We start from the raw sequence: 57671 nt of genomic DNA on the forward strand, positions 1-57671 counted from the left end.
CGACCTCGCCTGGCTCCCCCGGCTCAGGGACTCTCGCCTGGACCTCGCCAGGGGCGCCCGCGGCGACGTCGGCCGCAGAGGCCCCCGAGGCCACCGATGCCTCCGAGGCCCCGATGTCCGCCGGAGATCCTCCCGGTGCCGGCGTGCTGTCCGGCACCGGGCTCGTCGTCTCGCCGAGCAGCCCCACCGCCCCGTGCACCGCGTCCACGTGGCGCCGCATTTCCTCCGCCGCATCCGTGTCGAGCGCTGCGCAGGCCGGTGGCAGGCCGACGAAGACGCGTTCGGCGAGGCCCGCCGCGACCTCGGTCAGCGCACGGGTGTCCGTACCGCGTACGTCGCCGTAGCGCAGGGTCCGGACCAGCGCCGGCAGTGCCTGCGCCAGGTGGCCCACGTCGGCGTCCAGAGCCGCGCGGTCGGCGAGGACGCGCATCACCACGGGAAGCGCCTCGGACAGTTCGGCGAGCAGACAGCGCTCGGCAAGCGCCGTCACGTCGCCCAGTGAACCCGCCCCGACGGCGTCGGCCTCCGCTCTGGCGGTCGCCGCCGAGAGCACCGTCGTCCCCCACACCCCGGCCTCGGCGACCCGTACCGCCAGCTCCGGCTCCCACCGCAGCCGCCACGTCTCCCGGAAGGTACCGGTACTGCCGCGCGACGCCGAGGGCTCGCCCCACCCGACACCGAGCAGCCGCAGCCGGTGCAGCAGCCGACTGCGCGCGGCGTCGGTCTCCTTGCGCAGGTCGAGCTCCAACTCCCGTTCCAGCGCCTCCGGTTTGAGCCGTAGTCGACGCTGAAGCCGCGTCAGGTCACGCTGCAACGGCACAGCGGGCGCCGACTCGGGGACCTCCCCGAGCACGTCCCCGACCACAAGCCGGTCGCGCACCAGGGCCAGCGGCACGTCCGAGCCCTCGCACATCACCGCCCGCACGGCGTCGGTCGTCTCGGTCAGCCCCGGCAGCGGGCGGCCCCGCACCGCGGCGAGCGTCTCCGCCAGCCGCACCGCCTCGATGACATGCGCCGAGGAGACGATCCTGTCCTCGTCCCGCAACAGCCCGGCCACCTTGGTCATCCACCGCTCGACCGGCCGGTCCCGCGCGCCGAACAGGTGCCCGTACCAGCCGGGCGAGTCGATGCCCGCCCCGTATCCGCTCGCCCGCGCGAGCCTTCGATGCGTCCAGGGCACCCAGGTCACGTCCACCTTGACCTTGGGCAGCCCCTTCAGCAGCGCCCGGTCCGCTGCGACGGCGGCCCTTCGTCGCAGCGCGGGCACATGCCAGGCGCCGCACACCACGGCCACCGCCGCGTCCCCGAACTCCCGCTGCGCCGCCCGCATCTGCAGCCGCATGTACGCCTCTCGCACCGGGTCCCGGTCATGGCCCCCGGTCCCGTACACCTCCCGCAGCGCACCCATGGCCTCTTCGAGCACCTCGAAGGGGGCGAACGCGTCGCCTTCCGCCGCCCCCCGGTGCTCGACGACGTCCTCCCACCAGCGCTCCGGATCGTCGTAACCACCGGTCTGTGCGAGCACGGCGAGCGGATCGACCCGCACATCGACATCAACATCGGCATCGACATCGACATCGACGCCCGTGCTCTCACCCGTACCCGCGTCGGGCGCCCGGCCGTCACTCCTGTCCCCCCGGTCGGCCAGCGTGTGCGTGGCGGGGAGGTCGATGAAGCGGGCGGGGACCCCATGGTCCAGCGCCCAGCGGATCGCCACCCACTCCGGGGAGAACTCGGCCAGCGGCCAGAACGCCGAGCGGCCCGGTTCGTCCACGGCGTGGGCCAGCAGGGCGACCGGCGGTCGCATGTTCTCGTCGGCGGCCAACGGGATCAGGGCGTCGGCCTCGGGTGGCCCCTCGATCAGTACCACCGCCGGCCGCGCCGCCGTCAGGGCGGCCCGCACCGCCCGCGCCGACCCGGGCCCGTGGTGCCGCACACCGAGCAGCAGCGGCCCGGTGCCACGCTCCATGTCCGTCACTCCGCCTCCCTCCTGCGCCACGTCGAGTCGTCACCAACAGCCACGCTCACCACACCGACCCGCACGGACACCGAATCGCCTCCCGTCGACATGCCGTCCTCACTCCCCCGCCTGTTCACGCCCGCCCGCACGCCCACCTCCCGGCTCACGCGCTCACCTCCCGGCACGCCCGGTAGAAGTCCTTCCAGCCGTCCCGCTCGCGGACCACCGCCTCCAGGTACTCCTGCCACACCACCCGGTCGGCCGCCGGATCGCGGACGACGGCGCCGAGGAGGCCCGCGGCGACATCGGAGGCCCGCAGGACGCCGTCGCCGAAGTGCGCCGCCAGGGCCAGGCCGTTGGTGACGACCGAGATCGCCTCGGCCGTGGAGAGCGTGCCGCTGGGCGACTTCAGCTTCGTCCGGCCGTCCGACGTGATGCCGTCGCGCAGTTCGCGGAAGACGGTCACGACCCGGCGGATCTCGTCGATGCCGTCCGGCACGGCCGGCAGGTCGAGCGAGCGGCCGATCTGGTCGACCCGGCGCGACACGATGTCGACCTCGGCGTCGGCGCTCTCCGGCAGCGGCAGCACGACGGTGTTGAAGCGTCGGCGCAGGGCGCTGGACAGCTCGTTGACCCCCCGGTCGCGGTCGTTGGCCGTCGCGATCAGGTTGAACCCGCGTACCGCCTGCACCTCCTGCCCCAACTCCGGTATCGGCAGCGTCTTTTCCGACAGGATCGTGATCAGCGTGTCCTGGACGTCGGCCGGGATTCGGGTCAGTTCCTCGACCCTGGCCGTCATCCCCTCCGCCATCGCCCGCATGACGGGGCTGGGTACGAGAGCTTCGCGGCTGGGACCGTGCGCGAGGAGCCGCGCGTAGTTCCAGCCGTACCTGATCGCCTCCTCCGGCGTGCCCGCCGTGCCCTGGACCAGCAGCGTCGAGTCGCCGCTGACGGCCGCCGCCAGGTGCTCGGACACCCAGGTCTTCGCCGTGCCCGGCACTCCGAGCAGCAGCAGGGCACGGTCGGTCGCGAGAGTCGTGACGGCGACCTCGACGATGCGGCGCGGGCCCACGTACTTCGGGGTGATCACCGTGCCGTCCGGCAGGGTGCCGCCTTGCAGATAGGTCGCCACGGCCCACGGCGACAGCTTCCAGCGGGCGGGGCGCGGACGGTCGTCCTGCGCGGCCAGCGCCGCGAGTTCGGCGGCGAAGGCGTCCTCGGCGTGCGGGCGCAGTTCCTCCGTGCCGTTCGCGTGCGCGGACTGCTCGTGACGCGGGTCGACGGATGTCGGTTCAGCGGAAACAGGCATGGCTCGGTCCCCCTCCAGCTCGGCCGGTCTTGGCCCGTTCGGATCTGGTGACCACACTGCACCACGCCACTGACAATGCGTCCTGACCTGCAAAAACGCAGTTACGAGAGCCGAGCGGCGACAGCGGCGAAAGGCCGATTGTCAGTGCCGGGATCTACCTTCGATGTCATGACTCAGCAGGGGGTGCGCTGGACAGCGGATCAGGTGCTGGCACTGGCGCCTGACGTCTCGTCACGCAAAGCGGGAAGCAAACTCGGCGCGGCCGGGCCTTGGTCGGAGGCCGGCTGTTCTGACGAGGGGACGGTGTGGGGACTGTGCAAGGGCAGTGGCAGCAAGCCGTATCAGACGGTCGTCGACATCGCGGACACCACCGGGCCCGCGTACAAGTGCAGTTGTCCGAGCCGCAAGTTCCCGTGCAAGCACGCGCTCGGGCTGCTGCTGCTCTGGGCGGGCGAGGACGGCGCGGTGCCGCGAGGCGAGGCGCCGGGCTGGGCCGAGGAGTGGCTGGCGGGGCGGCGGAAGCGGGCGGAGGACAAACGGTCGGCGGGGTCGGACGGTTCCCCGGCCGGGGCCGGTGATCCGGAGGCTGCGCGGCGCAGGGCGGAGCGCCGGGCCGATCGGATCACGGCGGGGGCGACGGAGCTGGAGCAGCGTCTCGCCGACCTGCTGCGCGGCGGCCTGGCCACGGCGGAGCAGGCGGGGTACGGGCTGTGGGAGGAGACCGCAGCCCGCATGGTCGACGCGCAGGCCCCCGGACTTGCCGCACGGGTGAGGGAGTTGGGGGCGATACCGGCCTCCGGCCCGGGATGGCCGGTGCGGTTGCTGGAGGAGTGCGCGCTGCTCCACCTCCTCGACCGGGGCTGGCTGCGCCGGGACGAGCTGCCGGACGGTCTGGCGGCGACCGTGCGGTCACGGATCGGCCTGCCCGGTTCGGCGGACGGCCCGCCGCTGCGCGACCGCTGGCTGGTCCTCGCCCAGTACGAGACGTCGGACGCCCGCCTGACAACCCGTCGGATCTGGCTGCACGGCACGGAGTCGGGCCGCACGGCCTTGCTCCTCTCCTATGGGGCAGCCGGCCGCGCCCCCGAACTGGCGCTGCCGGTCGGGCTGGAGTTCGAGGCGGAGGTGTCCGCGTTTCCGGGTGCCGGACAGCTTCGGGCGTCCCTGGGCGAGCGGTTCACCCCGCCAGCGCCGACGAACGTACGGCCGCCCGGGACGACGGCCACACGCGCGGCGGAGCTCTACGGGGACGCCCTCCGGGACGACCCCTGGCTGGACTCGTACCCGGTGACGCTCGACCGGGTCATACCGGTCCCGGACAACGGTTCCTGGCAACTGGCGGACGCAGACACGGACTTGGCGCTGCCCCTGGCCCCCTCGGCCGTCGCTCACCCGGGCCTGTGGCGCCTCGTCGCCCTCTCGGGCGGTGCCCCTGTCACGGTCTTCGGCGAGTGCGGTCACCGGGGTTTCACCCCTCTGACGGCCTGGCCGGAGGGGATGGCGGGACAGGCGGTCCCGCTGTGCTGAGGCCCGCGACACCCCAGGGCTCCACAACTCGCCACCGGCGACTGGTGACCGGTGACCGGCGAGCGCACCACTGACGACCGACGACGAAAGGGAATCTCATGAACGGCAGCAGGGCTTCCGCCCCCGAGGACTCGCCTTCCGTGGGTGCACCCGCGGCGGGCGCCTGGGAGGAGCTGGTCACCGCGGCGCTGCTCGGCACGGAGCGGCGTACACCTCCGGGCTTCCCGCCCGGCGGACAGGCGCCGGTCGCGCTGCTCGACGCCGCGGCCGTGGAGACCGTACGGCGCCGGGCGGGCCTGCGTCCGGCCCGGGCCGCCAGGCGGCCGGAACCCGCTGCCGCGGACCCGCGCCCGTCACTGCCTCCCGCAGCGGCCCGCAGGCTTGCCCTGCTGCTGGCCGACCGGCCCGGCATCCCCGGCGGCAGCGGTCGCCGGGGTACCGCGCCGGATCTGATGGAGCTGCTGCCCCAGTGGCTCGCGGCGGCCAACGCGCACGGGTTCACCGCCCCACCGCACACCCTTCCCGCGCTGCTCGACGCGGCCAGGGGGCGTACGGATCTTCGTCCGGCGGCGCTTGCCTTCGCGGGCCCGCGCGCGCTGTGGCTCGCCCGGCTGAACCCGGACTGGCGGTTCGCCCTCCGCTCCGCCCCGGGCGGGGGCACGGCCCTGCCCGGCGTCGAGGAGACCGAGCGGATCCAACGGCTGTGGCAGGAGGGGCTGTTCGCCGAGCGGGTCTCCCTCCTCGCGGCGATACGCGCGCGGGAGCCCGCTGCCGCCCGGGAGTTGCTGGAGACGACCTGGCCGACGGAGCGGGCCGAGGACCGGCTGATGTTCCTCGACTCGCTCCGCATGGGCCTGCGCTCCGAGGACGAGCCCTTCCTGGAGCGGGCGTTGGCCGACCGCAGCCGCAATGTCCGGGCGACGGCTGCGGAGTTGCTGTCGGCACTGCCGGATTCGGCGCTCGCGGCACGTATGGCGCTCCGGGCCGGAGCCTGCGTGGCACTCGACCGCACAAGCGGCCCAAGCAGCCCAAGCAGCGCGAACAGCCACGCCGGTACGAGAGACGAACCCTCACTCGTCGTGGAGGCACCGCACGAGTGCGACGCCGGAATGGAGCGGGACGGCGTCGTGGCGAAGGCCCCGGCCGGGCGGGGTGAGCGGTCCTGGTGGCTCGGGCAGTTGGTGGAGGCCGCCCCGCTCGGATCGTGGTCGGGGCGGCTCGGCGGCCGTACGCCGGAGGAGATCGTGGCGCTGCCGGTGGCGGACGACTGGCAGGGCGAGCTGCATGCCGCGTGGTGCCGGGCGGCGGTGCGGCAGCGGGACGCCGCGTGGTCCCGGGCGCTCCTCGGCGCGCCTTCGACACCCGAGGCGGGCGGGCCCGGCGCGGTGTCCCTGGCGGAGCGGGCGAAGCTGCTCGCCACGCTGGACGAGGCCGAACGGGCCGGGTGGGTGGCCGGGTTCATCGCGACGCACGGACTGTCCGAGGCCTTCCAGCTACTCGGGGTGTGTGCGGTGCCATGGGCACCACCACTCGGGCGGGCAGTCGTCGACGCGCTCAATATCGCCCGGGACGCGGGGAGTTACCCATGGAGTTTCAGTGGGGTGATGGGCTTGGCGGAACGCTGCCTCGACCACTCCGAGGCCGGCCGCCTCGATGGCCTGCTGGCGGTCCCGGACGAAGGGGAAGACGCGTCACCGGGCGCGGGAACCTACTGGGCGGAGGCGTTCCAACGCCTGGTGGGCACGTTGCGTCTGCGCGCGACGATGGCAGAGGAACTGGGGTCCGCCCCACCGCGCACCCCTTCCGCTTGAAATATGGGGGTGTGGGTGGGAACGTCTGAACAGCACCCGCACTCACCCCCTCACGACCGCACCGCTCCCCGAACCCACTCCACGACCGAAGCCGTGGTCGCCCCAGGTGTGAAGATCTCCGCGACCCCCTTCTCCTTGAGGGGCCCGATGTCCGCTTCGGGAATGATCCCGCCCCCGAAAACCTTGATGTCGGCCGCGTCCCGCTCCCGCAGAAGGTCGATCACGGCCGCGAAGAGCGTGTTGTGAGCCCCGGAGAGAACGGAGAGCCCGATGGCGTCGGCATCCTCCTGGATCGCCGTGTCGACAATTTGTTCGGGAGTCTGATGAAGGCCGGTGTAAATGACCTCCATACCCGCATCCCGCAGTGCCCGCGCGATCACCTTGGCTCCGCGATCGTGGCCGTCGAGCCCCGGCTTCGCCACGACCACGCGGATCGGACCCGTTGCCGCACCCATCGCTGCCTCCAAGAAGTGAACGACCGTTAAGTCAAGCATCCCGCAACCGGCAGTTTCACGATGCTCGGCGAGGGGGAAATCACACAGTGGGACACGTTCGCCGCGCACCGGCGGGACCGGCGCAAGGGAGCCGCATCGAGGTCGTCGTACCACCGCGTCGCGAGCCACGCGCCGTGGCGGTACGGAGCATCGGAGATGGCACGAAGGGCAGGAAGGCACGCAGCGGGGAGCTTCGTCGCCGTACGGCTGGGGAGCTTCGCCACCCCTTGACGTCGCACCAACCACAAGCCCCACTCGTGCACCACCGCCGACGCCACCACCGGCCGCCCTCGTCGCGAGCCCCCATGAGGGCACACGGGGGACAGAGAAGTCCTCCCGCGTGCCGACAGGAGGTCGGCCATGAAGGTCATCCGGGCAGTACTGCCCATGCTGCCGCTGTGTGAGCGCGTTCTGCCGAGCAGGCTGACGGGGCTCTCGATCGCTCTCCTCAAGGCGACCGCCCTGGAGATCGCGATCCTGGCGGGGCATCTGCTCCTCTATCCGTCCGGCATCGTCCAGGAACGCCGGACCACCATCCCGGAACCCTCCACGCTCCCCGAAGCCCCCACCGCCCATCTGCCGACAGAGCCGAAGCCCCCGGTCGTCCTCCTCCACGGCTTCATCGACAACCGCTCCGTCTTCGTCCTGCTCCGCCGCTCTCTCACCCAGCACGGCCGGCAGCAGATCGAGTCGCTCAACTACTCCCCGCTGACCTGCGACATCCGCACCGCCGCCGAACTGCTCGGCCGGCACATAGAGGAGATATGCAGGCGCACGGGCCAGCCCCGGGTGGACATCGTCGGCCACAGCCTGGGCGGCCTGATCGCGCGCTACTACGTACAGCGACTCGGCGGTGACATCCGGGTCCGCACCCTCGTGACCCTCGGCACCCCGCACTCCGGCACCCGGGCCGTCCCGCTGGCCGACGCGCACCCGATCGTCCGCCAGATGCGCCCCGGCTCGGAGGTCCTCCAGGAGTTGCGGCTGCCCGCGCCGGACTGCCGTACCCGTTTCATCGCTTTCTGGAGCGATCTGGACCACGTGATGGACCCGCCGGAGACGGCCTGCGTCGAACACCCGGACCTGATGGCGCAGAACGTGCAGGTCACCGGCATCGGCCACCTCGCGCTGCCCGTGCACCCCGCCGTCGCGACCGGTATAGGGCAGGCCCTGGACCAGAGCGACGACTTCCCCACCACCGGTGCGCGATCCGACCGAGCCCGGGCCGGTGGCCTGACGGTGGCGTAGTCCACGCTTGGCCACGCCCGGAGCCGTCCACAGGCGGCTGCGGATCGCCGAACAGCCACCGCGAATCGAACAATCATCGAACGCCAGGCCAAACCCGTGCCCGCAGTCCCCCGAAACACGGCCGAATGCCCGTTTCCCCCAGGCATGAAACCCACGGAAGATTGTCGCGCCCGCGTACCGCCGGGTACAGTCACCGCACTGCTCTGCCAGCCCCTGTTGTCGAGGCGAAAGAGAAGTTGGTGAACGAACGTCACCCGTCGGGGACCATTACCTCCCCGACTCCGGCTTCCGATGCCGCGACGGCGCATTACCCGTCGTACGGCACCCAGGAAGCTCCCCTCGGTGACTTCACCACGTGCGACCCCACCTTCGCCAACGGTTTCGACGCGAACATGGGCACGGGTACCGCCACCGGAAATTTCGAAACCGACCCACTTTTCGGCAACATGGCGGGCGCCGAAGCCACGGGTTCGTACGACAACTCCCAGTGGTCCACCGGCAGTCACCACACCCTGAACTACGACCCCTACGCGGCCCAGCACCACGCCGCCTACGACACAGGGGCGTACGACACCACCTCGTGGGCGCCCGGATACCAGCAGCTCGCCGACATCCCCGCGCAGACTCCGCCTCCGGGCGCCGAGACCAGCGGTCAGTGGGACGCGGGCGCCTGGCTCCAGCCCGAGCAGTCGGCCGACCAGACCCAGCACTGGGAATGGGGCACGCAGGCCTTCGACAGCGGTGTGTACGACGCCACCCAGTGGAACTCGGACAGCGGCCCGGACAGCACGCCCGCTCAGTCCGCCGAGTACGACCACGCTCGTGAGCACGAGTACGACGAGCAGGCCACCGCGATGTTCGAGCAGATCTCGGACGCGGCGGACGCACCGGAGCACGACCGGCACGCCCTCGACCACGACGAGTCGGACCTCGTCGCCGACGGCGAACTGCCCGCCGAGGCCCCGCTGCTCGACGGCCAGGAGGAGATCGACCCGGGCGCGGTCCCCGGAGGCGGGCGCGCGGCGTCCCGTACGGCGGCGCGCAACGCGGGCCGGTCCCGGCGTCGCACCCCGGCCAAACGTTCCGCTCTGCTGACCATCGCCGTTCCGTCCGCCTGTGTGATGGGCGTCGCGGGCATCGCCGCCGCCTCCGTGGTCGGGACGAACGGTGACGCCGAGCAGAACACGACGACGTCCGCCGCCGACGGCGTCGCCGTGAAGCCGTCCACCGCGAACAACAAGCTCGACTCCCAGCTGGAGAGCCTCTCCGCGGGCGCCGACGACTTCGCCGACCGGGCCAGCCGGACGCAGGAACGTATCGACCTCAAGGCCCAGCAGCTCGCCGAGAAGAAGGCGGCCGCGGCGGAAGCGGCCCGAAAAGAGCGGCTGCGCCCGAAGTACGCCCTCCCGGTCGCGCAGCACGGCCTCAGCGCCTACTTCGGCCAGGCCGGCATCAACTGGATGTCCGTGCACACCGGGATCGACTTCCCCGTCTCGTACGGCACGACGGTGATGGCCGCGACCGACGGCACCGTCCGGACGCAGTGGAACAGCGCGTACGGCAACATGATGATCCTGACCGACAAGGACGGCACGGAGACGTGGTACTGCCACCTCTCCAGCTACCAGGTCTCGTCCGGCACGACGGTCAAGGCCGGCGAGCCCATCGCGTACTCCGGGAACTCCGGCAACTCGACCGGCCCGCACCTCCACTTCGAGGTACGGCCCGCCGGCGGCTCGGCGATCGACCCGCTCCCGTGGCTGCGCAGCCACGGCCTCGACCCGACGTAGTTCCGGCCGGTCCCTCGATCCCCTACCTCGTCAGAGGCGTGACCCGGGCATCTCGTCGATGCCCGGGTGCGCGGTTGCCCGCTCGTCCGGTTACAGCTTCTCCACCGGTGCGTATCGCAGCAGCAGCCGCTTCGGCTTGTCCTCGCCGAAGTCGACCGTCGCCTCGGCGTTCGAGCCCGTGCCCTTGACGCCCACCACCGTTCCCAGCCCGAACTGGTCGTGCGTGACCCTGTCCCCCACCGCCAGCGCGACGACCGGCTTCTCGGCGCCGCCCCGGCGCGTGGCGAAGCCGGACGCGCCCGAGGCCGCGGAGCGCGAGCGCGAGGACGACAGCGAGGACGCCACTCCCGACGCCGGGCCGGAGGACTTCGCCGAAGTCATCGCGCCCGTGCGCTTCCACTCCAGATGCGTCGCCGGGATCTCCTCCAGGAAACGCGAGGGCGGGTTGTACGAGGGCTGCCCCCACGCGCTGCGCAGCGAGGAGCGCGTCAGGTACAGCCGCTCACGCGCGCGCGTGATGCCGACGTACGCGAGCCGTCGCTCCTCCTCCAGCTCCTTGACCTGGCCGAGAGCACGCATGTGCGGGAAGACGCCGTCCTCCATGCCGGTCAGGAACACGACGGGGAACTCGAGGCCCTTGGCGGTGTGCAGGGTCATCAGGGTGATGACGCCGGAGCCGTCGTCGTCCTCGTCGGGGATCTGGTCGGAGTCGGCGACCAGGGCGACCCGCTCGAGGAAGGCGGCGAGACCGACCGGGGCCGGCGCGTCGCCCTCTCCGGGCTGCTCGGCCTCTCCCGGCTCCGCTGCCGCTGCTGATTCCTGCTCGAACTCCAGGGCGACCGCGGCGAGTTCCTGGAGGTTCTCGATCCGGGTCTCGTCCTGCGGGTCGGTCGACGCCTGCAACTCGGCTAGGTAGCCCGTGCGTTCGAGAACCGCTTCCAGCACGGTCGCCGGGCCCGCGCCGGACTCCGCGATCGTCCGCAGGTCCTCCATCAGCGTGTTGAACCGCTTGACGGCGTTGGTCGACCGCGAAGCCATCCCGTACGCCTCGTCGACGCGCTTCAGCGCCTGCGGGAAGCTGATCTTCTCGCGCTGGGACAACGCGTCGATCATCGCCTCCGCGCGGTCGCCGATGCCGCGCTTGGGGACGTTGAGGATGCGGCGCAGCGGCACCGAGTCCTCCGGGTTGGCGAGGACACGCAGATAGGCCAGGACGTCCCGGACCTCCTTGCGCTCGTAGAAGCGGACACCGCCGACGACCTTGTAGGGCAGGCCGACCCGGATGAAAATCTCCTCGAAGACTCGGGACTGGGCGTTCGTCCGGTAGAAGACGGCGACATCGCCCGCCTTCGCGTCGCCCGCGTCCGTCAGCCGGTCTATCTCCTCGGCGACGAACTGCGCCTCGTCGTGCTCCGTGTCGGCGACGTAGCCGGTGATGCGCGCGCCCGCGCCCGCGTTGGTCCACAGGTTCTTGGGGCGGCGGGACTCGTTGCGCTCGATGACCGCGTTGGCGGCGCTCAGGATCGTCTGAGTGGAGCGGTAGTTCTGTTCGAGCAGGATCGTCGTCGCGTCCGCGTAGTCCTCCTCGAACTGGAGGATGTTGCGGATCGTCGCCCCTCGGAAGGCGTAGATCGACTGGTCGGCGTCGCCCACGACGCACAGTTCGGCGGGGCGCAGGTCGTACTCGCTCGGCGGTACGTCGATGTCGTCGCCGGTGTGCTCGGCGGTGCCGACGAGTTCCCGTACGAGCGCGTACTGGGCGTGGTTGGTGTCCTGGTACTCGTCGACCAGGACGTGCCGGAAGCGGCGGCGGTAGTGCTCGGCGACGTCCGGGAAGGCGCGCAGCAGATTGACCGTCGTCATGATCAGGTCGTCGAAGTCGAGCGCGTTGGCCTCACGCAGCCGCGACTGGTACATCGCGTACGCCTGGGCGAGGGTCTTCTCGAAACCGTCGCTCGCCTGGGCGGCGAAGTCCTCCTCGTCGATCAGCTCGTTCTTCAGGTTGGAGATCTTCGCACTGAAGGACTTGGGCGGGAAACGCTTGGGGTCCAGGTCCAGATCGCGGCAGACGAGCGCCATCAGCCGCTTGCTGTCGGCGGCGTCGTAGATGGAGAAGGAGGAGGTGAAGCCCAGCCTCTTGCTCTCCCGCCGCAGGATCCGCACGCACGCACTGTGGAAGGTCATCACCCACATCGCGTTCGCGCGCGGGCCGACGAGCTGCTCGACGCGCTCCTTCATCTCACCGGCGGCCTTGTTGGTGAAGGTGATCGCGAGGATCTGGCCGGGGTGGACGCCACGCTCGCCCAGCAGATACGCGATCCGGTGCGTGAGTACGCGCGTCTTGCCGGAGCCGGCGCCCGCCACGATGAGCAGGGGGGTGTCGGCGTGCACGACAGCCGCGCGCTGGTTCTCGTTCAGCCCCTCCAGGAGCGCAGCGGAGTCCACCACCGGACGGGGTGCGCCGTCGCGGTAGTACGCGTCCCGGTCCGGCGGCGCGTCGAACTTCCCGCCGAACAGGTCGTCCGGAACGGGCTCCGGCGCGTGCTCGTCCTCGGGCGGTGGCGGGGGTTCCTCCGCGTGGGCCCGAGGGCCCTGGAGGTCCGCCAGGAAGCTGTCGTCAAAGAGGCTGCTCATCGCTCTCCGAGTCTAGGCCTCCCCACTGACAGCCCGCCCCCACCCCGAAAACATCCCCTGGTATCGGCACCGGCCGACCAGGCCGTCCGGACAGCAGGCCCGAAAGAGGCCATACATCAACATTCCTCAAGAATCTTCACAAACAACTTCCGATCGACCACACAGAGCCATGTTTAGGGGCAAGGTCACAAAAACGTACCGGGCATAGCGGTCATCAACCTTCACAGGAGGCACACCTGTTGGTTAGCGTTTCGTAAGGCCGCTCGATCTCCACCGGCGAACCTCGCCGGGCCGTGCGGCCTCCGCCGAGTCCGATCGTGCCGCCCTGTGCGGCAGGAGCCGGGGACCCACCGAAATCCTGGGGTGAATCGGTCCAACCGCCGTCCAGGCAAGGACCGTAGGGCAACCCTTCCGAACCACCCGCCCGAACCCGACAGCTAACCCGGTAGGCGGAACGTGGAAGGAGTCGCCTCCCTTGGCGTCGTCGCACCGCAAGTCGCGCCCTACGGGAACGCGCGTAGCAGGCATACGGACCCCCGCCTTCGCCACGGCGGCCCTGACCTCCGTCGCCCTGCTGTCCCAGACCGCCAACGCCGCGCCCACGGCGCCCTCCACACCTCCGGCTCCCGCGTCCGACGACAAGCCGAGCATGGAGGAGGTCGAGGCGAAGGTCGGCGACCTGTACCGCCAGGCCGAGTCCGCCACCGACAAGTACAACGCCGCCAAGGAGAAGGCCTCCAAGCAGCGGGGACGTGTCGACGCCCTGATGGACGACGTGGCCCGGCGCACCCAGAAACTCAACGACGCGCGCGAGGAGCTGGGTTCCTTCGCCGCGGCCCAGTACCGCACCGGGTCCGCCGCTCCGGACACGGCGACGTTCCTGCTCGCGGACGACCCCCAGGACTACTTCGACCAGAACCAGCTGATGGACCGTCTGACCGCCCGCCAGAAGGACGCGGTCGACGACTACATCACCGAGCAGGCCGAGACGACGCAGAAGCGCCAGGAGGCCTCGGTGACCCTCGAGTCGCTCACCGAGTCCCAGGACGAACTGCAGATCACCAAGACCGCCGTCCAGACGAAGCTCGTGGAGGCCCGTCGGCTGCTCTCCCGCCTCACCGCCGAGGAGAAGCTGCGCCTCGCGGCGATCGAACGGGAGAAGCAGGCGGTGGCTCTCCGCCGGGCGCAGGAACTCGCCCGGCAGCAGCAGGAGGCCGAGCAGCGCCGGCAGGAAGCGGCAGCCGCAGCGGCCGCGGCACAGCCCGCGGCGGGCAGCAGCGCCTCGGACACTCCGGCACCGGCGGCTCCCGACGCCTCGTATGCCACCAAGGCCGAGAAGGCTTTGACCTTCGCACGCGCACAGATCGGCAAGCCGTACGTCTGGGGAGCGACCGGCCCGGATTCGTACGACTGTTCGAGTCTCACCCAGGCCGCCTGGCGGGCCGCCGGCGTCACCCTCCCGCGCACCACCTACGACCAGGTGAACGCGGGCACGACGGTCTCCCTCTCCGACATCCAGCCCGGTGACCTGGTCTTCTTCTACGACGACATCAGCCACGTCGGCCTCTACATCGGCAACGGCATGATGATCCACGCCCCGAAGCCGGGTGCGTACGTCCGGGAGGAATCGATCTTCTACGACGGCGAGTCGACGATCCACAGCGTGGTGCGCCCCGCCTGACGCACAGCGGAGGGAAGGTTCGGCCGGGTCAGGTCCAGAGCACGGCGATGAAGATGTTCGCCGTGGTGAACAGGCCGACCAGGCCGAACAGGCGTTTGTCCACGGTCTCGTCGTCCCGCTTCACATAGACGAGGCCGAGGATCACGATCAGCAGGGCCAGCTTGACGCCGATCTTGACGTTGTTGACCGTCTGGTCGTCGGCCTGGTTGAGGCCCACCAGGGCGACGCCGGTGACCAGCATGGTGAACGCGCCGTGCAGCATCGCCGGCACGAAGCGAGCCGTGCCCTGCCCCATCGCCTTCATCTGGGTGAGAAACCCGCCCAGGAGCGACGCGATGCCGATGATGTGCAGGCCGACGACGAGATGGATGAGTACGTCCATGAGGCCGGAGCCTAGTCAGAGGCACCCGTGCCCCATGACACCGGGCCGGGAGTGCGCGGCAAGACCTCGCATATATGCACCCCATAGCACCCTGTCACCCCCACGCGTCCCGTGAACCTCCGCATCGATCAGCCCTCAGCGCGAAGGCGGCGGCGCCGGAACCGGATCACGGTCGCATGCGGTCACCCGGCGGTCGGCTCACGCCAGTTCCGTACATGGCGTTACCCCCACGACACTCTCAGGTTTAGCGTCCTCCTCCAGGTGACCGGCTCCCCACCGCCGCCCGGGCCAGGGGCGGCAGTCGGACACCACCGCCGAGAAAGTCCGGCGGCGGACCGCTTCCCCTGTGCGGACCGTCGCCGGACGCGCAACCGCCCTCCTGGGTCCGCTTCCCAGGCAGCCGTCCGGCGGTCGTCGTAGTGGCGGTCGTACGAAAGGACGTGACCCCCCGTGGCAGCGCACCGCAAGCCCCGACAGCGCTCGCTCAACGGCAATACGGCCCGCACCGCTGCGACGATCGCCCTCGCGGGCGCGGCGACGGCGACCGGCTTCGACGGCATCGGCTACGCCGAACCACAACTGACATCGGCGCAGGTCCAGGCCAAGGTGAACAAGCTGTACGAGGAGGCGGAGGTCGCCACCGAGAAGTACAACGGCTCGAAGGAGAAGGCGGAGCGAGCGGAGCGGCGACTGGAGAACCTGCGGGACGAGGCGGCGCGCAAGGAGGAGCGTCTCAACTCGGCCCGGGAGGCACTGGGTTCGATGGCCGCAGCGCAGTACCGCGCCGGCGGACTCGACCCCGCGCTGCAACTCGCCCTCTCCGACGACCCCGACGGCTATCTGGACGGCGCCGCCTTCGCCGAACGGGCGGGCAGCAGACAGGCGTCGGACGTGGCCCGTGTACGCAACCAGCTGCGGGAGATCGAGCAGCTGCGCGGGGCGGCCCACGTCGAACTGACCACCCTTAAGTCCCGCCAGGCCGAACTGAACCACCACAAGAAGACCGTCACCGGAAAGCTGGGCGAGGCCCGGCAACTGCTGTCCCGGCTCACCACCGAGGACCGCACCCGGCTCACGGCGGACGGCGGAAGCGGTGGCGCGGGCTGGGGCGGGGCACACGCGTCGCGGTCCTCGGGGAGTGCGCGACAGGGGCTGGCGGCGGCCGGCACCGCCTCCACCCCCGGCACGCCCGGGGCGGCCGCAACCAGCGGTGCGGCCGAGGCGCCCAACTCACGTGCGGCGGCGGCTGTTTCCTACGCCTACCAGAAGCTCGGCAGCCCCTATGTGTGGGGCGCCACCGGTCCCGACGCCTTCGACTGCTCGGGCCTCATCCAGGCCGCTTACCGCAACGCGGGCATCTCCCTGCCGCGCACCACCTACGCCCAGATCAACGCCGGCCAGCGTGTCTCACAGTCCGAACTCCTCCCCGGCGACCTGGTGTTCTTCTACTCGGGCATCAGTCATGTCGGCATCTATGTGGGACGCGGCCAGATGATCCACGCCCCCAACCCCTCGGCGCCGGTACGGGTGGCCCCCCTGAACGAGATGCCGTTCGCGGGCGCCACCCGAGTGGCATGAGGCCGGGCCCACTCGGCTAGACCAGGCGCCGTGCCGTGGCCCACCGCGTCAACTCGTGCCGGTTCGACAGCTGGAGCTTCCTGAGAACCGCCGACACATGCGACTCCACCGTCTTCACGGAGATGAAGAGCTGCTTGGCGATCTCCTTGTACGCGTACCCCCTGGCGATCAGCCGCAGCACCTCTCGCTCGCGCTGCGTGAGGCGGTCGAGGTCCTCGTCCACCGGCGGGGCATCCGTGGACGCGAAGGCGTCCAGCACGAAGCCGGCAAGCCGCGGCGAGAACACCGCGTCGCCGTCCTGGACGCGGAAAACGGAGTCGACGAGATCCACGCCGGTGATCGTCTTCGTGACGTATCCCCGGGCGCCGCCGCGAATCACACCGATGACGTCCTCCGCGGCATCCGAGACGGACAGCGCCAGAAAGCGCACCGGCCGCTCCGCGTCGGCCATCAACGGGGCGCAACGGCGCAGCACTTCGACGCCGCCCCCGCCCGGCAGATGGACGTCGAGGAGGACCACCTCGGGCCGGGTGGCGGTGATGACGGTGACCGCCTGGTCGACATCGGCGGCCTCCCCGACCACCTCGACGCCGGTCCGCTCGGTCTGCCCGATCTCGGCCTGCACACCCGTACGGAACATGCGGTGGTCGTCGACGAGAACCACACGCACCCGCCGCCCGCTCGCCTCACCACTGCCGCTTCCGTCCCCGGCAGACCCGCCGGCCTGTGCGGCCTCGGCGGCTGCGGCCGGTCCGGCATCGGCTGCCCGCTCGGCCGACTCCTCCGAACCGGCCGACTCGCTCTGCCTGTTCTCCCCGTGCGCCTCGCTCATGACGTGCTCTCCGCCCTCTCCATCTCCAGCTCGACCTCCGTGCCGCCGCCCGGTACCGCGCGCAGCCGCGCCGTACCGCCGTTGCGCTCCATACGGCCGATGATCGATTCTCTGACGCCCATGCGGTCGGCGGGTATGGAGTCGAAGTCGAAGCCGGGCCCACGGTCCCGGACGGACACGAAGACCGTCCTGCCCTCGACCTCGGCGTAGACCTGCACCGCGCCGCCCTCGCCACCGTACTTGGCGGCGTTCACCATCGCTTCCCGCGCGGCCTGCATCTGTGCGCCCGTTCTGTCGTCGAGCGGGCAGTCACCGACGACCACGACCTCTATGGGGACGCCGTGCTTGTCCTCGACCTCCGCCGCGCTGCGCCGCACCGCCTCGGCGAGGGTGCTGGGTTCGTCGGCCTCCTCCTTGCCGGTGCCCTCCGGTTTGTAGAGCCAGTTGCGCAGTTCACGCTCCTGGGCACGGGCGAGACGGCGCACCTCGTTGGGGCTCTCCGCGTTGCGCTGGATCAGGGTCAGGGTGTGCAGCACCGAGTCGTGCACATGGGCGGCGACCTCCGCGCGTTCCTGGGCGCGAATGCGCATCAGGCGCTCCTCGGAGAGGTCCTGGGTCATACGGACGAGATACGGACCGGCCAGCAGGGCTATCCCGACCAGCACCGCCAGCGCGGCCTGCAGCACCGAGCCGAGGTGGGCGGCGGAGCCCTGCAGCACGAACACGCCGGAGACACCCGCCGTGACCAGCATGACGCCGGCCGCCGTGCGCAGGAGGGTGAGAGTGCGGCGACGGCTGCCGACCTCCATCCAGCGGGCCCGCCGTGCGTTGTCCGCCTGACGCCAGACCAGGGCGACACCGGCGGCGACGAGCACGGTCGGGAACAGATAGGCCTTGGCGCCCCCGCCGAGATTCACGTTGCCGACGAAGACCATGGCCACGACGACCATGAGGAGCAGGGCGACGATCTGCCCCTTGTCCGGCTTTCGGGCGACGAGTCTGCGACGGCCGTCGGGCGAGGTCTCGGCGGTGACGAGGGACGGGGGGCGCTGTGCCTCGACGCCGCCGACACCGAGCGGAACGAAGAACCAGAAGGCCGCGTACAACAGCGCGCCGAGTCCGTCCGCCATGAACAGGCCTACGAACATGAGGCGCAGCCAGATCACCGGCAGCCCGAGATGCCCGGCCAGCCCTCGCGCCACGCCTCCGAGCCAGCGTCCGTCGCTGCTGCGGTAGAGCTTGCGCGGGGGCCGCGGTTCGACGAGTGGCAACGTTGCGGCTTCCGGCATGCCATCGATGTTCACACGCCGGGCGGGCCCGGGCATCAGGGTCGGCCCCCGAGACTCCCCTGATCTTCCGGCCCGCCTGCCGTCGAACGCTTCCCCCGTCCCCTCTCAGGGCCGATATCAGGGTTCGCCCAGGGTCATCCCGACTGCCGCCGGACCGCCTCAACCGCCACCATGGACGCATGACAGATCACGCACACGCCGCGACGGGTCCGGGACCCGGCTCCGGCCCGCGCCCCGTCCCGGGCGCCGGGCCGCAGGATGCCGCGCCCGCCGCGGCAGCCCCGCCCACGGAGAAAGGGGAACCGCGCGCGCCCGAGCACACGGACGCGGGCGCACAGCCAGATACGGGAGCGGGAGCACCTCCCGGTCCCCGCCCGTTCAGGCGCGACCGACAGCAGAAGATGCTGGGCGGTGTGTGCGCGGGGCTCGGGCGGACCTGCGACATGGACCCGGTGATCTTTCGGATCACGCTCGCGGTGCTCTCGGCGACCGGCGGCCTCGGCCTCATCTTCTACGGCTTCGCCTGGCTGTTCGTGGCGTACGACGACGAGGAGGAGAACGAGTTCCGCAAACTGCTCACCGGCCGAGTGGACGGCCAGGGACTGGCTGCCGTGCTCTTCGCGCTGGTCGGCTGCGGTGTGTTCCTGACGATGCTGAAGAACGGCGGAGTGCTCTCCTTCGCCGTCATACTGTCCATCCTCCTCGGAGGCGCCGGCTACTGGTCGCGCAACCGCGGCGCCCCCGACCCCGATCCGCTGGCCGCCCAGGCCGTCGCCGACGCCCCACCGGAGGCCCAGGCGCCGCCGGTCCCCGCCTCCTACCCCTCGTGGTGGCGCGACCCCATCGTCAAGGACGGCACACACGTCGGCGGTACGGGGTATCTGTGGGGGCCCCACGACACCCGGGACCGGGACATCGCGGCGGCGATCAACATCACCCAAGGCAAGTACGGCGGCCGGCATCCGGACATACGGGCCGCCTGGCCCCGCCAACCGAAGCCGCGCGGCCCGCGCTGGATCGGCGGCTGGATCTTCCTGATGGCACTCCTGGCCGGTTTCATCGGAACGGCCGCGCGATGGTACGACCGGCCACTCGCCAACAGCTTGCAGACCGGCCTCGCCTGCGCCCTCATCGTGTTCGGCGTCGGCATCACGGTCAGCGCGTTCCTCGGCCGTACCGGAGCGGGCTCGGTGTTCCTGGCGGTCATCACGGCGGCTCTGCTGGCAGGGTCGGCGGCGCTGCCCGAAGAGGTCAGCACTCACTGGGTGCGCAAGGAATGGACACCGACCGCGGTGACAGAGGTCCTACCGAGGTACGACGTCGGCACGGGCGTCGCCACGCTGGATCTGACCGGGTTGCGGCTCGACAAGGGGCAGACGGTGAAAACCGCGGTCGAGGTGGGCGCGGGCCGTATCCAGGTGATCGTGCCAAAGGGCGTGACGGTGAAGGCGGAGATCGAAGTGGGCATCGGCGACATCCAGTTGCCCGGCGACGGCAAGCAGGACGTGGACGTCGCACCGGGCAAGCGCAAGGAGGTCACCCTGTCGCCGACGGGCGGCGGTGCCGACGCCGGCACGCTCGACCTCGACCTCGGGGTCGGCCTGGGACAGGCGGAGGTGACCCGTGCCTCGTCATGAGTTCCAGCCCGGAAAGCTGATCGCGGGCATCTTCGTCACCATCGCCGGCATCACCTACGTGGGCGACGCGAACGATGCCTGGAAGACACCCTGGTTCGCGGTGATCCCGCTCCTGATGTTCGGCCTGGCCTTGGCAGGCGCGGTGGCCCTCCTCACGGGGGCGATACGCCGCGCAAGGTCCCGCCGCGCGGCAGGGCCCATCGGCCGCACGGCGGAGGGGGCGGGACCGTCAAGGCCGCCGGAGATACCGAGCTGACCGGCCTCGACGTCCGGAGTCGGCACGCCCACGCGCACCGGCTCCACGGCCCCGGCTGCTACCGCACCGACTCCAACCGCCTCTCCTGCTACCGCACCGCCTGCTAGCGATATCCCCCGGACCGCTGCCGCCGTCGTGCTCGTAGGGCGGCGTCCACGGAGAGGACGGACGCACCGGCGAGGATCAGGGGGATCCAGGCCATCAGGTAGGGAAGATCGTTGCCGTAGTAGTACGGATCGGCGGCCCAGCTCATGGTCAGCCAGAGGCTGAGGGAGATCAGCGCACCGCCGACCGCCGCCAGCCGGGTGAGCAGTCCGAGCAGTGTGCCGATGCCGACGGCCAGCTCGCCGAAGGCGATGGCGTAACCGAAGCCGGCGGGGCTCTTGAGGGCGAGGTCCACCAGGGCGGGGATCGCGGAGGAGTCACGGACCGACCGCATCAGGTCACCGACGGAGCCTGATCCGGAGTCGGCGAAGAAGGAACTGTCCGTGAGCTTGTCCAGGCCGGCGTAGATGAAGGTGACGCCCAGGAAGATGCGCAGGGGCAGCAGGGCGTAGCGGGTGGCTGTGTCCCGCCAGTCCCGGTCGCCGTCGAGATAGGGAGAGTGCGTGTCCGTCCGAGTGCTGTGAGCCATCGCCCTTAGCCGCCTCTCGCGCGCCAATGTTGACCCCTCAACAGACGATACGCACGACCAGGTGACCTCGCTCACCCCCGGCACAGCATTTTTCCGCACTTTGCCTGGAGAACAGCAGTCACAGAGACCCGCAGCCCGCAAGCGTCAGGAGGCCACGCTCAGTCCGTCACATCGATCACGCACCGGTTCGTCTCCACGCCCGCCGCCGTCACCACCTGCACCTCCACCCGGCCGGGCTCCACATCCGCCGGTACAGGCACCGTCAGTACCTCGTCCCGGGGGTTGCTGAAGCCACCGGGCACCGGGACCAGGGGGACATGCACATGGACCGGGCCGATGCGGACGACCATGCGGGACAGCCGGTCGGCGGTGCCCGCACCCGGGGGCACGAAGCCGGCGCCGCGGATCTCGATGTCGTCGCCGGTGCGGATCGGGGCGTCCAGGTCGCCCGCCTCCCGGGCCCGCACGACAGAGAGGATCACCGGTCGGCCTCCCTCGGCGTACTTGCCGGCCACATAGGTCGCCGCCGACACCAGCACCACCACCGCCAGCCCCCACGGCAGGTCAGGCAGTTGATCCGGGCGCCGGGCCAACCGTACGACAGCGAACAGGAGAGCGACCGTGCCGATCACCACGTACTGGATGTCCGCGAAGGTGCCGCGGCCCGCGTCGTCCGTCAGGAGGTCGGCGGCACGGGGGCGGTCCGCGCGGACCTTCTGCAGCCGCTGGCCGAGGACACGCAGGCCGACCACCCTGCGTACGAGCACCGCGATGGCGCACACCACCGCGAGGACGGTCACGACGCCCGCGCCCCGGGCGAGTTCGAGGCCGGCGATCAGCGCGTCGCGCTCCTCGTGGCCGGAGGCCGCCGCCAGCCGGCCCACCAGGACGAGCACGGCGTATGCCAGGAACAGCACCCAACCCGCCGCCACCACACGGGAGGTCGACAGGCGGTTGTCCTCGCCGATCAGGGGCGCCAGCGCTCCGCCCCGTGCCCGGTGGAACCAGGACGCGGCGGTCAGCGCGCCGCCGACGAGCACGGCGGCCACCAGCCCTGCCGTCCGGGCGGCGGTCCAGCCCGCCCCGATCGCGGTGAGCGCCTGTACGAGCAGCAGAACACCGATCAGCGCCCACACCGTGACCGCAGTACGGCGCCACAGTCGCGCGAGCCACACCTCGCCCTCGGCCCGGCCTCGCTCGGCGACGACGGCGGCCGACTGGGTCAGTTCATCGGAGACCCACTGGCGGGAGGCCGACGCCGAATGGGCCACCGCGGCCGGCAGCCCCTGCCCCGCAGCGAACCCTTCCCGCATGAGCAGGAACTCGGCGACCGCACGCCGGTGTCCCGCACGCGCGCCGTGCGGGCAGTCCCCACAGGCACAGCCACCCCCGTGTTCCCCGGGCAGCACACCCTGCCTCGCCTCGTGCACCGCCACGCCCGACGCCCGCCTTCCCCACACCCGACACAACACACCAAGAACCAGGACATCAGCACACCGGTATGCACCGGAAAACACCGGAATGCACAAGGACTCAGGAGGCCCGAAACCCGGCCGCGCAACTCCCCCACGACGAGAGCGAATTGTGCCCTACCTAACACCGGTCGCGTGCGGCAGGTCCGCCCCGGCAGCGGAAAGGGCGAGTGAAACCGCGACCCCCGTGTTGACCCGGCTGCAAGAATTCACGTATGGCCGAGATCATCCAGCGCGACGGGACCTGGGCCTTCGACGGCAGCACGGTCAGGATCACGCCGGGGCTCCACCGTTCCGTGCCCCTGTTCCGGCAGACGTACGGCGAGGTCGCCGTGCCCCTGGAGGCCGTCTCGGGCATCGTCTACGAACCCGAACGCAAGCGCGGGCGGCTGCGGCTCAGGCTCCGCGAGGGAGCCGACCCGCTGCTCCAGGCGACCGGCGGACGGCTGCCGGACGCGGCCGATCCGTACCGGCTGACCGTGGACATCGACCGGTCTGGGATCGCCCAGTACCTCGCCGAGGAGATCCGCCACGCCCTGCTCCTCGATCCGGTGCACGAGGAGCCCGCCAAGGTGTATCTGCTCCCGGGCCCGCCCGTGCCGGTGTCGGTGCGCTCCAGCGACGGCACGGTGTCGTTCGACGGCACGCGGGTCCGTATCGACTGGGCCGACACCTCCGACCGGGTCAAGCGGGCCACCGGCCCCCGCATCATCGCGACGCAGGATCTCGTCCAGGTCGACTGGCTGCCCAACTCCGGCTACGAGGACGGCTTCATGCGCTTCGTGACCCGCGAGTCGGTGTTCTCCAAGCTGCCGCCCGAGAAGGACCCCTACGCCCTCGACCTGTGGGGCAGCGCGCGCCGCGACCTGCTCACGGCGCTCGTCGCGACCGCGGTCACCGCCCGGCTGCCGCACCCCTCCACCCGGGCGGTCGACCATGGGGAACGGCCCCCGCTCACGCCCGCTCTCCCGCCCCAGTCCGACCACCACGACGTACTGCTGCGCAGGCTCCGGGAGTTGGGCGAGCTGCACCGCGAGGGTGTGCTCACGGACGACGAGTTCACGACCACCAAGGCGGCCGTCCTGCGAGGCTTCTGACCCATCCGGGCTCTCGTCCTCGCGCGGGGTTTCCGGTGTCCCCAGGACCGCTGGTTCCGCTAGCTCAGCAGATCCGGCTCGCTTCTGCTGATGTCCCGCCACAGGGGCTGGTAGTTGATCCACGCGACGAGGTCCCCGCCGAGCTGCTCCCGTGTCGAGACCGCCTGTTTGTGGTCGATCAGGATGGGCCGACCGGCCGCCTTCGCGGTCAGCTGGACCTGGCTGGACCGTTCCATCGACAGGAACCACCAGGCCGCCGCGTCCACCGAGTCGCCCACCGTGAGCAGCCCGTGGTTGCGCAGCACGAGGGCCTTGCGGGAGCCGAGCGCGGACGCGATGCGCCGACCCTCGTCGGCGTCCACGGCGACGCCCGTGTAGGCGTCGTACAGTGCGTGGTCCTCGTAGAAGGCGCAGCTCTCCTGGGTGATCGGGTCGAGGAGGTCGCCGAGGGCGGCCAGGGCGCGGCCGTGCACCGAGTGGCAGTGGGCCACGGCGACGACGTCCGGGCGGGCGGCGTGCACCTGGGCGTGCACGGTGAAGGCGGCCTGGTTGATGTGGTAGCGGCCCTCGATGACCTGGCCGTCCTGGTTGACCATGACGAGGTCGCTCACGGTGACCTGCTTGAAGGGCATCCCGAAGGGGTTCACCCAGAAGCAGTTGCTGTACTCCGGGTCGCGCGCCGTGATGTGCCCGGAGACACCGTCCTCGAAGCCGAACCGTCCGAACAGCCTGATGGCCCCGGCCAGCCGTTCCTTGCGGTGCCTGCGCTCGTCGTCGAGCGACTCGTACATCGGGGGCATCGCGAACTGCAGCTGGTCGGTGGGCAGCGGCAGGGGCGGAGTGGGCCCGTGCATAGGTCCTCCAGCACTGGGTTCCTTTACGGAGCGGAAGTTACCGTCGGTCCGCGCAGGAGAACAGGGATGTTTGCGAAGTGATGAAACAGATATCGGGCCGGGACCCGAGACACCGACGGGACGCCGGACGAACTGCGGCGAATAGGCGAATACACGTCAGCGGGTGTCGGGTATCGGCGTCAGACTCGACTCCATGAACTGGGCAGTATTCACCACAGCGGAACCCGACCTGGCCGAAACCGCCGAGAAACGCTTCCGGGCCTTCACCCACCACACCCTCGCCACCCTCCGCAAGGACGGGTCGCCGCGCACGTCCGGCCTCGAAGTGCGCTTCCTGAACGGCGAGTTGTGGCTCGCCATGATGCCGGACTCGCTCAAGGCACGGGACCTGCTCCGCGACCCGCGCTTCGCCCTCCAGGCGAACCCCGGCGCGGGGACGGACATGAGCGGCGGCGATGTGCGGATCAGCGGGCAGGCGTACGAGGTCCAGGATCCGGAGGTCAAGGCAGCGTACGCCGAAGAGGTGGAACCGCCGGAGCCGTTCCACCTCTTCCGTACCGAGCTGACGGAGGTCGTGCGGACGTCTGTGGAGGACGAGAAGTACCTGGTCGTCCAGGTGTGGCAGCCCGGAGAGCCGGTACGCACTCTCAGGCGGACGTGACCCGCACGGTCCCTGGGACTACTCCCACTCGATGGTGCCCGGCGGCTTGCTCGTCACGTCGAGGACGACCCGGTTGACGTCGGCGACCTCGTTGGTGATGCGCGTCGAGATCTTCGCCAGGACCTCGTAGGGGAGGCGGGACCAGTCGGCGGTCATCGCGTCCTCGGAGGAGACCGGGCGCAGGACGATCGGGTGGCCGTACGTACGGCCGTCGCCCTGGACGCCGACGCTGCGGACGTCCGCGAGGAGGACCACCGGGCACTGCCAGATGTCGCGGTCGAGGCCGGCGGCGGTCAGTTCCTCGCGGGCGATCGCGTCGGCCTCGCGCAGGAGGTCGAGGCGGTCCTTGGTGACCTCGCCGACGATGCGGATGCCGAGGCCGGGGCCGGGGAACGGCTGGCGCTGGACGATCTCCTCCGGCAGGCCGAGTTCCTGGCCGACCATGCGGACCTCGTCCTTGAAGAGCTTGCGCAGCGGCTCGATCAGCTCGAACTCGAGGTCCTCGGGCAGCCCGCCCACGTTGTGGTGGGACTTGATGTTGGCGGTGCCGGTACCGCCACCGGACTCGACCACATCGGGGTAGAGGGTGCCCTGCACGAGGAAGGCGACCTCGGGACCCTCGTCCGCGATGATCTCGGCCTGCGCCTGTTCGAAGACGCGGATGAACTCGCGTCCGATGATCTTCCGCTTCTCCTCGGGGTCGGAGACCCCGGCGAGCGCCTTCAGGAACCGCTCCTCGGCGTCGACGACCTTCAGCGTGACGCCGGTCGAGGCGACGAAGTCCTTCTCGACCTGCTCGGTCTCGCCCTTGCGCATGAGGCCGTGGTCGACGTAGACGCAGGTCAGCTGGGAGCCGATGGCCTTCTGTACGAGGGCTGCGGCGACCGCCGAGTCCACGCCGCCGGAGAGGCCGCAGACGGCGCGCTTGTCGCCGACCTGCTCGCGGATCAGCGCCACCTGCTCCTCGATGACGTTGCCGGTGGTCCAGGACGGGGTCAGGCCCGCGCCCCGGTAGAGGAAGTGTTCGAGGACCTGCTGGCCGTGCGTGGAGTGCATGACCTCGGGGTGGTACTGGACCCCGTACAGCTTCTTCTCGTCGTTCTCGAAGGCGGCGACCGGGACGACGTCCGTGGACGCCGTGACCGAGAAGCCCTCGGGGGCGGCGGAGCAGGCGTCGCCGTGGGACATCCACACCGACTGGTCCGCCGGGGTGCCCTCGAAGAGGGTGGAGGACGTCTTGGTGACGGACAGCTGTGTACGGCCGTACTCACGGGCTCCGGAGTTGTCGACCGTGCCGCCGAGGGTGGTCGCCATCAGCTGGAAGCCGTAGCACATGCCGAAGACGGGGACGCCGGCCTCGAAGATCGCGCGGTCCAGGCGCGGGGCGCCCTCCGCGTACACCGACGAGGGGCCGCCGGAGAGGATGATCGCGGCCGGGTTCTTGGCGAGCATCTCCTCGACCGGCATGGTGCTCGGCACGATCTCGCTGTAGACCCGGGCCTCGCGGACTCGGCGGGCGATGAGCTGGGCGTACTGCGCACCGAAATCGACGACCAGGACGGTGTCGGGGGCGGGGGTCGCTGCTGACACGGGGGCCTTCCGGCGGTTGGGCGGGGGTCTGTACTACCGATTCTACCGGGGTGGACGTCGGGCACCTCGCCGTCTCCGGGGGCTGCCGCCCCCAGGCCCCCGCCTCGGCCCGGAACGAGCCTCGTCCGCAATCGCCGGACGGGCTGAAGGTGCACAGCACCGCCAGGAAAAGCCCCGCCTTGGAAAGGCGCCCGTCCCCGTGCATACTGGCCCCCATGTTCACGCACACGGCGACCTTCGTCTTTACCTATGGCAACCGGCCCACCGGCTGCCATGGTCGTGCTGCTTGAGCAACTGACAAGCGACTTCCCAGGCGCCCCGGGCCGACAAGGCCCGGGGCGCCTGTCGTTTCCGGGTCACGCCGGTCCGGGGCACCCTTTCCGACAAGGAGCCCCCGATGACCTCTCTCGATGTGACCGGTGCCCGTACCTCCGAGGCCGCCGATGTGATCGCCGGTGCACGGGAACGCATCGACGCGCTGGACGACCGGATCATCGGTCTCGTCCAGGAGCGAATGGCCGTGTCCGCGGTGATCCAGGAGTCGCGGATCGCCTCGGGCGGGCGGCGCGTGAACCTGTCCCGCGAGATGGACGTCCTCAGCCACTACCGGGACGCGCTGGGCCGGCCCGGCACCTCCCTCGCCATGACGTTGCTGGAGCTGTGCCGGGGTCGTATCTGAGTTCGGGCACCGTCTCACCCGTCCGGTGCGTGACCGGCGTACGCGCCTTTCGTTGGTACTGGTGTCCGTGCCAGCCAGGGGCGGGCCCGCACAAACCACGCGTGGCTCCAGGGTTGTGACCGGACGGCAGGGGACAGCAGCCCGGTCACCCCAGAGAACGGTCGGCTCCGGGGACGCCCGGGGCCGACCGGCACAGCACAGTCGACTGCAAGCACAAGGGCCAAAAAGTACGAGCCCGGGTCAAAAGGTTGCGTACTCCGCGACCTTCCAGCACGATGCAAGAACAAACCAAGCGGCAACCCCAAGTCCCTTGGCGGGCAAGTGCATTGCCTCGCAACCTACGACCGCCATTGGTCCAGACCATGCGTGCGCCCCCCTCGCACGCCGGGCGCGGACCATGGATGCAGACCATCAATGCGGCGCAACCCCCCGGCGCCGCTTCCCCCAGGCACCGGCGCTGCCCTGACGCCGGTGCTGACGGAGAAGGGCCCCGCGGCTCCGCCCCGCGGGGCCCTTTGCCATTGCCACTCCCGGCGACCGAAAGCCTCTCGTCGACCGCATCACCCTCGCCGCCTCGAATGTGACCCAGCACACATAAGTTTTCTGTGAGCGAAGAGCAACCATTCACAGCGGCCGCATGTCACACGTTCAGAACCAGGGGTCACGTCCCGTGCCCCTCACCTGGAACGTCCTGAGGTCTTGAGGTCTTCATGAAGCTTCGCCGTGCCATGGCCGCAGCAGCGGCGACGGCTGTCATAGCCCCGCTCGCCCTGCTGTCCGCGCCCTACGCGTTCGCCGAAGGCTCGCCCTCGGCCACCCCGACCGAGACCGTCACCGAGACGCCCTCGCAGACACCGAGCGACACGGCTTCGGCGACGCCCACGGACTCCGCGCCCAGTGGCTCCAGCCTGCCGTCCGACGGCCCGTCGTCGAGCAGCGCCTCGCCGAGTGTGAGCACGAGCGAGTCCACCTCGCCCTCACCGTCGCCGTCCGTCTCCGCCTCGGTCTCCGCCGAGCCGAGCGAGGAGCCGTCCGACCCGGACGTCCCGTTCTGCGAGGACCTCGACGAGAGCTACAGCAACGCCCGGGTGTCCGCCGACATCAAGGGCCTGCCGGGCAAGATCGTCGCGGGTGACGGTTTCCACAACTTCAAGCTGATCGTCACCAACGACTCGTCGGCCGACATCAAGGGCGTCGCCTTCTACGCCGAGGTCGAGAACTACGAGGTCGACGAGGCGAAGTTCCTGAGCCCGTACGTCGACCTGGAGTTCAAGAACCCCGAGACCGGCGCCTGGGACCGGGTCGGCGACGACGAGTGGGCCGGCGACTACTTCTTCTACGTCGACAAGCTGAAGGGCAAGGCGAGCCAGTCCGTCGACCTGCGCCTCAGCATCGCCAAGGGAGCCCCCGCGGGCGACGCCTACTCCTTCGGCTCCGGCGCCTACATCGACAACGTCGACGGCCAGGACTGCATCGCCGAGGGCTGGGCCCAGTACGACTTCCGGGTCCTGAAGGCCGGCGCCCCGAACACCGACCCGGGTACGGCCACGCCGAGCGACAACGGCTCCAAGGACTCGCCCCACAAGCCCCAGGGTGACGTCTCCGCCCTGCCGACCGGCAACCTCGCCGACACCGGCTCCAGCTCCGCCCTGCCGATGATCGGCCTGGTCGGCGGTGTCGCCGTCGTCGCCGGCGCGGGCGCGGTGTTCGCGATGCGTCGCCGCAAGGCGGGCACGGAGGCGTAAGCCTCCGGCACGAACTAGAGAAGGACCTGCGCTCGGAGGGGGGCGCGGGTCCTTCTCTTATTTTCTGGACCTACTGTTCTGAACCTACGTGTGCGTGTTCTGAACCTATGTGTGCGTGTTCCGAACCTGCCGCTACGCCTTCTTCGGCACCGTCGGTATGCCCAGGAACGGCAGGCGCAGGGCGCCGAACGCGTCCGCCGGGACCGCCGGTGCCTTCGGCTCGACCGGTTGCAGTCGCTCGTACGCGGCACCCTGGGCCGGGCGCGGGTCCGCCTCGTCCTTGTTCGGCCAGTACGACATCGCGCGTTCGGCCTGGGCGGTGATCGTGAGGGACGGGTTGACACCCAGGTTCGCGGAGACCGCGGCGCCGTCGACCACCGAGATGCCCTCGTGGCCGTACAGGCGGTGGTAGGGGTCGATCACGCCCGTCTCCCGTGAGCCGCCGATCGGGCAGCCGCCGAGGAAGTGGGCGGTCAACGGCATGCCCATCAGCTCGCCCACGTTGCTGCCGGCGAAGCCGTTGATCTCCGCGGCGAGAGCCGTGGCGCTGTCCGTCGCCGCCCTGATCTGCTTGGGGTTGGGGGAGCCATGACCCTGACGGGCCGTCAAAAGGCCTCTGCCCGCGCCCTTCGGCTTCAGATAGGTGGTCAGTGAGTTGTCCAGGGACTGCATCACCAGGCCGATGATGGTCCGTTCCGACCAGCGGCGGTTGGAGATCGAGCGCAGGACGAGAAGAGGGTGGCGGGCGGCGTTCGCCAGCCAGCCCAGGGCCCTCGACGACCCTTCCGCGTAAGGGACTTGGAGGATGGACAGACCGCCCATCGAGTTCGATCCCTTGCCGTAGCGGACCGGTTCGACGTGGGTGTTCTCGTCGGGATGGATCGAGGACGTGATGGCGACTCCGCGCGTGAAGTCGGCCTTCGTCTCCCCGGTCGCTCTGCGGTAGCGGCGGTCGTCGGTCTGCGCGCCGACCAGCGCCTCCGAGTTGGTACGGGTCAGCTCGCCCAACCGGTCGGAGAGGTACGGGAGTTGACCGCCCGCCTTCATCCGGTGCAGCAGGGTCTGAGTGCCGTACGTACCGGCCGCGAGGACGACACGGCGGGCGGTGAAGGTCCGGCCCCCGCTCTTCTTCGCGTCGGTGGGGAGGGTGGCGACCGCGTAGCCGCCGCGCGAGTCGTCCGTGACGGACACGACCGTCGTCAGCGGGTGGACGACCGCGCCCGCCTTCTCGGCGAGGTAGAGGTAGTTCTCGTTGAGGGTGTTCTTCGCGCCGTGCCGGCAGCCCGTCATGCACTCACCGCACTCGGTGCACGCCTTGCGGGCGGGCCCCGCGCCGCCGAAGTAGGGGTCGGGGGTCTCCTCCCCCGGCCGCACCTCGGCCGCTCCCTCCGCGTCCGCGCCGTCCCCGAAGAAGACGCCCACCGGCGCCATGTGGAAGGTGTCGCCGACGCCCATCCGCTCGGCCGCCGCCTTGAGATGGACGTCGGACGGGGTCATCGTCGGGTTGAGCCGTACGCCGAGCATGCGCCGGGCCTGGTCGTAGTACGGGCGGAGCTCCTCCTGCCAGTCGGTGATGTCACGCCACTGCGGGTCGTCGAAGAACTGCTTCGGCGGTACGTAGAGGGTGTTGGCGTAGTTCAGCGAACCTCCGCCGACACCCGCGCCCGCCAGCACCATCACGTTGCCCAGCAGATGGATGCGCTGAATGCCGTACATCCCGAGCCTGGGCGCCCACAGGTAGTTCTTCAGGTCCCAGGAGTTGCGGGGAAGCGTGTCGCGCGTGAAACGGCGGCCCGCCTCCAGTACGCCGACCCGGTACCCCTTCTCGGTCAGGCGCAGGGCGGTGACGGAACCGCCGAAGCCGGAACCCACCACGATGACGTCGTAGTCGTACGACACTTGCTCTCCTCGTTGAGAACAGACCTTGCTGGACGCGGCCCTCGAGGCGGGCCCTACCGCAGCCTCAGTGCCTTCATCACCTTGAGGCTCCTGCTCATGAACTCCGCGTACTTCTCGTCGTCCATGCCCAGGGCGGGAGCCAGCGGCAGCAGTCTCTGCTGGGCGACCGTCTGGGCCTCGGTGTACTTGAGGATGCCCTCGGAGCCGTGGCGGCGGCCGAGCCCGGAGTCCTTCATGCCGCCCATCGGCGACTGGACACTGCCGTACGCCGCCGCGTAGCCCTCGTTGACGTTGACCGTGCCGCAGCGCACGCGGGCGGCGACGGCGCGGCCACGGGCGCCGTTCTTCGTCCAGACCGAGGAATTCAGGCCGTACGGCGTGGAGTTGGCGAGGGCCACCGCCTCGTCGTCCGTCTTGAAGCGGTAGATCGAGACAACCGGTCCGAAGGTCTCCTCCGAGCAGATGGCCATCGGGGTCTCGACGCCGTCGAGGATGGTCGGCTCGTAGAAGTACGGGCCGATGTCCGGGCGGGCGGTGCCGCCCGCGATGACCTTCGCGCCCTTCGCGACCGCCTCGTCCACGTGCCGCGTCACCGTCTCCAACTGGCGCTCGCCGACCAGCGAACCCATGTCGGCGCCGTACGCCAGGGACTTGCCGAGCCGCATCGCCTTGGTGCGGGCGGCGAAGCGCTCGACGAACGCGTCCGCGATCGACTCGTGGACGTACAACCGCTCGATGGAGATACAGAGTTGACCGGCGGAGGAGAAGCAGGCCCGGACCGCGCCCGCCGCCGCCTTCTCTATGTCGGCGTCGTCCAGGACCAACATGGCGTTCTTGCCGCCGAGTTCGAGCGAAACGCCGACCAGACGCGCGGCGGCGCCCTGCGCGACCTCGCGGCCGGTGCGGGTGGAGCCGGTGAAGGAGACGTAGTCGGCGTGCTTGACGACCTCGGGGCCGACGACCGGGCCCTCGCCGAGGACGACCTGGAAGACATCCGCGGGCAGCCCGGCCTCGATCAGCAGGTCCCGGGCCCACAGGGCCGTCAGACCGGTCTCCGTGTCCGGCTTCATCACGACCGCGTTGCCCGCGACGAAGGCGGGGATCGCGTCGCCGACCGACAGCTCCAGCGGGTAGTTCCAGGGTGCGATCTGGCCGACCACCCCGCGCGCGTGGCGCAGTTCGGTGACCTTGGTGAGGGTGGGCATCGCGCCGGCGTGCCGCTTCGGCCTCAGATACCGGGAAGCCATGCGGCCGTAGTGACGGGCGGCCACGGCGACGGCCTGGACCTCCTCGTGGGCGTGCAGGCGGGCCTTGCCGGTCTCCAGCTGGATGAGGTCGAGGACCTCGGCCTGGCGTTCCAGCACCAGGTCGTGGAAGCGGAGCAGCACGGCCGCGCGCTGCCGTACGGGGGTCTGCTCCCAGACGGCCTGCGCGGCGCGGGCCCGCTCGTACGCCTTCTCCACGTCCTCGGGGGTCGACTCGGGCAGGTCGGCCAGCTTCTCGCCGGTGAACGGGGTGTGGTTGGCGGTGCGACCGGAGCCGACGACACCCTTGGTGAGCTGGGCGACCAGCTCGGGGGTGACCACGTCGGCGGCGGTGCGGGCGCCTGTGGGCGCGGGTGCCAGGGGGTTCGTACCGGTGGGGGCGTCGGTGCCGGGCTTTACCGGGGCCTGCGAGTCCGTCATGAGCCGCAGGGTATGACGGACTCGCAGGCTTTGGATACCCATGGGTAACTCGGATTCACCGGCCTCGCAGGCCAGCGGTCATGCTGCCAGTGATCACTGGCAACGAATCCGCTGATCAGGGCGTTGGCCGTGCGGGGTCGTACCGTCTGCCCGGCAGGCACAGCGCGATAAATCACTTCTGGGTCACTGCCGCAGGATCTTCAGTTGGTCGCGCGCCCCCTTGAAGACGTCCATCCCCCGCTTCTCGTTCGCCGTCCCCTTGGGCATGTCGACTCGCAGCTCGTACAGCCTTCCGTCGTCGGTGAGGATCTCCACCTGCATGACGCGGACGAGCCTGCCCTCGGTGTCGTAGGTGGTGTCGGCCTGGACTGCCTCGTAGCCGGCGACGGTCGTGTCGGTGTACTGGGTGTGCGACTGGCCGTATCCCGACCAGGTTTCGGCGGCCTCCTGCGCCTGGCCGAGCGGCGAGCGGGGCGCCTTGTCCCACAGGGTGAGGCGGACCTGGATGACCGCGTCGTTGTCGTAGATCGCCATCCGGGGCTGGTCGACGGCGTCGCCCTGCTCATGGAAACGGACGTACTGGCGGGGCAGGGCGAGGACCGCCTTCAGGTCCTTCTCGTCGTGGGCCAGCCAGCTGTCGAGGGTCGGCAGCACCTCCGTCGGCGCGGGCACGGAGGTGGGTACGCCACCCGAGGTGCCGCTCGGCTCGCGCACCTCGGCCGCCGGGTCCCCGCCGCTGGTCTCGAGGATCGTGTTCTCGACCAGCATGCCCGCACCCACGAGCGCGACGGCGGCGGCCAGGACCGCGAGGGTGACCCGCAGAGGGCGCCGACGGCGCGGCGGCTTCGGGGCGGGTAGCGCCGTGGCGCGGGTCTCGGCGGAGGGCTTTGGGGCGGGCGCCTCGGGTACGGGGGTGCCGGAGGCGGGGGTGCCGGGTGCGGCCGTCTCGGGCCCGGGGTCGGACTGAGACTCGGGCGCGGGCGCGGTTGTTGGTGCTGGTGCTGGTGCTGGCATCGATGTCGGCGACGGCGTCGCGCCGTCGGCCTTCAGGCGTACCGTCCCCTGGTCGTCCGCGAACTCCATTATCCCGGAGGGCTCCTGAGCCTTCGTCGACTCACCGCTCTCCGGCGCCTTCGGCAGCGGCCAGCCCTTCGCCACCGCCTCCAGGGCCGCCGTGACCTCGTCCGCGTCGGGGCGATCGGCAGGGTCCTTAGCCAGCATTCGTACGAGCAACGGGCCGAGCGGGCCCGCGTGTTGGGGCTGGACGGGCTCGGCGGCGAGGATCGCGGCGAGCGTGGACTCGAGGGTCGTACGGCGGAAGGGGGACCAGCCCTCGACGGCCGCGTACAGGAGTACGCCGAGCGACCACAGGTCGGAGGAGGGGCCCGCGCCCCGGCCCGACATGCGCTCGGGCGCGACGAACTCGAGGGAGCCGATGAACTCCCCGCTCATCGTGAGCGACTCCTCGCCCATGATGTGGGCGATTCCGAAGTCGGTGAGGACGACCCGGCCGTGCGGGCCGAGCAGCACGTTGGCGGGTTTCACGTCCCGGTGGACGATCCCGACGGAGTGCGCGGCGCGCAGCGCGCCGACCACGGCGAGGCCGATGCGCGCGGACTCGGCGGGCTCGAGGGCACCGCGCTGGAGCAGCTCGTGGAGGGACTCGCCGCGCACCAACTCCATGACGATCCAGGGGAGTCCGTCCTCGACGACGACATCGTGGACGGAGACGGCCGAAGGATGGTCGACACGTGCGGCGGCTCGCGCCTCACGGTGGAGACGGTGGGCGATCCGCTGGTGGGCGGCGTCCTGCGGGTCCCCGGGCAGCCTCGGCTGCTTGACGGCGACCTCACGCTCGACGAGTTCGTCCCGGGCCCGCCACACGGTGCCCATACCGCCGGAGCCGATGCGCTCGGTCAGCCGGTACCGGCCACCGACCAGCCGTCCTTCGTCGCCCTGGTTGCTCCGGCGGCTGCTCCCCCCGCGCTCCCCGCGCTCCCTGTTCTCCCTGCTCTCCTCGTTCCTGTCCGTGCCGCCGCCTTCCCCGTTGTTGCTCATGCCCCGTCCCTGTCCCGCGGGGCCGACGCCTGTCGACGCCGGTTCAGGGCCTCCGTCGTACGGCTGGGCAGCGCCGTACGGCCCACCGTCGCCGCCAGTTTGCGCAGCCGCCGCCAGTCCATGGGCGGCGTCGGGGCGGGTACGCCGGGCCGGTGCCGGGGGACGCGGACGCGCAGGGCGCCCGGTTCGACGCGGCAGCGGACCGGGGTGGGCAGGACGAGGGCCTCGCCGTCGAGGCCGACCTCGATCTCGGGCCGGTCGGCGTCGACGACGACCTCGTGGGCGGTGACGAGGGTCAGGCCGGTCGCGTACCGGCCGAGCAGCAGTTCGGCGGCCTGGGCCGCATCCTCGACCTTGATGCCGAGCACCCCGAGGACACCGGCGTCCAGCCGCTCGCGGCGGCCGAGGCCGGCGAAGTCGTCCATGCGGTACCGGTTGTTGCTGACCAGCACGGCCTGCGGCGCGTGCACGACCGTCTCCCCCGACTGCGTCGGCGACTGCGGGTACGCCCGCGCGGTCAGCGTCGCGCCGCGCTCGAACGTGAGCAGTTCGGGCAGCAGCCCCAGGGTGGTGCCGACCTTGTCGTCCCGGTAGGCGGGGCTCTGCACGATCGAGGCGTACGCGCCGAAGGAGGCGTTGTTGACGAAGGGACGGCTGTCCGTCGTACCGCCGTCGTCCGCGCCGCCGGCGCCGCTGTCGAGGAAGCCCAGGTCCACCTTCAGCTCCACCCCGCCCGCGTCGGTGAGGGCCTCGAGACAGGTCGCCGGGTCGTCCCGGTCGAGGCCGAGGTCCATGGCGAAGTGGTTGCGCGTACCGGCGGACACGACCAGGAAGGGCAGGCCGTGTTCGGCGGCGACGCCCGCGACGAGGGCCTGGGTGCCGTCACCGCCGGCCACGCCGAGCAGATCCGCGCCCGCCGCGACCGCTTCCCTGGCCAGGGCGACGACGTCCTCGGGCTCGGGCTTGTCGGGGTCGATCAGGTGGACGCGGGCGCCGAGCCGCTCCGCCTTCTCGCGCAGCCGGAAACGCTCGACCTTGCCGCCGCCCGAGCGCGGGTTCATGAGGAGGAAGGGCCGGACGGGCGCGGGCGCCTCGTACTCGCGGACCGGAACGACATGGGACCCGGTGCTGCTCAGCGCGAATTTGCCGGCCCACAGAGCGGCGCCCCACAGAACGAGGGAAGCTGTCGCCGGGCCCAGCAGGTTGGCGGCGGCGAAAATGGCGACGACGGCGACCGGGGTGGCGACGGCGAGCAGTGCTCCCACCGCCCGCACGAGGCCGCGCCGGGCGAGGGCCCACCACAGGCCGGCGGCGGTGAGTGCGGCCCCGCCCACGCTGACCGCGGCGAGCAGCAGGCTACTGAGGCCGGCCGACCCGATCGGCAGCAGTACGGCCAGCACTGCGGCCCCCAGCGCACCGCGCGCCGCCCAGCGCTGCCGGGCGTGCGCACGCCCCAACAGTTCGATGCCCACGCCGCTGCCCATGTCCATGTCGACGTTTTAGCAGAGTTCGTAATCAGCCCGCGCACGGAGGGAACAAAGCGGGCATTCAAGGGTGCCCGGCCCACCTCGCTGAGCTGGATCATCACGGTGCCCATACCTTGAAGGCACGATCAGGTCACGGTATGTTCACGATCCAGTCGACACGCATACCCGATAACGGCGCGCGCATTCGCATTGCACACTTCGCACTTCGCACTGTTTGGAGAACGTGACGATGACCGTGCCGGAAACGGATTCCCTCAGACAGTCCGAGACGGCGGAAACAGGGGAACGGACGGACCCAGAGATACGTCACCACATCACGAGGGCCGAACTGCGCGGCACCCGGGTGCGGTTGGCCGGGTCTGCGTATCTGCACCCGGTGCAGACCCACGACGTCACCACCGAACTCGTCCTGCGCGAGAGGGAGTCGGGAACGGAGTACCGGCTGCCCGTCACGCCTGCCACCGGTGCCGAGAAGGCCGGGTTCGAGGCGGACATCGACATCGACACCGTCGCCGACGGAGCACCCCTCGACGACGGGCTGTGGGACATCTCCCTCGCGGTCGGCGCCCAGGAGTTCACCCGCGAGGTGCGCATAGGCAGCAGCCGGGCCGACCGGCTCCCCGGCCGACCCGACGTACGGATCACGGAGACCGTACGCGGCAGGCGTGCGGTCACCCTCTACACCACCGTTCCGTACGGCAATTACACGATCGACCTCGGCGAACGCAAACACCCCGTGCTGAAGCGGATCACCTTCGGGAACATCCGCTGGCACGCGGGTCGGCCCACCGAGTTGCTGATCACCGGCCGCTGCACACTGGGCGCGTACCCGCGCGGAGCACTGACCGTGCACCTGAACAACGCGGACAACACGGCGAATACGGAGAACACGGCTGCCAGGGTCGTCCTCACCGCTGTACGGCCCCCGCACAGCGAGCAGTTCACCGTCCATGTGCCGGTCGCCGAGCTGGGACCGGGTGTGTGGAGCGGTGAACTACGGCTCGGAGAACGGGTGTTGCCCCTGCCCCAGCCGCCGAAGAACCTGGCTGCGGTCAAGTGGTGGCGTCGCAACGGACTTTGGCACGCGAAGTCGGTCAGCCGTCCAGGGGGCGGGTTCGCCCTGCGGGTGGGCAGGACAGGCAAGGCGGGGCTTCTCAGGGCGGCTGTCCGCCGCTGACCGCGCCGCCTCCGGTCAGGACGGATCAACCGCCGGCTACGAAGGTGCCCAAGGCGACATCGAAGTACTCCTTGGCCTCGCGCACCTTACCTACGGGCGCCGACACCCACACGTCGTACATCCGCCCGCCCTCCTCCCAGCACAGGTCGTACGTGTGCCTCGGCCCCTCCGCCGCGCTGAAGCCGTCCCAGGTGAACTCCCAGAGCGCGGCGGCGTGTTGGGCGTGCACCGTCTCGGTGACCCGGCCGTCGCGGTAGCCGGGGTTCGCGGAGGCCCCGCCCGCGTCGGCGCGCTTCATCACCGCGAGCGGGCCGCCCGGTTGGGGGGCGACGACCTTGATCCCGAGCCGGAAGGTCTCCCCCGGCGACAGATAGAAGACCCGCTCCTTCTGTTCGGTGCGCGTGAAGTCGTCCGGAACGGCGAGCGAGAAGCCGCGCGGGTCGCTGGCCAGGCGGTAACCGGAGGGGGCGGTCCGGGAAGAGGCGGAGGGCACGGTCGCACTGGGCGTCGCCGACGCGGCACTGGCGGACCTCGACGCCGTCGCCGTGGAGGTGCCGGGGTCGGTGGCCCTGCCCGACACCGTGGCCGTCGCGGTCGCCGTCGTCGTGCGCCCCGGCTTTCCGCCCTCGCCCTCCCCCGAGTTCATCAGCAGCGCCGCCGCGGAGACCCCCGCGCCGGCCAGCGCCGCGACCAGCACCGCGGCAACGAGCGCGGTCCGTCCCGCGGGCCGCGGCGACTGGTCCGCCGGGCCCACGCCAGCCGTACGGGCCGTGGCCGTACGGCGAAAAGGCGTCGGCGTCGCCTTCGCCTCCCGGCCGCCGGACTCCTCGCGCCGCTGGGTCTGGGTCTGCTGCCGGCCCGGGGTGTACCCGGCCGTCAGCTTCGGCGTCCGCCCGGTCGCCCGGAACGCCCGCAGCATCCGTTCCGCCTCCGCCGCGTCGAGGCGCCGCTCCGGATCGCGTTCGAGGAGCCCCCGTACGACGGGCAGGAGCGGCGCGGCCTGCGCCGGTGGCCGTACCTCGTCCATCACCACGGCGTGCAGGATGCCGCCCAACGAGTCGCGCCGGAACGGCGACTCGCCGCTCAGGGCCGTACACATGAGCGCGCCGAGCGACCACAGGTCGGACTCCGGGCCCGTTCTGACGCCGGACATCCGTTCGGGCGAGGTGTATTCGGGCGAGCCGACGAAGGAGCCGGTCTCGGTGAGCGTGGTGGCGCCCGCGACCTGGGCGATTCCGAAGTCGGTGAGGACGATCCGGTCGGTGGCGTCCTCGAGGAGCACGTTCGCGGGCTTGATGTCCCGGTGCAGCACACCTGCCGCGTGGGCGGTCCTGAGGGCGCCGAGCAGGGCGATGCCGATACGGGCGGCCTCGTCGGCGTCGACGGGACCGCGCTGGGAGATCCGGTCGGCGAGTGAGCCGCCGTCGATCAACTCCATGACGATGTAGGGGCGTTCGTCGTCCTCGACGACATCGTGCACGACGATGATGTGCGGGTGGCTCAACTGGGCGACCGCGCGCGCCTCACGCAGGGTGCGGTCGCGCCGCAGCCTGGCCTCGTCCGTGGAGAGGGAGGTGTCCTGCGTCAGCTCCTTGACCGCGACCCGCCGTTCGAGCAGCTGGTCGGTCGCCCGCCAGACGACACCCATGCCGCCCCGGCCGACCCTCGCCTCCAGGCGGTACCGCCCGGCGATCACACGGATGCTCTCCCCCTCGGTCCCCATGAGCCACATCATGCACCACCGGAGGACAGGACTCCGGGATGGTGTCCTGCGGATGACCGACAACCGCCGTACCAGGCACGTTGCGTCGGGCTCGGTCAGCCGGAGCCCGGGCGCCATCCGCGCAGTACCGCCGTGAACTGCTCGCGCGCGGTCGCCCAGTCGGCCGCCGGAGCGGACATGTAGATCAGGTACTCGGCCCCGTCCCGGCCGAGATACGCCTGCTCGATGGCCCGCCGCGGCCCCGGAAAGGCCGAGTCCTTGGCCAGCGCGGTCCAGGTGAAGTCCCAGAGAGAACCCTTGCGGTCACGGTAGATGTTCGATTCCAGGCTCACTGTCCTGTAGTCGCGGAGCCTCTTGAGCTGCTCCTCCAGGTCGAGTTGGTGGAGGTAGGGGTCGTCGAAGTCCGGCGACTTGTCGATGGCGATGCGCAGGAAGTGGTCCCCGCCGTCGGGCGAGTAGTCGATCTGGCCGTTGGTCTCCGTCCGCGTCCACCCCTTGGGCAGCGAGAGGCTGAAACCTGCCGGATCGTCGACCCGCACCCAGTCCTTCGGCACGCTGTTCGGCACGCCGGTGGGCTCCCCACCCCCGGCAGGAGCAGACGCGGTAGCTGAAGAAGATCCGGCCGGAGTACCGGACCCGGTACCGGACGCAGGGGCCGGAGCAGCCGAATCGGCCTTCCGCGTCCCCGAGTTCCACTGGTGCAGAGCGACCGCCCCACCGCCGCCGACCAGCACGACCAGCGCGGCGACGAGGGCGATCGTACGACCCCGGCGAGACGACCTGGCCGGTCCTGCGGGCGCGAGGGCGATCCCCTGATGCGGCGTGGGTGAGCCGACCGCCGTCCCGCCTATCCGGAAGGTCCCGACCTCCCCCTCCCCCTCCCCCGGCGTCCGCACCGCCCCGGCGTGCAGCGTCGGCACGTACTGCTGGGCCGCGCGGGGCCGCCGCCCCTCCGCCGCCTCCGCGAGCATCTGCTCGGCCTCGGCCGCCCCCGGCCGTACCACGGGATCCTTGAGCAGCAGGGCCGTGATGACGGGCGCGAGCGGACCGGCATACGTCGGCTGGGTGAGCTCGTCCTCGACGACCGCCTGCATCGTGGTCAACGGGGAGGTGCGGCGGAACGGGGAGCGGCCCTCGACCGCCGTGTACAGCGTGGCCCCGAGCGCCCACAGGTCCGAGGACGGCCCCGGGTCCTCGCCGCGCAGCCGTTCCGGAGCGAGGTAGTCGACCGAGCCGACGATCTCTCCCGTACGGGTGATGGTCGTGTCCCCCTCGACCTGCGCGATGCCGAAGTCGGTGAGCAGCACGCGGCCGTCCTGGGAGAGCAGGACGTTGCCGGGCTTGACGTCCCGGTGCAGCACACCGGCGGTGTGCGCGGCTGTCAGCGCGCGCAGCACCCACAGGCCGATCCTGGCGGCCTCGCGCGGGTCGAGCCGCCCGATGTCCTTGACCTCGTCGGCCAGCGAGTTGCCCTCGACGAGCTCCATCACGATCCACGGCCGGCCGTCGTGTTCGAGTACGTCGTGCAGGGTGACGACGGCGGAGTGGTTGATCCGCGCCGCCGCGCGGGCCTCGGCACGGGTGCGGGCGAGCAGAACGGCCTGTTCGCTCTCGGACACGTACAGCGCGGCCGTCAGTTCCTTGATGGCGACGGCACGGTGCAGCAGCTCGTCGTGCGCACGCCACACCCGGCCCATGCCCCCGCTGCCGATGACATCGACGAGCCGGTAGCGGCCCGCGAGGAGCAGGCCCTGCATCTCATTCACGTTTCCCCGCAATGGTCTGGACAGGGGCAACCCTAAGGAGAGCCCCCGCCGGAGGGAACCGCAGGGGGCCGTACAGGGACAGCACTGTGACGCTTCCGCCCGCCGGACAGGCAGACTCCCTGTCAGCCGGTGAACTGGTAGGTGGCCGACGCCTGCTCGTACAAGCGCGTCACCTCGTCCCGCTCGGCCTCCGGTCCGCGCACCTGAACCACGTGATACCGCCCGTCGACGATGATCGCGAGATTGCGCACGAACACCTCACTCCCGGAGCTGTTCTGCCAGGTGAACTGTCCCTCGGCCATGGTCCGTCCACCCACCTCGATGGTCCGCATCCCGCTGGACGTGGCCCACGTGGAGTCGCGGAACGGCTGCAACTCGTACTCCCGCTCCCGCTGGTACGCCATCGGATCGGCGCCGTCCGCCTTCGTGGTGTCACGGCCGGGTACGACGATGAGCTGGAACGAGCCGTGCGAGTAGACGACTTGCCCGCGCCCGTTCTTGCCCGTCCGGTCCCAGCCGTTGGCCACGGCTATCCGGAAGCCCTCGGGGTCGGCGCGCACGGTGAAACCGGCGGCGGCACCGGGACCTGCGGTCGCCCCGTCGGACGAGCCGGACGTCCCGGTCGAACCGGCCGACGGGGACGAGCTGTTGCCCTTCCCGCTGCTCGGCGAGGTCTGCTCGGGCCGCGGCTCGCTGCTCGCGTCCGGGTTGTCGGCAGACTGCTCCGGCGCGGCACTCACGTCCCCGGCGGAACCCGTCCGCTGCCCGTCCTGAGCTCCGTCGCTCTTGGCCTTCGGCATGAAGAACATGGCGTACGCGATCGCCGCGGCCAGCGCCAGCAGTATCAGGAGGAGCAGGTTGCGGCCCAGTTTTCGCGGCGCCTTCTGCTCCTGTCTGCCGCGCTTGTGCCGGCCGTGCGGACCGGTCGCGGGCAGGCCCGCCCGGCGCCTGCGCACCAGCTCGCCCCGGCGCCGTACGATCGGCAGCCGGCGCGGATCGGTGGGCGGCGCGGCGACGAGATGCGCCCCGGCCTCCGGCTCCGGCGCCGACCGGACGAGGGAGCGCAGCCAGCCGTTCAACTCCTCGAAGTCGAGGCGCTCGGTGGGGTCCTGCCGCAACAGCGACTCCACGACGGGCCTGAGTGGACCGCACTCCTCCGCGAAGGCGGGCGGCTCGGCACACACCAGCTGCACCAGCTCGGCCGTCGACTCCTCCGGGTAGGGCGCATGCCCCTGTACGGCCCTGAAGAGCAGCGCGCCGAGCGCCCACAGGTCGGTCGCGGGACCGATGGGCGGGGCCAGCTGCCAGTTCTCGTGCACGGGACCGGCCTGCTCCGGCGCCCAACGCTCGGTCACCGCCCCGACGACAGCCATCCGGGCCTGCCGCGCCCGCTCGGCGGCCAGCGCGGTGGTGGGACCCCGCCTGGGGACATCGGCGACGGCCGTGCCTCCCCAGCGACCCGTCGGCTGGTCCGGGACGCGGTCCGCCGGCTGGGGCTGGTCCTGGGGGTGGCCGTGAGTGAGCGGGCCGGTCGGCTGCTGCGGAACGCTGTCGGCGCCCCTGCCCGGCATGGCGTCGCTTCTTCCGGTGGGAAGAGCGGTGCGCCCCTGCCCGGCATCTCCGGGCGCGGGAGCGGCGGCCCCGTTCCAGGCAGTCGTCGTCCGTACGCCGTAGGGGTCGGCGATCTGCCCCGGAGGCGGAGTGGCCGGCACCCGCTCCACACCGGTGCCGTAGGCGCCGCCGGCGGTGTCACCGCCCGCCTCGATCGAGGGCCGGGCGCCGGGCAGCGCGGCCCGCCCGCTCTGCTCGGCCTCCTGAACCCGGGCCGCGGCCCGAGCACCCGCCCGATACGCGGCGATCGCCCCGGCCCGCGCCGCCCGAATGTCCCCCCCGGTCTCCAACGCCCGCCGCTCACCCCCGGCGGCCCCTCCATTGCTCCCCTCGACGCCAGGCACCCCACCACCGGCCCGCGCCTCGATGGCAGCACGCCGAGCAGCCTCCGCATCCGCCGCGGCATCCCCCGCGAACGTCCCCCCGGCAACCCCGTAACCCCCACCAGGACGCCCACCCGGAGCACCGGCCCCGGGCATCCCGCCATCAGCCCGCGCCTCAATAGCGGCACGCCGAGCAGCCTCGGGGTCGACAGTGGAATCCCCGGCGAACGTCCCCCCGGGAACCCCATAACCCCCGACAACCCGCTCCGGACCGCCCGCTCTACCGCCGGTCAAGCCCTGCGGCCTCACCACGCCCGGGCCACCCGCCGGCGACCCCGGTGACTGTCCGTACCCACCGCTGCCGCCCGCCGAACCCATCCCGGTGCGCGCCTCGATGGCGGCCCGCCGGGCAGCCTCGACATCCCCGGCGAACGTACCCCCGACGACTCCGTAACCCCCGCCACCGGCGGCGGCACCGACTGCCGTGCCCGCACCCCCGACGGCCTTGGCGTCCTCAGGCGCCCCGGCCGTACCACCCGTCCCCGGCGCGTCCCGGCCCGGTACCGGGTCGTACCCGCACAGGGCCTCTTCCGCGGCCCCGGCCGCCAGCCCGGTGAGCATCACCCGCCCGTCGTCGCAGACAAGAACCGTGCGCTCGGTGATGTTGCGGTGCACCCAGCCGTGGGCGTGCAGCACCCGCAGGGCCATGAGGACATCGGCGGCGACCTCGGCCGCGCGGTACGGCGTCAGCGGCTTCTCGGCGAGCAGCGATTCCAGCGACCTGGCCGGCACCAGTTCACTCACTATCCACAATGAGCCACCCTGCGCGAACACGTCGAAGACCTGGTCGAGCCGTGGGTGGTCAGGGATGGAGGCGGCGGCCTGCGCGGCCTCGATGGCCCGCCGTACGGCCGGATCGCTGGGCCGGCGAGTGGCTGCGGACCGCGCGGCAGCGCCTCGCGCCCGACCGTCCCGCGCCACGAATCCGTCCGGCAGCCCGTTCGCGTCGAGCACCTCGGCCTCGACGACTTCGGGCAACGGCACCTGCCTGACCAGGACTTCCTGCCCGCTGTACGTGTCGAAGGCCCGGATCTCGGACTGCTCGAACTCATCGGTCGGCGGCAACGGCAGGCGATAGCGGTCGGCGAGTACCCGCCCCGCATATTCCTCCACGATGCCTCCCCCGACCGGCCGGCTGCTCAATTCCGTTCGCCATACGTCCCGTTCTGCATGCGTACGGTCCGCAACCACTCACGATACGTGCCGGAGGCAACTCACCAAGAGAGGATGCGAGATCTCACGGCCTCAACTCGGAAGCGCACGCATCACGATTTCGGCTCGAACGTCTCCGTGAACGTCCGCCATGTCTCCTTGCGCGGCTCACTGTCCCAATTCGACGCCTTCGCCGTGTACATGAGCCCATACCCGAGTTGACCGCTGACGACGAACCCCCGGTCCACCGACCGGTACGTGGTCCCGCCCTCCGCGTAGGTGAACTCCCAGTCGGCCGCGTTCCAGCCCCGGTAGTTCACCTTCTCTATTCGGATCCGGTCGTACTGCGAACGCGTCATGTACTGCTCTTGGTTCTTCCAGTCCGCCACGGGGTCGCTCTTGGGTGTCGTGGTCCACCCGACGAGGAGCTTCTGCCCGTCAGGTCCAGCGAACCGGGCGCCCGCTGCCCCCGTGGACTCGTACTTCCACCCGGTGGGCAGCCCGATGGAGAACCCCTGACCGTCCTTGTGCGTGGACACACGCCCCGCCGCACCGGACCCGCTCGCCGACGCACTGGGCGAATTCGCCGGCCCCGCTCCCGCCCCCGGGCCGGTCCCCGCCTCAGTGCCCTTCGTGGCGTCGGCGCTCTGACCGCCGTCCGTACGGGTGCCGTCGTCGGTGGTCCCCTTGCCCCCGTCGCCCCCCTTGTCCTCCTTGGTTTCGGCGGAGCCGGAGGTCGCGGACGTCACCTTGTCGCCGGCGCTCTTCCCCCCGTCGGCGGAACCCTCGGTGGAGTTGTCACCCCCGAGCACGAGGGCCAGCACCACACCGAGCACGATGACCGCGACGACCACCACCGCGATGATCACCAGCGTCCGCTTCGGCACGACGTCGGTGATCGGCGCCCTGGGCACGGACCGGGGCGGCAGATCCGGCGGCGGCACCACGGGCCACCCCGAACTCCGCCCGCCGGTAACGGGGTTACCCGCCTGAGCACCACCGTCCCGAGCCTGCCCGTCCCGGGCGCCGGGAACGACGGCACCCCGAGCAGCACCCCCGACCGGCTTCCCGGACTCTCCCGCGCCGCCGCTCTTCGCAGCCTCGTCCGTCGCACCGCCGGAAGCCACACTCCCGGAGACCGCGGTCTCGGAGGCCGCAGCCCCCGCACCAGCATCGGCCCGGCCGGGGTCGCCGGAGTCGGCGGACTTCGTCCGGACCGCCGCCCCCGCCCCGGCGCTGGCCGCGACGGCCGCCTTCTTCACCGACCGGAACGCGCCGCGCAACCGCTCCCCGGCCTCCTCGCCCCGCTTGCCCCCGGAGCCCGAATCGGCCGAACTCCCGCTATCCGTGCCCTTGTCGGCCCGCTTGCCCTTGCCGGGAACGACCGGCAGCGGCACCACCTTCGTGGCGTCCAGAGGCTCCGGTTCGGCCGGCTTGGGCTCGGGCGCGTGGATCACCGCGTTGAGCATCTTGCGCGCACCGGCGTCGTCGAGCCGCTTGGCGGGATCCTTGGTGAGCAGGCCGTAGATCACGTCCCTCAGTGGACCCGCGTTCTTCGGCTCCTCCAACTGCTCCGTCATCACGGCGGTCAGCGTCGCGATCGCGGACCCCTTGTCGTACGGCGGCACGCCCTCGACCGACGCGTACAGCAGCCCGCCGAGCGACCACAGGTCGGCGGCCGGGCCGGGCTTGTGGCCTCGGGCCCGCTCCGGCGAGATGTAGGAGGGCGCGCCGACGAGCATGCCGGTCGAGGTGATCGACGGGTCGCCCTCGACCTGCGCGATACCGAAGTCGGTGAGGACGACCCGGCCGTCCTCTGACATCAGCACGTTCGACGGCTTCACGTCGCGATGCAGGATGCCCTCGCGGTGCGCGGCCCTGAGCACGTCGAGAATCGCGAGGCCCACCTCGGCGGCGCGCTGCGGCTCCAGCAACCCGTCCTCACGGATGACCTCGGCGAGCGACTTGCCCTCGACGAGCTCCATCACGATCCACGGCCGGTCGTCCTCCTCGACCACGTCGAAGACGGTCACGGCGCTGTTGTTGCGGATCCGCGCGATCGCCTTGGCCTCGCGCAGCGTCCGGGTGATCAGCCGCCGCTTCTCCTCCTCGTCGATGCTGCCCGGGAACCGCAGCTCCTTGACGGCGACCGTCCGCCCGAGGGTCTCGTCCTCCGCGCGCCAGACGGTGCCCATGCCGCCGCGGCCGAGGACTCCTCCCAGCCGGTACCGCCCGGCGAGGAGACGCTCACTCCTGTCCTGACGGGATGCTCCCGCCCGCTCCGCCTCCGACATGCGTCCCCTCATGCAACCCGCCCTGACAGAGCCTCCATTGTCCCTCACCCGACAAGCGGCCGGTGCCCCGGGTGTCCCTCGGGACGGACGGCGGCCCATGGGGAGGGAGGTCGCGTGAAGCGCACGTACTGCCGTCCCACCAGCTGTCACTGCCTTCCTCCCTCCCCGATGAACACGGACCCGAGCGCGGGGCCCTGCCTTCGAACCGGCCCCGCCCGCCGCCGGGTTCTGCCCCGGCACCTCGTAGAACGGACGGGTGCCGAGCGAAGATCCCAGCTCACGACGCTCGTTCGAGTGAAGCTCGCGTGTTCGACTTGAACGCGCCGCTTATACTCGGGAGTTCGGAGCCGGGTCCGAACGGGAGGTTCCGCCAACCATCAGAGCGGCACGATGTCCGGCGCGCCCAGTCGTGCCGCGTCCGCCGTCAGGTCGTCCGGCTGCCGCTGCGACTCGCGTTCCGCCTCCACCCGCTTGTTGTAGTGCTCGACCTCACGCTCGATCTGGTCCTCGTCCCAGCCGAGGACGGGCGCCATCAGTTCCGCCGCCTCACGAGAACTGCGCGTCCCCCGGTCGAACGTCTCGATCGAGATCCGGGTCCGCCGCGTCAGCACGTCGTCCAGATGCCGCGCGCCCTCGTGCGAGGCCGCGTACACGATCTCCGCCCGGAGATAGTCCTCCGCCGCCTTGAGCGGCTCACCGAGCGAGGAGTCCGCAGCGATCAGGTCGAGGACCTCCTGCGCCAGTGAGCCGTACCGATTCAGCAGGTGTTCCACCCGCACCACATGGAGGCCGGTCCGCGCGGCCGTCCTCGCCCGGGCGTTCCACAGCGCGCGGTATCCCTCGGCTCCCAGCAACGGCACATCCTCCGTCACGCACTCGGCGACCCGCTGGTCGAGCCCGTGCACCGCCGCGTCGACCGCGTCCTTCGCCATCACCCGGTACGTCGTGTACTTGCCGCCCGCCACGACCACGAGCCCCGGCACCGGATGCGCCACGGTGTGCTCGCGCGACAGCTTGCTGGTGGCGTCGGACTCACCGGCGAGCAGGGGCCGCAGACCCGCGTACACACCCTGGACGTCGTCCCGCGTCAGGGGCACCGCGAGCACCGAGTTCACATGTTCCAGCAGATAGTCGATGTCGGCGCTGGAGGCCGCCGGGTGGGCCTTGTCCAGGTCCCAGTCGGTGTCCGTCGTCCCGACGATCCAGTGCCGGCCCCACGGGATCACGAACAGCACGGACTTCTCGGTGCGCAGGATCAGCCCGGTCGTCGAGTGGATCCGGTCCTTGGGCACCACGAGATGGATGCCCTTGGACGCCCTGACGTGGAACTGCCCGCGCTCGCCGACCATCCCCTGGGTGTCGTCGGTCCACACGCCCGTGGCGTTGACGATCTGCCGGGCGCGGATCTCGTACTCCCCGCCGCCCTCGACGTCCTGCACCCGGGCGCCCACCACCCGCTCGCCCTCCCGCAGGAAACCGGTCACCCGCGCGCGGTTGGCGACTTTCGCGCCGTACGCCGCCGCCGTGCGCACCAGGGTGGCCACATAGCGGGCGTCGTCCATCTGCGCGTCGTAGTACTGCAACGCTCCGACCAGTGCGTCCTTCTTCAAAGCGGGCGCGACGCGCAAGGCGTGACGACGGCTCAGATGACGGTGCGCCGGCAGGCCCCGTCCGTGCCCGCGGGCCATGGACATCGCGTCGTAGAGCGCGACGCCCGCCCCGGCGTACAGCCGTTCCCAGCCCTGGTGCTGAAGCGGATACAGGAACGCCACCGGCTTCACCAGGTGTGGAGCGAGCCGCTCCAGCAGCAGCCCGCGTTCCTTCAACGCCTCCCGGACGAGGGCGAAGTCGAGCATCTCCAGATAGCGCAGGCCGCCGTGGATGAGCTTGCTCGACCTGCTCGACGTGCCCGACGCCCAGTCGCGGGCCTCGACCAGTCCCGTGGACAGGCCGCGGGTCACGGAGTCGAGCGCGGTGCCCGCACCGACCACGCCGGCGCCCACCACCAGCACGTCCAGCTCACGCTCGGCCATTGCTGCCAGTGACTCGGCGCGTTGCGCCGGTCCCAGTGCCGCTGTCCTCATCGCTGCCTCCTGGTGTCGGTCGCGCCGGCCGTCTCCGTACGACCGCCCGGCTGTGTCCCGCCGTACGTCTGCGCCTGCCCGAATCCCCCTGCCCGAATTCTGACCGGGTTGCCCGACTTCGGCCACCACCCGCCCTCAGCCTGTGGACAACCTCCACGGAAACACCTGTGGAAACTCGCCCACCCAATCCCGCATATCGGTCATATTTACTCCTAGTCTGACATTGCGCTCGCCCGTCCAGTCCACAGGGTTTGCGCACCTGTCCCGCTTCGGCTACTGGGAAGGACGGCCCACGCATGCCCGCAGACCTCGCCGTCATCGGACTCGGACATCTCGGCCTGCCGCTGGCCCAGGCCGCAGTCGCCGCCGGCATCCCCACCCTCGGTTACAAGACCGGCCCTGAAGCCGGTTCCCTCACAGCCGCCGAGCTGCGCCGGATGCTCGCCGGGGGCTTCCGGACGGCCGCCGGTCCCGCCGAGCTCGGCCGCGTACGTACCGCCGTCATCTGCGCCCCCACCCCGCGCGGCGCCGACGGCACGCTCGACCTCAGCCAGGTGGAGGCGGCCGCCCGCACCCTCGCCGCCCGTCTGCGCCCGCACACCACGGTGATCCTGGAGTCGCCCGTACACCCGGGCACGACGGAGGAGTTCCTGCGCCCCCTCCTCGAAGAGGGCTCCGGACTGCGGGCGGGCCGCGACTTCCACCTCGCCTACTCCCCCAGCCGCGTCGACCCCGGCAACCGCGACTTCACACCTGCCGGCACCCCCAAGGTCATCGGCGGCCTCACCCCCGCCTGCACCGAGTCGGCCGCCGCGTTCTACGGCCGGCTCACCGACAAGGTGGTACGCGCGCGTGGACCACGGGAAGCGGAAACCGTGCAGCTACTGGAGACCAACTTCCGGCACGTCAACATCGCCCTCGTCAACGAGATGGCCGTCCTCTGCCACGAACTGGGCGTCGACCTGTGGGACGTCATCCGCTGCGCGGAGACCAAGCCGTTCGGCTTCCATGCCTTCCGCCCCGGCCCGGGGGTGGGCGGCCACGCCGTCCCCCAGGACCTCGCCAACCACACGGGCCGCACCCTGCGCATGGTGGAACTCGCCCAGCAGGTCAACAACCACATGCCCCAGTACGTCGTCCAGCGCGCGGCAACCCTCCTGAACGAGCACGGCAAGTCGGCCCGGGGCGCCCGCGTACTGCTCCTGGGCGTCACCTACAAGCACGACCTCGCCGACCAACAGGGCTCCCCCGCCCAGGAGATCGCGATCCGCCTGATGGAACTGGGCGCCTCGGTCAGCTACCACGACCCCCACATCCCGTCCTGGAGCGTCCTGGACCGCCCCCTCCCGCGCGCGGACTCCCTCTACGAGGCGGCGGCCGACGCCGACCTGACGATCCTCCTCCAGCAACACCGCACCTACGACCTCCAGGGCCTGTCGGTGAAGGCACAGCTACTGCTGGACACACGGGGCGCGACTCCTACGGGGGCGGCGCACCGGTTGTGAAGGGGGGCGCGTGGGGCCCGGCGGGCTCCAGCGATGGTGGCAAGCGGCTCCCCGCGCCGGTACCGTGAAACAGGTGGAGCCCACCGCAGCGGGTACTGCGGCAGGCTCCTGGATGGTTCACGGGTGTCCGCCCCTAGTTCTTGTGGGGGCGGCCGCTCACCATCCGTAGGTCCACAAGATGCACCACCTCCGGCACCGGGCCGCCCGACGGCGAATCCGGTACCTTACAAAAGTGGAGCCCACCGCAGGGGCACTGCGGCAGGCTCCTGAAAAGTGAACGGAGTGTCCACCCCTAGTCCTTTTGGGGGTGGCCGCTCACTTTCCGTAGGTCCACAAGAGGCACCTCCTCCGGAACTTGACCGCCCGAAGACGGATCCGGTCCCAGCGGGTGGGCTTGCGGTGACGCCCCATGGGTGCGCCCCCTTCCATGACGCCGCCCAGTTGCCCGGTGGACGGTCCATTGGAATTCGGGCCGGGCCCCGAAGGCCAGGGTCCGGATCGTCATCCTTGGAAGGGGGCGCCCCAGAGGACTGGGGTCGCCGAAACAGACGCTATCGCCCCGACGCACCCCTTCCGCGCGCATTCGCCCCGAAGGCAACCGTGCGCCCCCATCCGCAAAACGCGCCCCACCAGCGCCACTTGGACACACGAAGGGGCCCGGTCACCACACGGGTGACCGGGCCCCTTCGACCTCGCTCAAGCCGAGCGCGGCGTCATCTCACGTCACCGCATATGCGTCGAGTCCGCCACCGTCACCTCGACGCGCTGGAACTCCTTGAGGTCGCTGTAGCCGGTCGTGGCCATCGCGCGGCGCAACGCGCCGAAGAAGTTCATCGAGCCGTCCGGGATGTGCGAGGGGCCCATGAGGACCTCCTCGACCGTGCCGACCGTGCCGAGGTCCACCTTCTTGCCACGCGGCAGCTCCTCGTTGACGGCCTCCATGCCCCAGTGGTGGCCCTTGCCGGGCGCGTCCGTGGCGCGGGCCAGCGGGGAGCCCATCATGACCGCGTCGGCGCCGCAGGCGATCGCCTTGGGGAGGTCGCCGGACCAGCCCACGCCACCGTCGGCGATGACATGCACGTACCGGCCTCCGGACTCGTCCATATAGTCGCGGCGGGCCGCGGCCACGTCGGCGACCGCGGTGGCCATCGGGACGCGGATGCCCAGCACATTGCGCGTGGTGTGTGCGGCGCCGCCGCCGAAGCCGACCAGCACGCCGGCCGCGCCGGTGCGCATCAGGTGCAGGGCTGCGGTGTACGTGGCGCAGCCGCCGACGATCACCGGGACGTCCAGCTCGTAGATGAACTGCTTGAGGTTCAGCGGTTCCGCGGCACCGGATACGTGCTCCGCGGAGACCGTCGTACCGCGGATGACGAAGATGTCCACGCCCGCGTCGACGACGGCCTTGGAGAACTGGGCCGTGCGCTGCGGGGAGAGCGCGGCGGCGGTGACCACGCCCGAGTCGCGCACCTCCTTGATGCGCGCGCCGATCAGCTCCTCCTTGATGGGCGCCGCGTAGATCTCCTGGAGGCGGCGGGTCGCGGTGTCCGCGTCGAGCTCGGCGATCTCGTCGAGCAGCGGCTGCGGGTCCTCGTACCGCGTCCAGAGGCCCTCGAGGTTCAGGACGCCGAGGCCGCCCAGCTCGCCGATGCGGATCGCGGTGGCCGGGGAGACGACCGAGTCCATGGGGGCCGCCAGGAAGGGCAGCTCGAAGCGGTAGGCGTCGATCTGCCAGGCGATCGAGACCTCCTTCGGGTCGCGCGTACGACGGCTCGGGACGACGGCGATGTCGTCGAAGGCGTACGCCCTACGGCCGCGCTTGCCGCGCCCGATCTCGATCTCAGTCACGTGTGTGGCCTCTCCATCCTTGGTTGTGCGCCTCCCAGTATCCCCGACGGGTACGACAAAGGCGGTCCCGGAGTACTTCCGGGACCGCCCTGCGCACGTCCGGTTACCGCTCGCGCCTACTTGCGGCTGTAGTTGGGCGCCTCGACCGTCATCTGGATGTCGTGCGGGTGGCTCTCCTTGAGGCCCGCCGAGGTGATACGGACGAAGCGGCCCTTGGTCTCCATCTCGCTGACGGTGGCCGCCCCCACGTATCCCATGGTCTGGCGCAGGCCGCCGACGAGCTGGTGCAGGACCGCGGCCAGCGGACCGCGGTAGGGCACCTGGCCCTCGATGCCCTCGGGGACGAGCTTGTCGTCGGAGCCGACCTCGGCCTGGAAGTAGCGGTCCTTGGAGTACGACTTCGCCTGGCCGCGCGACTGCATGGCGCCCAGCGAGCCCATGCCGCGGTACGACTTGAACTGCTTGCCGTTGATGAACTGCAGCTCGCCCGGGGACTCCTCGCAGCCCGCCAGAAGGCTGCCCAGCATCACGGAGTCGGCACCGGCGGCGAGCGCCTTGCCGATGTCACCGGAGTACTGCAGGCCACCGTCACCGATCACCGGGATACCCGCGACGCGGGCCGCGAGGGCCGCCTCGTAGATGGCCGTCACCTGCGGTACGCCGATGCCGGCGACCACGCGCGTGGTGCAGATGGAGCCGGGGCCGACGCCAACCTTGATGCCGTCGACGCCCGCGTCGATCAGGGCCTGGGCGCCGTCACGCGTGGCCACGTTGCCGCCGATCACGTCGACGTGGACGCTCGACTTGATCTTCGACATCCAGCTCAGGGCGTTGCTGTTGTGCCCGTGCGAGGTGTCGACGACCAGGAAGTCCACGCCCGCCTCGGCGAGCGCCTGGGCGCGCTCCAGCGCCTCGGGGCTGGCGCCGACGGCCGCGCCGACCAGCAGGCGGCCCTCGGTGTCCTTGGCGGCGCTCGGGTACTTCTCGGCCTTGACGAAGTCCTTGACCGTGATGAGGCCCTTGAGGAGACCGGAGTCGTCGACCAGGGGAAGCTTCTCGATCTTGTGGCGGCGCAGCAGCTCCATGGCCTCGGTACCGGAGATGCCGACCTGGCCGGTGACCAACGGCATCGGCGTCATGACCTCGCGGACCTGACGCGAGCGGTCGGTCTCGAAAGCCATGTCACGGTTGGTGACGATGCCGAGCAGCTTGCCGTTGCCGTCCGTCACCGGAACGCCGCTGATGCGGAACTTGGCGCACAGCGCGTCGGCCTCGGCGAGCGTGGCGTCCGGGTTCACGGTGATCGGGTCGGTGACCATGCCGGACTCGGAGCGCTTCACGAGGTCGACCTGGTTGACCTGGTCCTCGATGGAGAGGTTGCGGTGCAGTACGCCCACGCCGCCCTGCCGTGCCATGGCGATCGCCATGCGCGACTCGGTCACCTTGTCCATCGCCGCGGAGAGCAGCGGGATGTTGACCCGGACGTTGCGGGAGATGAGGGACGAGGTGTCGACCGCGTTGGGGAGCACTTCGGATGCGCCCGGCAGCAGCAGCACGTCGTCGTAGGTCAGCCCGAGTGTCGCGAATTTGGCGGGCACTCCGTCGACGTTGGCAGTCATGACACCTTCCCCAAAGCCTTGATCGGTGCGGATGTCCATGCTAACGGGAAGCACGGCTCCCGAATTCCACAGTGCGTGGTGCCCCGGGGCTTCGTATGTTCGTACGGAATCGACTATTCGTACGGAGTCGGCGCCCCGGCCGTTCACCCGCAGGCCGGTAACAGGGGCCGCCGCCGCGGCCTTTACTGCTCCGCGAGCGCCCGGAGCCGGCTCAACGCGCGGTGCTGGGCGACACGTACCGCTCCGGGTGACATTCCCAACATCTGGCCCGTCTCCTCCGCCGTGAGGCCCACCGCGATGCGCAGCAGAAGCAGTTCCCGCTGGTTCTCGGGGAGGTTGGCCATGAGTTTCTTGGCCCACTCGGCGTCACTGCTGAGGAGGGCCCGTTCCTCGGGGCCCAGGGAGTCGTCGGGGCGTTCCGGCATCTCGTCCGAGGGAACCGCGGTCGAACCAGGGTGGCGCATCGCGGCACGCTGGAGGTCGGCGACCTTGTGGGCGGCGATCGCGAAGACGAAAGCCTCGAACGGGCGTCCGGTGTCGCGGTAGCGCGGCAGGGCGAGGAGTACGGCGACGCAGACCTCCTGCGCCAGGTCCTCCACGAAGTGGCGCGCGTCGCCCGGCAGTCGGGACAGCCGGGTGCGGCAGTAGCGCAGGGCGAGGGGGTGGACATGGGCGAGCAGATCGTGCGTCGCCTGCTCGTCCCCGTCGACGGCGCGGTGGACGAGCGCGCCAATCACCCCATGGGCATAAGCCGCCTCGTCGTCACGCATCGGACCATGGTGCCTTGGCGCCGCTCTCTCCGTGGCACCGCGTCCGTTGTTGTGCACCGAAGCGTTATGAGCAGGTGCGCCGGAACTCATCTCCTGCGCCCTCCCCTTCCGCTCGACCGACTCGTCCCCGAGGAACTCCACACCTCAAGGATGCGGCATCCGCGGCGAAACGAGCAGTGGGCACCCGGCGGGCCGTTCCGTGCACCCCGCCCGCCTCGCGGCAGGCGGGGACTTCCGCACCCCGGGTTCGCCTGGCAATGTCCACGCCGCTCATCACTGCTGACCTGCGATTCTGCTGGGGTCCCGGGGGTCCGCGGCGGTAGCCGGTACCGGAGTCCCCGGGTGTGCACGACCCCCGGCGAGGTCCACCTAACGGACCAGACCCCACCGGAAACCGAGCGCCACCGCGTGCGCGCGGTCCGAGGCGCCGAGCTTCTTGAACAGGCGCCTGGCGTGGGTCTTCACCGTGTCCTCGGAGAGGAACAGCTCGCGCCCGATCTCCGCGTTCGACCGGCCGTGGCTCATGCCTTCCAGGACCTGGATCTCACGCGCGGTGAGCGTCGGCGCGGCGCCCATCTCGGCCGAACGCAGCCGGCGCGGCGCGAGGCGCCAGGTCGGGTCGGCCAGCGCCTGCGTCACCGTGGCCCGCAGTTCGGCACGCGAGGCGTCCTTGTGCAGATAGCCGCGGGCACCGGCGGCGACGGCGAGCGCCACACCGTCCAGGTCCTCGGCGACGGTGAGCATGATGATGCGCGCTCCGGGGTCGGCGGACAGCAGCCGCCGGACCGTCTCGACGCCGCCCAGACCGGGCATGCGTACGTCCATCAGAATCAGGTCCGAACGGTCGGCACCCCAGCGGCGGAGGACTTCCTCGCCGTTGGCCGCCGTGGTCACGCGCTCGACACCGGGCACGGTCGCGACCGCGCGGCGGAGCGCCTCTCGGGCAAGCGGGGAGTCGTCGCAGACGAGGACGGATGTCATGGCCGCCCTCCGCAGCTGATGCGCGTCACCTTGAGCCTCCAGGCTGGTACTAATCGTCACCTGTGCGGTTGACGCTCGACCGAATATCCCGGCAGTGGGTACTGCCGCCCGTCCGAGCGCTTGTTCCTCCAACCGCCTCCGCACTCTCAACGACGGTCACTCGAAAGAGTTACGGGGCTGTGTGTCGTCTTCGGCACTCTACGTGAGGGCGCGCACACGGTGCAGACATGCACGACAGACCCACAACGTTTCATCACAACCTATGCCCCATTCAGCCGCTTTTCTTCCCTTTTATTGGTGTCTGAGGCTAGATTCGCAATGAGTCATATTTTCATCTCCTTAGATCGTAGTTGTACGGTCGAGGGCACCATCTCAGCCCAGAACGGCAACAAGGGGACATGTAATGGCAGATTTCTCCCGCCTTCCCGGTCCGAACGCGGACCTCTGGGACTGGCAGCTCCTCGCGGCGTGCCGTGGGGTCGACAGCTCGCTCTTCTTCCACCCGGAGGGAGAGCGCGGTGCGGCACGGAGCGCTCGCGAGAACTCGGCCAAGGAGGTCTGCATGAGATGCCCGGTCCGCGCGCAGTGCGCGGCCCACGCACTGGCGGTGCGTGAGCCCTATGGCGTGTGGGGCGGGTTGACCGAGGACGAGCGCGAAGAACTGATGGGGCGGGCCCGCAACCGGCTGGTGTCGGCGTCGACCGGCGGAGACCTCGGCCCGAACAACTGAAGGAACGTTTCTTCGCGGGCCGGGGCCCGGTTCAGGTCCGCGTCGCCGCCCGCGCCAACTGGTCCAGCGTCGCCGCCACCGCCGGCACCTGCGCCAGATCGGGCAGCGTCAGCGCGACGATCTCCCGCCGGACCGCCGGTTCGAGCGTCACCGTGCGCGCCCCCCGTGGGCGTACGGACTCGATGGCGAGCTGGGGCAGCACCGCGACGCCCAGACCCGCGCCCACCAGGCCGACCACCGCGGGATAGTCGTCGGTCGCGAAGTCGATGCGCGGGGTGAAGCCCGCGCTCTCGCACGCCTCGACCAGCTGGCCCCGGCAGCGCGGGCAGCCGGCGATCCATGGCTCGGCCGCCAGTTCACCGAGGGCGACCGACTCCGCGCGGGACAGCCGGTGCCCTTCGGGTACGAGACCGACGAGCCGGTCGGTGAGAAGGGGCCGGACCACCAGGTCGTCCCACTCGCCGGCGCCCGCCGCACCCTCGTACCGGAAGGCGAGGGCCACATCGCAGTCGCCTTCGCGCAACAGTTCGACGGAGTGCGGGGGTTCGGCCTCCTCCAGCGAGACCCGGGTGCCGGGGTGGGCGGCGCGCAGGGCGGCGAGCGCAGTCGGGACGAGGGTGGAACTGCCGCTGGGGAAGGAGACCAGCCGGACCCGCCCGGCCCGCAGGCCCGCGATCGCGGCGACCTCCTCCTCCGCGGCCGTGAGGCCCGAGAGGATGCCGGCCGCGTGCCGCACGAGCGCCTCGCCCGCCTGGGTCAGGCGCATCTCGCGTCCACTGCGGATGAGCAGCGGGGTGCCGACCGAGGCCTCGAGCGCCTTCATCTGCTGGCTGACGGCGGGTTGAGTGCAGCCCAGTTCGCGGCCCGCCGCCGAGAAGGAGCCGGTGGTGGCCACGGCACGCAGGACACGGAGATGACGCGCTTCGATCATTTCTCGATCATAAGCGATCCTTGGGCATTGAGGAGAATAATGCGTGGTTACTTTGGGGATGAGTGACTTAGCGTGTGGTCATGGTCATGAATCCAGCGAACGAGGGGTCGGCGTGACGAGTACGGGGGCGAGTGTCGCGATGAAGGTGCTGTCCGTGAACGTGGGTCGTGCGCGGTCCGTGCCGTACACGGATCATCCGCAGGGCACGGGCATCGACAAACAGCCGGTGGACGGGCCGGTGCGGGTGGCGGCGCCCGGGCCGAAGGGGATCGGCGGCAGTGGTCTGGCCGGGGACGCGGTGTGCTCGAAGGAGCACCACGGTGGTGACGAACAGGCGGTGTACGCGGTCGCGCGCGAGGATCTCGACGAATGGGAGCGCGAGCTGGGCCGCCCGCTGCGCGCCGGGATGTTCGGCGAGAACGTCACCACCCAGGGTCTGGACGTGTCCGGCGCGCTGATCGGCGAGCGCTGGCGGATCGGTTCCGAGGTGGTCCTCGAGGTCACCAGCGGGCGCATCCCCTGTGTCACCTTCCAGGGCCATCTGGGTGAGAAAAGGTGGGTGAAGCGGTTCACGGAGCGCGGCGCGCCGGGTGCCTATCTGCGGGTGATCGAGCCGGGTGAGATACGGGCGGGTGACCCGGTCGACATCGTGCACCGGCCGGAACACGAGGTGACGGTCGCCCTGTACTTCCGGGCTCTGACGACCGAGCGGGCGCTGATGCCCCGGCTGCTCACGGCCGGTGCGGCACTGCATTCGGAGGCGGCGAGGGCGGTTCACGCGTATGTGGAGAAGTACGGCTGAGGCACG

The 57671-nt window shown here is 70.8% G+C and carries 41 protein-coding genes and 1 riboswitch; of the genes, 16 read left to right on the plus strand and 25 right to left on the minus strand.

The window, feature by feature from the left end:
* A partial coding sequence (locus PV396_RS38760; protein ID WP_319212993.1) for a DUF5682 family protein occupies nucleotides 1-1969 on the minus strand: 1969 nt, incomplete at its 3' end.
* Between the two features lie 154 nt (nucleotides 1970-2123).
* On the minus strand, nucleotides 2124-3269 hold the full coding sequence (locus PV396_RS38765; RefSeq protein ID WP_319212919.1) for an ATP-binding protein: 1146 nt from the start codon (nucleotides 3267-3269) through the stop codon (nucleotides 2124-2126).
* A gap of 168 nt (nucleotides 3270-3437) precedes the next feature.
* Here PV396_RS38765 and PV396_RS38770 point away from each other — a divergent pair, with 168 nt between their 5' ends.
* Nucleotides 3438-4796, plus strand: a complete 1359-nt coding sequence (locus tag PV396_RS38770) for an SWIM zinc finger family protein (RefSeq protein ID WP_319212921.1) — start codon at nucleotides 3438-3440, stop codon at nucleotides 4794-4796.
* Between the two features lie 98 nt (nucleotides 4797-4894).
* Nucleotides 4895-6607 carry a DUF5691 domain-containing protein gene (locus PV396_RS38775; protein WP_319212923.1) on the plus strand — a complete coding sequence of 571 codons (1713 nt, stop codon included), beginning with the start codon at nucleotides 4895-4897 and terminating at the stop codon, nucleotides 6605-6607.
* A gap of 50 nt (nucleotides 6608-6657) precedes the next feature.
* On the opposite strand, the gene PV396_RS38780 is transcribed toward PV396_RS38775, so the two are convergent.
* Entirely contained in the window at nucleotides 6658-7062 is a 405-nt protein-coding gene (locus tag PV396_RS38780) for a cobalamin B12-binding domain-containing protein (protein WP_319212995.1), read from the minus strand.
* Between the two features lie 399 nt (nucleotides 7063-7461).
* Here PV396_RS38780 and PV396_RS38785 point away from each other — a divergent pair, with 399 nt between their 5' ends.
* Both PV396_RS38785 and PV396_RS38790 read left to right on the plus strand, forming a co-directional pair.
* The gene (locus PV396_RS38785) at nucleotides 7462-8349 is read left to right on the plus strand and encodes an esterase/lipase family protein (RefSeq protein WP_319212925.1); all 888 of its coding nucleotides are present in this window, start codon (nucleotides 7462-7464) and stop codon (nucleotides 8347-8349) included.
* Nucleotides 8350-8588: 239 nt separating this feature from the next.
* On the plus strand, nucleotides 8589-10139 hold the full coding sequence (locus PV396_RS38790; RefSeq protein WP_319212927.1) for a M23 family metallopeptidase: 1551 nt from the start codon (nucleotides 8589-8591) through the stop codon (nucleotides 10137-10139).
* Nucleotides 10140-10229: 90 nt separating this feature from the next.
* Here the strand turns inward: PV396_RS38790 and pcrA are convergent, their stop codons facing one another.
* Nucleotides 10230-12773 (minus strand): DNA helicase PcrA, encoded by a 2544-nt coding sequence (pcrA, locus tag PV396_RS38795; RefSeq protein WP_319212929.1) that lies wholly within the window; start codon nucleotides 12771-12773, stop codon nucleotides 10230-10232.
* Nucleotides 12774-13066: 293 nt separating this feature from the next.
* Nucleotides 13067-13241, plus strand: a riboswitch (cyclic di-AMP (ydaO/yuaA leader).
* A 7-nt stretch (nucleotides 13242-13248) separates the two neighbouring features.
* On the opposite strand from pcrA, the gene PV396_RS38800 reads away from it, so the two are divergent.
* Nucleotides 13249-14454 (plus strand): NlpC/P60 family protein, encoded by a 1206-nt coding sequence (locus PV396_RS38800; protein ID WP_319212931.1) that lies wholly within the window; start codon nucleotides 13249-13251, stop codon nucleotides 14452-14454.
* Between the two features lie 28 nt (nucleotides 14455-14482).
* Here PV396_RS38800 and PV396_RS38805 read toward each other — a convergent pair whose 3' ends face one another.
* On the minus strand, nucleotides 14483-14836 hold the full coding sequence (locus PV396_RS38805; protein WP_319212933.1) for a hypothetical protein: 354 nt from the start codon (nucleotides 14834-14836) through the stop codon (nucleotides 14483-14485).
* A 450-nt stretch (nucleotides 14837-15286) separates the two neighbouring features.
* Here PV396_RS38805 and PV396_RS38810 point away from each other — a divergent pair, with 450 nt between their 5' ends.
* Nucleotides 15287-16414 carry an NlpC/P60 family protein gene (locus PV396_RS38810; RefSeq protein WP_319212935.1) on the plus strand — a complete coding sequence of 376 codons (1128 nt, stop codon included), beginning with the start codon at nucleotides 15287-15289 and terminating at the stop codon, nucleotides 16412-16414.
* A 16-nt stretch (nucleotides 16415-16430) separates the two neighbouring features.
* Here the strand turns inward: PV396_RS38810 and PV396_RS38815 are convergent, their stop codons facing one another.
* Together PV396_RS38815 and PV396_RS38820 are read right to left on the minus strand one after the other, a co-directional pair.
* Entirely contained in the window at nucleotides 16431-17246 is an 816-nt protein-coding gene (locus PV396_RS38815; protein WP_319212937.1) for a response regulator transcription factor, read from the minus strand.
* Entirely contained in the window at nucleotides 17243-18535 is a 1293-nt protein-coding gene (locus PV396_RS38820) for a PspC domain-containing protein (RefSeq protein ID WP_416071557.1), read from the minus strand. Before PV396_RS38820 ends, PV396_RS38815 begins: the two co-directional genes overlap by 4 nt.
* Before the next feature lie 179 nt (nucleotides 18536-18714).
* Here PV396_RS38820 and PV396_RS38825 point away from each other — a divergent pair, with 179 nt between their 5' ends.
* Together PV396_RS38825 and PV396_RS38830 are read left to right on the plus strand one after the other, a co-directional pair.
* Nucleotides 18715-20172 (plus strand): PspC domain-containing protein, encoded by a 1458-nt coding sequence (locus PV396_RS38825; protein WP_319212940.1) that lies wholly within the window; start codon nucleotides 18715-18717, stop codon nucleotides 20170-20172.
* Nucleotides 20159-20428: a hypothetical protein gene (locus tag PV396_RS38830; protein WP_319212942.1), complete on the plus strand. Its 270-nt coding sequence runs from the start codon at nucleotides 20159-20161 to the stop codon at nucleotides 20426-20428. The genes PV396_RS38825 and PV396_RS38830 overlap by 14 nt, the downstream gene beginning before the upstream one ends.
* Before the next feature lie 103 nt (nucleotides 20429-20531).
* On the opposite strand, the gene PV396_RS38835 is transcribed toward PV396_RS38830, so the two are convergent.
* Entirely contained in the window at nucleotides 20532-21062 is a 531-nt protein-coding gene (locus tag PV396_RS38835; RefSeq protein ID WP_319212944.1) for a DoxX family membrane protein, read from the minus strand.
* Nucleotides 21063-21220: 158 nt separating this feature from the next.
* Nucleotides 21221-22498, minus strand: coding sequence for a hypothetical protein (locus tag PV396_RS38840; protein ID WP_319212946.1), 1278 nt, complete (start codon nucleotides 22496-22498; stop codon nucleotides 21221-21223).
* 251 nt (nucleotides 22499-22749) lie between these two features.
* Between PV396_RS38840 and PV396_RS38845 the strand changes: the two genes are divergently transcribed.
* Nucleotides 22750-23631, plus strand: a complete 882-nt coding sequence (locus PV396_RS38845) for a DUF4429 domain-containing protein (protein ID WP_319212947.1) — start codon at nucleotides 22750-22752, stop codon at nucleotides 23629-23631.
* 59 nt (nucleotides 23632-23690) lie between these two features.
* Here PV396_RS38845 and PV396_RS38850 read toward each other — a convergent pair whose 3' ends face one another.
* Nucleotides 23691-24485, minus strand: coding sequence for a class II aldolase/adducin family protein (locus PV396_RS38850; RefSeq protein ID WP_319212949.1), 795 nt, complete (start codon nucleotides 24483-24485; stop codon nucleotides 23691-23693).
* Between the two features lie 193 nt (nucleotides 24486-24678).
* Here PV396_RS38850 and PV396_RS38855 point away from each other — a divergent pair, with 193 nt between their 5' ends.
* Nucleotides 24679-25146 (plus strand): pyridoxamine 5'-phosphate oxidase family protein, encoded by a 468-nt coding sequence (locus tag PV396_RS38855; RefSeq protein ID WP_319212951.1) that lies wholly within the window; start codon nucleotides 24679-24681, stop codon nucleotides 25144-25146.
* An 18-nt stretch (nucleotides 25147-25164) separates the two neighbouring features.
* On the opposite strand, the gene guaA is transcribed toward PV396_RS38855, so the two are convergent.
* Nucleotides 25165-26736: a glutamine-hydrolyzing GMP synthase gene (guaA, locus tag PV396_RS38860; RefSeq protein WP_319212953.1), complete on the minus strand. Its 1572-nt coding sequence runs from the start codon at nucleotides 26734-26736 to the stop codon at nucleotides 25165-25167.
* A 397-nt stretch (nucleotides 26737-27133) separates the two neighbouring features.
* Between guaA and PV396_RS38865 the strand changes: the two genes are divergently transcribed.
* Both PV396_RS38865 and PV396_RS38870 read left to right on the plus strand, forming a co-directional pair.
* A complete protein-coding gene (locus PV396_RS38865; RefSeq protein ID WP_319212955.1) occupies nucleotides 27134-27415 on the plus strand; it encodes a chorismate mutase in 282 nt (93 codons plus the stop codon).
* A 710-nt stretch (nucleotides 27416-28125) separates the two neighbouring features.
* Nucleotides 28126-29160 (plus strand): LAETG motif-containing sortase-dependent surface protein, encoded by a 1035-nt coding sequence (locus tag PV396_RS38870; protein WP_319212957.1) that lies wholly within the window; start codon nucleotides 28126-28128, stop codon nucleotides 29158-29160.
* A gap of 132 nt (nucleotides 29161-29292) precedes the next feature.
* On the opposite strand, the gene PV396_RS38875 is transcribed toward PV396_RS38870, so the two are convergent.
* The 4 genes from PV396_RS38875 to PV396_RS38890 all read right to left on the minus strand — a co-directional run bounded on the left by PV396_RS38875 (nucleotide 29293) and on the right by PV396_RS38890 (nucleotide 36292).
* Nucleotides 29293-31059, minus strand: a complete 1767-nt coding sequence (locus PV396_RS38875) for a GMC family oxidoreductase (RefSeq protein WP_319212959.1) — start codon at nucleotides 31057-31059, stop codon at nucleotides 29293-29295.
* 53 nt (nucleotides 31060-31112) lie between these two features.
* Nucleotides 31113-32744 (minus strand): succinic semialdehyde dehydrogenase, encoded by a 1632-nt coding sequence (locus PV396_RS38880; protein ID WP_319212961.1) that lies wholly within the window; start codon nucleotides 32742-32744, stop codon nucleotides 31113-31115.
* A 183-nt stretch (nucleotides 32745-32927) separates the two neighbouring features.
* A complete protein-coding gene (locus PV396_RS38885; RefSeq protein ID WP_319212997.1) occupies nucleotides 32928-34637 on the minus strand; it encodes a serine/threonine-protein kinase in 1710 nt (569 codons plus the stop codon).
* 161 nt (nucleotides 34638-34798) lie between these two features.
* The gene (locus tag PV396_RS38890; RefSeq protein WP_416071558.1) at nucleotides 34799-36292 is read right to left on the minus strand and encodes a diacylglycerol/lipid kinase family protein; all 1494 of its coding nucleotides are present in this window, start codon (nucleotides 36290-36292) and stop codon (nucleotides 34799-34801) included.
* A gap of 226 nt (nucleotides 36293-36518) precedes the next feature.
* Between PV396_RS38890 and PV396_RS38895 the strand changes: the two genes are divergently transcribed.
* On the plus strand, nucleotides 36519-37466 hold the full coding sequence (locus PV396_RS38895; protein ID WP_319212963.1) for a hypothetical protein: 948 nt from the start codon (nucleotides 36519-36521) through the stop codon (nucleotides 37464-37466).
* 25 nt (nucleotides 37467-37491) lie between these two features.
* On the opposite strand, the gene PV396_RS38900 is transcribed toward PV396_RS38895, so the two are convergent.
* The 5 genes from PV396_RS38900 to PV396_RS38920 all read right to left on the minus strand — a co-directional run bounded on the left by PV396_RS38900 (nucleotide 37492) and on the right by PV396_RS38920 (nucleotide 48479).
* Nucleotides 37492-39189: a serine/threonine-protein kinase gene (locus PV396_RS38900; protein WP_319212965.1), complete on the minus strand. Its 1698-nt coding sequence runs from the start codon at nucleotides 39187-39189 to the stop codon at nucleotides 37492-37494.
* A 95-nt stretch (nucleotides 39190-39284) separates the two neighbouring features.
* Nucleotides 39285-40946 carry a serine/threonine-protein kinase gene (locus tag PV396_RS38905; RefSeq protein WP_319213001.1) on the minus strand — a complete coding sequence of 554 codons (1662 nt, stop codon included), beginning with the start codon at nucleotides 40944-40946 and terminating at the stop codon, nucleotides 39285-39287.
* 131 nt (nucleotides 40947-41077) lie between these two features.
* Nucleotides 41078-44062 (minus strand): protein kinase domain-containing protein, encoded by a 2985-nt coding sequence (locus PV396_RS38910; RefSeq protein ID WP_319212967.1) that lies wholly within the window; start codon nucleotides 44060-44062, stop codon nucleotides 41078-41080.
* Nucleotides 44063-44214: 152 nt separating this feature from the next.
* The gene (locus PV396_RS38915; RefSeq protein WP_319213003.1) at nucleotides 44215-46395 is read right to left on the minus strand and encodes a serine/threonine-protein kinase; all 2181 of its coding nucleotides are present in this window, start codon (nucleotides 46393-46395) and stop codon (nucleotides 44215-44217) included.
* A 377-nt stretch (nucleotides 46396-46772) separates the two neighbouring features.
* The gene (locus PV396_RS38920; RefSeq protein ID WP_319212969.1) at nucleotides 46773-48479 is read right to left on the minus strand and encodes a glycerol-3-phosphate dehydrogenase/oxidase; all 1707 of its coding nucleotides are present in this window, start codon (nucleotides 48477-48479) and stop codon (nucleotides 46773-46775) included.
* 296 nt (nucleotides 48480-48775) lie between these two features.
* On the opposite strand from PV396_RS38920, the gene PV396_RS38925 reads away from it, so the two are divergent.
* Nucleotides 48776-49984, plus strand: a complete 1209-nt coding sequence (locus PV396_RS38925) for a nucleotide sugar dehydrogenase (protein ID WP_319212970.1) — start codon at nucleotides 48776-48778, stop codon at nucleotides 49982-49984.
* Between the two features lie 723 nt (nucleotides 49985-50707).
* Here PV396_RS38925 and PV396_RS38930 read toward each other — a convergent pair.
* From PV396_RS38930 to PV396_RS38945, 4 genes are all read right to left on the minus strand, one after another.
* Entirely contained in the window at nucleotides 50708-51832 is a 1125-nt protein-coding gene (locus PV396_RS38930) for a GuaB3 family IMP dehydrogenase-related protein (RefSeq protein ID WP_319212972.1), read from the minus strand.
* Between the two features lie 116 nt (nucleotides 51833-51948).
* A complete protein-coding gene (gene guaB, locus PV396_RS38935) occupies nucleotides 51949-53451 on the minus strand; it encodes an IMP dehydrogenase (protein WP_319212973.1) in 1503 nt (500 codons plus the stop codon).
* Between the two features lie 182 nt (nucleotides 53452-53633).
* Nucleotides 53634-54221, minus strand: a complete 588-nt coding sequence (locus tag PV396_RS38940; protein WP_053741094.1) for a sigma-70 family RNA polymerase sigma factor — start codon at nucleotides 54219-54221, stop codon at nucleotides 53634-53636.
* Between the two features lie 369 nt (nucleotides 54222-54590).
* Nucleotides 54591-55202: a response regulator transcription factor gene (locus tag PV396_RS38945; RefSeq protein WP_003948568.1), complete on the minus strand. Its 612-nt coding sequence runs from the start codon at nucleotides 55200-55202 to the stop codon at nucleotides 54591-54593.
* Nucleotides 55203-55605: 403 nt separating this feature from the next.
* Here PV396_RS38945 and PV396_RS38950 point away from each other — a divergent pair, with 403 nt between their 5' ends.
* Complete coding sequence (locus PV396_RS38950; RefSeq protein ID WP_319212974.1) at nucleotides 55606-55932, plus strand: WhiB family transcriptional regulator; 327 nt, start codon at nucleotides 55606-55608, stop codon at nucleotides 55930-55932.
* Between the two features lie 31 nt (nucleotides 55933-55963).
* Here the strand turns inward: PV396_RS38950 and PV396_RS38955 are convergent, their stop codons facing one another.
* Complete coding sequence (locus PV396_RS38955) at nucleotides 55964-56863, minus strand: LysR family transcriptional regulator (RefSeq protein WP_319212976.1); 900 nt, start codon at nucleotides 56861-56863, stop codon at nucleotides 55964-55966.
* 139 nt (nucleotides 56864-57002) lie between these two features.
* Between PV396_RS38955 and PV396_RS38960 the strand changes: the two genes are divergently transcribed.
* Nucleotides 57003-57665 carry an MOSC domain-containing protein gene (locus tag PV396_RS38960; protein WP_319213005.1) on the plus strand — a complete coding sequence of 221 codons (663 nt, stop codon included), beginning with the start codon at nucleotides 57003-57005 and terminating at the stop codon, nucleotides 57663-57665.
* Nucleotides 57666-57671 lie beyond the last annotated feature (6 nt).

The organism is Streptomyces sp. ME02-8801-2C (assembly GCF_033793965.1).
GTDB lineage: Bacteria > Actinomycetota > Actinomycetes > Streptomycetales > Streptomycetaceae > Streptomyces.

Bases quoted from the DNA above. Each gene is read 5' to 3' on its own strand.
- PV396_RS38785 (WP_319212925.1), top strand. From the start codon at position 7,462: ATGAAGGTCATCCGGGCAGTACTGCCCATGCTGCCGCTGTGTGAGCGC.
- PV396_RS38820 (WP_416071557.1), bottom strand. From the start codon at position 18,535: ATGCCGGAAGCCGCAACGTTGCCACTCGTCGAACCGCGGCCCCCGCGC.
- guaB (WP_319212973.1), bottom strand. From the start codon at position 53,451: ATGACTGCCAACGTCGACGGAGTGCCCGCCAAATTCGCGACACTCGGG.
- PV396_RS38880 (WP_319212961.1), bottom strand. From the start codon at position 32,744: ATGACGGACTCGCAGGCCCCGGTAAAGCCCGGCACCGACGCCCCCACC.
- PV396_RS38940 (WP_053741094.1), bottom strand. From the start codon at position 54,221: ATGCGTGACGACGAGGCGGCTTATGCCCATGGGGTGATTGGCGCGCTC.
- PV396_RS38925 (WP_319212970.1), top strand. From the start codon at position 48,776: ATGCCCGCAGACCTCGCCGTCATCGGACTCGGACATCTCGGCCTGCCG.
- PV396_RS38855 (WP_319212951.1), top strand. From the start codon at position 24,679: ATGAACTGGGCAGTATTCACCACAGCGGAACCCGACCTGGCCGAAACC.
- PV396_RS38805 (WP_319212933.1), bottom strand. From the start codon at position 14,836: ATGGACGTACTCATCCATCTCGTCGTCGGCCTGCACATCATCGGCATC.
- PV396_RS38780 (WP_319212995.1), bottom strand. From the start codon at position 7,062: ATGGGTGCGGCAACGGGTCCGATCCGCGTGGTCGTGGCGAAGCCGGGG.
- PV396_RS38885 (WP_319212997.1), bottom strand. From the start codon at position 34,637: ATGGGCACCGTGTGGCGGGCCCGGGACGAACTCGTCGAGCGTGAGGTC.
- PV396_RS38835 (WP_319212944.1), bottom strand. From the start codon at position 21,062: ATGGCTCACAGCACTCGGACGGACACGCACTCTCCCTATCTCGACGGC.
- PV396_RS38950 (WP_319212974.1), top strand. From the start codon at position 55,606: ATGGCAGATTTCTCCCGCCTTCCCGGTCCGAACGCGGACCTCTGGGAC.
- PV396_RS38765 (WP_319212919.1), bottom strand. From the start codon at position 3,269: ATGCCTGTTTCCGCTGAACCGACATCCGTCGACCCGCGTCACGAGCAG.
- PV396_RS38945 (WP_003948568.1), bottom strand. From the start codon at position 55,202: ATGACATCCGTCCTCGTCTGCGACGACTCCCCGCTTGCCCGAGAGGCG.
- PV396_RS38770 (WP_319212921.1), top strand. From the start codon at position 3,438: ATGACTCAGCAGGGGGTGCGCTGGACAGCGGATCAGGTGCTGGCACTG.
- PV396_RS38915 (WP_319213003.1), bottom strand. From the start codon at position 46,395: ATGTCGGAGGCGGAGCGGGCGGGAGCATCCCGTCAGGACAGGAGTGAG.
- PV396_RS38905 (WP_319213001.1), bottom strand. From the start codon at position 40,946: ATGCAGGGCCTGCTCCTCGCGGGCCGCTACCGGCTCGTCGATGTCATC.
- PV396_RS38845 (WP_319212947.1), top strand. From the start codon at position 22,750: ATGGCCGAGATCATCCAGCGCGACGGGACCTGGGCCTTCGACGGCAGC.
- PV396_RS38890 (WP_416071558.1), bottom strand. From the start codon at position 36,292: ATGGACATGGGCAGCGGCGTGGGCATCGAACTGTTGGGGCGTGCGCAC.
- PV396_RS38955 (WP_319212976.1), bottom strand. From the start codon at position 56,863: ATGATCGAAGCGCGTCATCTCCGTGTCCTGCGTGCCGTGGCCACCACC.
- PV396_RS38870 (WP_319212957.1), top strand. From the start codon at position 28,126: ATGAAGCTTCGCCGTGCCATGGCCGCAGCAGCGGCGACGGCTGTCATA.
- PV396_RS38900 (WP_319212965.1), bottom strand. From the start codon at position 39,189: ATGGGGACCGAGGGGGAGAGCATCCGTGTGATCGCCGGGCGGTACCGC.
- PV396_RS38825 (WP_319212940.1), top strand. From the start codon at position 18,715: ATGACAGATCACGCACACGCCGCGACGGGTCCGGGACCCGGCTCCGGC.
- PV396_RS38920 (WP_319212969.1), bottom strand. From the start codon at position 48,479: ATGAGGACAGCGGCACTGGGACCGGCGCAACGCGCCGAGTCACTGGCA.
- PV396_RS38775 (WP_319212923.1), top strand. From the start codon at position 4,895: ATGAACGGCAGCAGGGCTTCCGCCCCCGAGGACTCGCCTTCCGTGGGT.
- PV396_RS38850 (WP_319212949.1), bottom strand. From the start codon at position 24,485: ATGCACGGGCCCACTCCGCCCCTGCCGCTGCCCACCGACCAGCTGCAG.
- pcrA (WP_319212929.1), bottom strand. From the start codon at position 12,773: ATGAGCAGCCTCTTTGACGACAGCTTCCTGGCGGACCTCCAGGGCCCT.
- PV396_RS38865 (WP_319212955.1), top strand. From the start codon at position 27,134: ATGACCTCTCTCGATGTGACCGGTGCCCGTACCTCCGAGGCCGCCGAT.
- PV396_RS38960 (WP_319213005.1), top strand. From the start codon at position 57,003: ATGAAGGTGCTGTCCGTGAACGTGGGTCGTGCGCGGTCCGTGCCGTAC.
- PV396_RS38895 (WP_319212963.1), top strand. From the start codon at position 36,519: ATGACCGTGCCGGAAACGGATTCCCTCAGACAGTCCGAGACGGCGGAA.
- PV396_RS38815 (WP_319212937.1), bottom strand. From the start codon at position 17,246: ATGAGCGAGGCGCACGGGGAGAACAGGCAGAGCGAGTCGGCCGGTTCG.